The 57,671-nt window shown below is 62.3% G+C and carries 44 protein-coding genes (1 of these 44 running past the window's edge); 19 read left to right on the top strand and 25 right to left on the bottom strand.

The features are described from left to right. A protein-coding gene (locus AC09SL_RS12100; RefSeq protein WP_058546649.1) for a transporter substrate-binding domain-containing protein crosses the window boundary here: on the bottom strand, positions 1-334 show its 5' portion. 227 nt of this gene lie to the left of the window's left edge; 334 of the gene's 561 nt are visible here — the first part of the coding sequence; it begins with the start codon at positions 332-334; the stop codon falls past the left edge of the window. Positions 335-467: 133 nt separating this feature from the next. On the opposite strand from AC09SL_RS12100, the gene AC09SL_RS12095 reads away from it, so the two are divergent. Further along, positions 468-893 carry a DUF4399 domain-containing protein gene (locus AC09SL_RS12095; protein WP_058546665.1) on the top strand — a complete coding sequence of 142 codons (426 nt, stop codon included), beginning with the start codon at positions 468-470 and terminating at the stop codon, positions 891-893. A gap of 69 nt (positions 894-962) precedes the next feature. Here the strand turns inward: AC09SL_RS12095 and serA are convergent, their stop codons facing one another. Then, entirely contained in the window at positions 963-2,192 is a 1,230-nt protein-coding gene (gene serA, locus AC09SL_RS12090; protein ID WP_058546648.1) for a phosphoglycerate dehydrogenase, read from the bottom strand. 205 nt (positions 2,193-2,397) lie between these two features. On the opposite strand from serA, the gene AC09SL_RS12085 reads away from it, so the two are divergent. The 4 genes from AC09SL_RS12085 to AC09SL_RS12070 all read left to right on the top strand — a co-directional run bounded on the left by AC09SL_RS12085 (position 2,398) and on the right by AC09SL_RS12070 (position 6,682). Further along, positions 2,398-3,792, top strand: a complete 1,395-nt coding sequence (locus tag AC09SL_RS12085; protein WP_058546647.1) for an FAD-binding oxidoreductase — start codon at positions 2,398-2,400, stop codon at positions 3,790-3,792. A 42-nt stretch (positions 3,793-3,834) separates the two neighbouring features. Next, positions 3,835-4,500 (top strand): fumarylacetoacetate hydrolase family protein, encoded by a 666-nt coding sequence (locus AC09SL_RS12080; protein WP_058546646.1) that lies wholly within the window; start codon positions 3,835-3,837, stop codon positions 4,498-4,500. 213 nt (positions 4,501-4,713) lie between these two features. Next, a complete protein-coding gene (locus AC09SL_RS12075) occupies positions 4,714-5,646 on the top strand; it encodes an SdiA-regulated domain-containing protein (protein ID WP_058546645.1) in 933 nt (310 codons plus the stop codon). A gap of 121 nt (positions 5,647-5,767) precedes the next feature. Continuing rightward, on the top strand, positions 5,768-6,682 hold the full coding sequence (locus AC09SL_RS12070) for an SdiA-regulated domain-containing protein (protein ID WP_058546644.1): 915 nt from the start codon (positions 5,768-5,770) through the stop codon (positions 6,680-6,682). 79 nt (positions 6,683-6,761) lie between these two features. Here the strand turns inward: AC09SL_RS12070 and rpiA are convergent, their stop codons facing one another. After that, complete coding sequence (gene rpiA, locus AC09SL_RS12065) at positions 6,762-7,436, bottom strand: ribose-5-phosphate isomerase RpiA (RefSeq protein ID WP_014336005.1); 675 nt, start codon at positions 7,434-7,436, stop codon at positions 6,762-6,764. Positions 7,437-7,573: 137 nt separating this feature from the next. Here rpiA and ilvA point away from each other — a divergent pair, with 137 nt between their 5' ends. Continuing rightward, on the top strand, positions 7,574-9,088 hold the full coding sequence (ilvA, locus tag AC09SL_RS12060; protein WP_058546643.1) for a threonine ammonia-lyase, biosynthetic: 1,515 nt from the start codon (positions 7,574-7,576) through the stop codon (positions 9,086-9,088). 45 nt (positions 9,089-9,133) lie between these two features. Next, positions 9,134-9,559, top strand: a complete 426-nt coding sequence (locus AC09SL_RS12055; protein WP_058546642.1) for a DUF2269 family protein — start codon at positions 9,134-9,136, stop codon at positions 9,557-9,559. A gap of 147 nt (positions 9,560-9,706) precedes the next feature. On the opposite strand, the gene AC09SL_RS12050 is transcribed toward AC09SL_RS12055, so the two are convergent. After that, positions 9,707-10,363, bottom strand: coding sequence for a histidinol-phosphatase (locus AC09SL_RS12050; RefSeq protein ID WP_058546641.1), 657 nt, complete (start codon positions 10,361-10,363; stop codon positions 9,707-9,709). A gap of 143 nt (positions 10,364-10,506) precedes the next feature. Between AC09SL_RS12050 and AC09SL_RS12045 the strand changes: the two genes are divergently transcribed. Continuing rightward, positions 10,507-10,986: an RNA pyrophosphohydrolase gene (locus tag AC09SL_RS12045; RefSeq protein ID WP_003186867.1), complete on the top strand. Its 480-nt coding sequence runs from the start codon at positions 10,507-10,509 to the stop codon at positions 10,984-10,986. 22 nt (positions 10,987-11,008) lie between these two features. Beyond that, complete coding sequence (gene ptsP / locus AC09SL_RS12040) at positions 11,009-13,288, top strand: phosphoenolpyruvate--protein phosphotransferase (protein ID WP_058546640.1); 2,280 nt, start codon at positions 11,009-11,011, stop codon at positions 13,286-13,288. Between the two features lie 197 nt (positions 13,289-13,485). Here ptsP and AC09SL_RS12035 read toward each other — a convergent pair whose 3' ends face one another. Next, the gene (locus AC09SL_RS12035) at positions 13,486-14,232 is read right to left on the bottom strand and encodes an NRDE family protein (protein ID WP_058546639.1); all 747 of its coding nucleotides are present in this window, start codon (positions 14,230-14,232) and stop codon (positions 13,486-13,488) included. A 384-nt stretch (positions 14,233-14,616) separates the two neighbouring features. Here AC09SL_RS12035 and AC09SL_RS12030 point away from each other — a divergent pair, with 384 nt between their 5' ends. The 3 genes from AC09SL_RS12030 to AC09SL_RS12020 all read left to right on the top strand — a co-directional run bounded on the left by AC09SL_RS12030 (position 14,617) and on the right by AC09SL_RS12020 (position 17,298). Beyond that, positions 14,617-15,399 (top strand): sulfite exporter TauE/SafE family protein, encoded by a 783-nt coding sequence (locus AC09SL_RS12030; RefSeq protein WP_058546664.1) that lies wholly within the window; start codon positions 14,617-14,619, stop codon positions 15,397-15,399. A gap of 68 nt (positions 15,400-15,467) precedes the next feature. Continuing rightward, on the top strand, positions 15,468-16,277 hold the full coding sequence (lgt, locus tag AC09SL_RS12025) for a prolipoprotein diacylglyceryl transferase (RefSeq protein WP_058546638.1): 810 nt from the start codon (positions 15,468-15,470) through the stop codon (positions 16,275-16,277). A 49-nt stretch (positions 16,278-16,326) separates the two neighbouring features. Further along, on the top strand, positions 16,327-17,298 hold the full coding sequence (locus AC09SL_RS12020) for a thymidylate synthase (RefSeq protein WP_058546637.1): 972 nt from the start codon (positions 16,327-16,329) through the stop codon (positions 17,296-17,298). A 196-nt stretch (positions 17,299-17,494) separates the two neighbouring features. Here the strand turns inward: AC09SL_RS12020 and cadR are convergent, their stop codons facing one another. Next, positions 17,495-17,941, bottom strand: a complete 447-nt coding sequence (gene cadR, locus AC09SL_RS12015) for a Cd(II)/Pb(II)-responsive transcriptional regulator (protein WP_058546636.1) — start codon at positions 17,939-17,941, stop codon at positions 17,495-17,497. 86 nt (positions 17,942-18,027) lie between these two features. Here cadR and AC09SL_RS12010 point away from each other — a divergent pair, with 86 nt between their 5' ends. Then, positions 18,028-20,247: a heavy metal translocating P-type ATPase gene (locus tag AC09SL_RS12010; RefSeq protein ID WP_058546635.1), complete on the top strand. Its 2,220-nt coding sequence runs from the start codon at positions 18,028-18,030 to the stop codon at positions 20,245-20,247. A 154-nt stretch (positions 20,248-20,401) separates the two neighbouring features. Here the strand turns inward: AC09SL_RS12010 and AC09SL_RS12005 are convergent, their stop codons facing one another. From AC09SL_RS12005 to AC09SL_RS11995, 3 genes are read right to left on the bottom strand one after another with little or no spacing between them, the layout of a single operon-like run. After that, entirely contained in the window at positions 20,402-23,449 is a 3,048-nt protein-coding gene (locus AC09SL_RS12005) for an efflux RND transporter permease subunit (RefSeq protein WP_058546634.1), read from the bottom strand. Continuing rightward, a complete protein-coding gene (locus AC09SL_RS12000) occupies positions 23,446-24,510 on the bottom strand; it encodes an efflux RND transporter periplasmic adaptor subunit (RefSeq protein WP_058546633.1) in 1,065 nt (354 codons plus the stop codon). The genes AC09SL_RS12005 and AC09SL_RS12000 overlap by 4 nt, the downstream gene beginning before the upstream one ends. Beyond that, positions 24,507-25,610 (bottom strand): efflux RND transporter periplasmic adaptor subunit, encoded by a 1,104-nt coding sequence (locus AC09SL_RS11995; protein ID WP_058546632.1) that lies wholly within the window; start codon positions 25,608-25,610, stop codon positions 24,507-24,509. Before AC09SL_RS11995 ends, AC09SL_RS12000 begins: the two co-directional genes overlap by 4 nt. A gap of 234 nt (positions 25,611-25,844) precedes the next feature. On the opposite strand from AC09SL_RS11995, the gene AC09SL_RS11990 reads away from it, so the two are divergent. Continuing rightward, positions 25,845-27,005, top strand: coding sequence for an AAA family ATPase (locus AC09SL_RS11990; RefSeq protein WP_058546631.1), 1,161 nt, complete (start codon positions 25,845-25,847; stop codon positions 27,003-27,005). 119 nt (positions 27,006-27,124) lie between these two features. On the opposite strand, the gene AC09SL_RS11985 is transcribed toward AC09SL_RS11990, so the two are convergent. The 4 genes from AC09SL_RS11985 to AC09SL_RS11970 all read right to left on the bottom strand — a co-directional run bounded on the left by AC09SL_RS11985 (position 27,125) and on the right by AC09SL_RS11970 (position 30,274). Beyond that, on the bottom strand, positions 27,125-27,907 hold the full coding sequence (locus AC09SL_RS11985; protein WP_058546630.1) for a MetQ/NlpA family ABC transporter substrate-binding protein: 783 nt from the start codon (positions 27,905-27,907) through the stop codon (positions 27,125-27,127). Positions 27,908-28,253: 346 nt separating this feature from the next. Beyond that, positions 28,254-29,189 (bottom strand): sigma 54-interacting transcriptional regulator, encoded by a 936-nt coding sequence (locus AC09SL_RS11980; protein ID WP_058546629.1) that lies wholly within the window; start codon positions 29,187-29,189, stop codon positions 28,254-28,256. A 48-nt stretch (positions 29,190-29,237) separates the two neighbouring features. Then, positions 29,238-29,819: an alpha/beta hydrolase gene (locus tag AC09SL_RS11975; RefSeq protein ID WP_064106972.1), complete on the bottom strand. Its 582-nt coding sequence runs from the start codon at positions 29,817-29,819 to the stop codon at positions 29,238-29,240. Positions 29,820-30,028: 209 nt separating this feature from the next. After that, entirely contained in the window at positions 30,029-30,274 is a 246-nt protein-coding gene (locus AC09SL_RS11970; RefSeq protein ID WP_058543945.1) for a DUF2789 domain-containing protein, read from the bottom strand. Positions 30,275-30,419: 145 nt separating this feature from the next. Between AC09SL_RS11970 and AC09SL_RS11965 the strand changes: the two genes are divergently transcribed. Together AC09SL_RS11965 and AC09SL_RS11960 are read left to right on the top strand one after the other, a co-directional pair. After that, entirely contained in the window at positions 30,420-30,944 is a 525-nt protein-coding gene (locus AC09SL_RS11965) for an NfeD family protein (RefSeq protein ID WP_064106973.1), read from the top strand. Between the two features lies 1 nt (position 30,945). Then, complete coding sequence (locus tag AC09SL_RS11960; RefSeq protein WP_058546781.1) at positions 30,946-31,707, top strand: slipin family protein; 762 nt, start codon at positions 30,946-30,948, stop codon at positions 31,705-31,707. A 181-nt stretch (positions 31,708-31,888) separates the two neighbouring features. Here the strand turns inward: AC09SL_RS11960 and AC09SL_RS11955 are convergent, their stop codons facing one another. From AC09SL_RS11955 to AC09SL_RS11935, 5 genes are read right to left on the bottom strand one after another with little or no spacing between them, the layout of a single operon-like run. Further along, positions 31,889-32,830, bottom strand: coding sequence for a sulfotransferase family protein (locus AC09SL_RS11955; RefSeq protein WP_058546780.1), 942 nt, complete (start codon positions 32,828-32,830; stop codon positions 31,889-31,891). Further along, positions 32,818-33,603, bottom strand: a complete 786-nt coding sequence (locus AC09SL_RS11950; protein ID WP_058546779.1) for an aspartyl/asparaginyl beta-hydroxylase domain-containing protein — start codon at positions 33,601-33,603, stop codon at positions 32,818-32,820. The genes AC09SL_RS11955 and AC09SL_RS11950 overlap by 13 nt, the downstream gene beginning before the upstream one ends. Before the next feature lie 12 nt (positions 33,604-33,615). Beyond that, entirely contained in the window at positions 33,616-35,130 is a 1,515-nt protein-coding gene (locus AC09SL_RS11945) for a TolC family protein (protein WP_058546778.1), read from the bottom strand. A gap of 40 nt (positions 35,131-35,170) precedes the next feature. Beyond that, entirely contained in the window at positions 35,171-42,409 is a 7,239-nt protein-coding gene (locus tag AC09SL_RS11940; protein ID WP_064106974.1) for an Ig-like domain-containing protein, read from the bottom strand. A gap of 52 nt (positions 42,410-42,461) precedes the next feature. After that, positions 42,462-43,307 carry a sulfotransferase family protein gene (locus tag AC09SL_RS11935; protein ID WP_058544787.1) on the bottom strand — a complete coding sequence of 282 codons (846 nt, stop codon included), beginning with the start codon at positions 43,305-43,307 and terminating at the stop codon, positions 42,462-42,464. A 287-nt stretch (positions 43,308-43,594) separates the two neighbouring features. Here AC09SL_RS11935 and AC09SL_RS11930 point away from each other — a divergent pair, with 287 nt between their 5' ends. Together AC09SL_RS11930 and AC09SL_RS11925 are read left to right on the top strand one after the other, a co-directional pair. After that, positions 43,595-44,182, top strand: a complete 588-nt coding sequence (locus tag AC09SL_RS11930; RefSeq protein ID WP_058544786.1) for a phage tail protein — start codon at positions 43,595-43,597, stop codon at positions 44,180-44,182. Between the two features lie 46 nt (positions 44,183-44,228). Further along, on the top strand, positions 44,229-44,540 hold the full coding sequence (locus AC09SL_RS11925) for a DUF6916 family protein (RefSeq protein WP_058544785.1): 312 nt from the start codon (positions 44,229-44,231) through the stop codon (positions 44,538-44,540). Between the two features lie 81 nt (positions 44,541-44,621). Here the strand turns inward: AC09SL_RS11925 and AC09SL_RS11920 are convergent, their stop codons facing one another. The 7 genes from AC09SL_RS11920 to AC09SL_RS11890 all read right to left on the bottom strand — a co-directional run bounded on the left by AC09SL_RS11920 (position 44,622) and on the right by AC09SL_RS11890 (position 55,123). Further along, positions 44,622-45,113 (bottom strand): GNAT family N-acetyltransferase, encoded by a 492-nt coding sequence (locus AC09SL_RS11920; protein WP_058544784.1) that lies wholly within the window; start codon positions 45,111-45,113, stop codon positions 44,622-44,624. A gap of 15 nt (positions 45,114-45,128) precedes the next feature. Next, entirely contained in the window at positions 45,129-47,225 is a 2,097-nt protein-coding gene (locus tag AC09SL_RS11915; protein WP_058544783.1) for a site-2 protease family protein, read from the bottom strand. A gap of 1 nt (position 47,226) precedes the next feature. After that, the gene (locus tag AC09SL_RS11910; protein ID WP_058544782.1) at positions 47,227-48,546 is read right to left on the bottom strand and encodes an efflux RND transporter periplasmic adaptor subunit; all 1,320 of its coding nucleotides are present in this window, start codon (positions 48,544-48,546) and stop codon (positions 47,227-47,229) included. Further along, positions 48,543-49,319 (bottom strand): efflux RND transporter periplasmic adaptor subunit, encoded by a 777-nt coding sequence (locus AC09SL_RS11905; RefSeq protein WP_058544781.1) that lies wholly within the window; start codon positions 49,317-49,319, stop codon positions 48,543-48,545. Before AC09SL_RS11905 ends, AC09SL_RS11910 begins: the two co-directional genes overlap by 4 nt. A gap of 903 nt (positions 49,320-50,222) precedes the next feature. Continuing rightward, entirely contained in the window at positions 50,223-51,590 is a 1,368-nt protein-coding gene (locus AC09SL_RS11900) for an HlyD family type I secretion periplasmic adaptor subunit (RefSeq protein ID WP_058544780.1), read from the bottom strand. Beyond that, a complete protein-coding gene (locus AC09SL_RS11895) occupies positions 51,580-53,736 on the bottom strand; it encodes a type I secretion system permease/ATPase (protein ID WP_058544789.1) in 2,157 nt (718 codons plus the stop codon). The genes AC09SL_RS11900 and AC09SL_RS11895 overlap by 11 nt, the downstream gene beginning before the upstream one ends. A 37-nt stretch (positions 53,737-53,773) precedes the next feature. After that, positions 53,774-55,123 (bottom strand): TolC family outer membrane protein, encoded by a 1,350-nt coding sequence (locus tag AC09SL_RS11890; RefSeq protein WP_058544779.1) that lies wholly within the window; start codon positions 55,121-55,123, stop codon positions 53,774-53,776. A 358-nt stretch (positions 55,124-55,481) separates the two neighbouring features. Here AC09SL_RS11890 and AC09SL_RS11885 point away from each other — a divergent pair. Then, a partial coding sequence (locus AC09SL_RS11885; RefSeq protein ID WP_479571945.1) for a retention module-containing protein occupies positions 55,482-57,671 on the top strand: 2,190 nt, incomplete at its 3' end.

Genomic DNA, 57,671 nt, shown 5'->3' with positions numbered 1-57,671 from the left:
AAGCAGCACTGAGATCGAAACGTTCCGCCAGTTCCGGGGTCATTGCTATGTGGTTGATGGCGACGTCGTACTTGCCGCTCTCTACCCCGCTCAGCAGGTCCCCGGCATCGGTGACCACGAAGTCGGGGCGTACATCGAGCTCACTGGCAAGCATTTCGCCCAGTTCCACTTCGAAACCGGTGAGCTTGCCGTCTTCCTTGAAGTTGAAGGGCGCGGTGTTGGCCTCCAAGGCAATGCGCAGTTCGCCACGGTCATTGACGTCATCGATCAGTTCGGCATGAGCCAGGGGACTCAAAAGGGGTAGCAGGCAAATCAGGCCAGGCAGAAAGCGCATGGTCACTCCTAGGTATTTATACAAGCGACGCTCGTTTCAGGCTCGCTTTGCTATGGTTGTTGCAGGCTTCGACAACGATTGGTCATGAAGTTGTCATGGCCAGGCGGATTTCATGGAAAAACTGGAGAAAAAAATGAAAAGTTTTATGTCTCGTGCCGCGTTGACCGGCCTGTTACTGGGCGCTTCGATGCTGGCAACCGCCGCGACCCCGGCGCCCAAAGATGCAGAAGTGTTCATCGTTTCCCCGGCAGACGGCGCCACCGTCGCCCAGGAGTTCACGGTCAAGTTCGGCGTCAAGAATATCGCCCTGGCCCCGGCGGGCGATATGACCAAGAACACCGGCCATCACCATTTGCTGATCGATGTCGACAAACTGCCTGCCGCCGGCGCACCGATTCCAAACGACGCCAACCACATGCACTTCGGCAAGGCGCAAACCCAGGCCACCATCAAACTGGCCCCGGGCAAGCACACCTTGCAATTGATCCTGGGTGACAGCGGCCACATGCCGTTCGATCCGTCGATCGTGTCCGAGAAAATCAAAGTCAACGTGAAGTAACACGGTGTCAGGCAATAAAAAACGGGAGCCCTTTTGGGGCTCCCGTTTTTTATTGCAAGCCAGACCGGCTTAGAACAACACGCGGCAACGAATGGTGCCGTTGATGTGCTGCAGCTTTTCTTGCGCCAGGTCCGAGTATTCGGCGTCGACGTCGATCACGACGTAGCCGACTTTCTCGTTGGTCTGCAGGAACTGACCGGAAATGTTGATGCCGTTTTCGGCGAAGACCTTGTTGATCTCGCTCATCACACCCGGGATGTTTTCGTGGATGTGCAGCAAGCGGTGCTTGCCAGGGTGGGCCGGCAGGGCCACTTCCGGGAAGTTCACGGACGATACCGAAGTACCGTTGTCGCTGTACTTGACCAGTTTTTCCGCCACTTCCAGGCCGATGTTGGCCTGGGCTTCAGCGGTGGAGCCGCCGATGTGCGGAGTCAGGATCACGTTGTCCAGGCCACGCAGCGGGCTTTCGAAGATGTCGTCGTTGGAACGTGGCTCCACCGGGAACACGTCGATGGCGGCGCCGATCAGGTGCTTGTCCTTGATCGCGTCGGCCAGGGCGTCGAGCTCGACCACGGTGCCACGCGCGGCGTTGATCAGGATCCCGCCCTTCTTGATGGCACGGATTTCCTTCTCGCCGATCATCCACTGGGTGGCAGCGGTTTCCGGCACGTGCAGGGTCACGATGTCGGACATGCCCAGCAACTCATGCAGGTTGTTGACCTGGGTGGCGTTGCCCAGGGGCAGCTTGGTCACGGTGTCATAGAAGAACACCTGCATGCCAAGGCCTTCAGCCAGTACCGACAACTGGGTGCCGATCGAGCCGTAGCCAACGATACCCAGCTTCTTGCCACGGATTTCGAAGGAGTTGGCCGCACTCTTGATCCAGCCACCACGGTGGCAGGAAGCGTTCTTCTCAGGGATGCCGCGCAGCAGCAGGATCGCTTCGGCCAGCACCAGTTCGGCAACGGAACGGGTGTTGGAGTACGGCGCGTTGAACACCGCGATACCGCGCTCGCGCGCCGCGTTGAGGTCAACCTGGTTGGTGCCAATGCAGAAGCAGCCGACCGCCACCAGTTTCTTGGCGTGGTCGAAGATCTCTTCGGTCAGTTGGGTACGGGAGCGAATGCCGATGAAGTGAGCATCGGCGATCTTTTCCTTGAGCTGGTCTTGCGGCAGAGAACTGGTGATGTACTCGATGCTGGTGTAGCCCGCCGACTTGAGGACGTCGACAGCCGATTGGTGGACGCCTTCGAGAAGAAGGAACTTGATCTTGCTCTTATCGAGAGAAGTCTTGCTCATCTGCGTAAACCTGTGTCCCGGAGAAAAATGGCAGGGAATCGGACAGCGCATGCTGGCCCGACCGGCATGACAGCCGTCGCCGCAGAACAGCCGTTGGGCACTACGCTGCGGGGTCGGTATGCTAGCATATGCACCCCGCTAAACACTCATTCCTGCGACGTGAAGCGTTCTCAGGATGACCATGAATTGTTCGAGAGTTCTGTCGATGACCAATCCTGCCCTGATAGATGAGCTGAAGACCCTGGTTGAGCCTGGCAAGGTCCTGACCGATGCCGACTCCCTGAACGCTTACGGCAAGGATTGGACCAAGCACTTCGCCCCGGCGCCAAGCGCCATCGTCTTCCCCAAGACCACTGAGCAAGTCCAGGCCATCGTGCGCTGGGCCAACGCGCACAAAATCGCGCTGGTGCCATCGGGCGGGCGCACCGGGCTTTCCGCCGCAGCGGTCGCGGCCAACGGCGAAGTGGTCGTGTCGTTCGACTACATGAACCAGGTGCTCGACGTGAACCTCACCGACCGCACCGCCGTCTGCCAGCCGGGCGTGGTCACCGAACAGCTGCAGAACAAGGCCGAAGAACATGGCCTGTACTACCCGGTAGACTTCGCTTCGGCAGGCTCCAGCCAGATTGGTGGCAATATCGGCACCAATGCCGGCGGGATCAAGGTCATTCGCTACGGCATGACCCGCAACTGGGTGGCGGGCATGAAGGTCGTCACCGGCAAGGGCGATTTGCTGGAGCTGAACAAGGACCTGATCAAGAACGCCACCGGCTATGACTTGCGGCAGCTGTTCATCGGCGCCGAGGGCACCCTGGGCTTCGTGGTCGAGGCCACCATGCGCCTGGACCGTGCACCGAAAAACCTCACCGCCATGGTACTCGGCACGCCGGACTTCGATTCGATCATGCCGGTGCTGCACGCCTTCCAGGGCAAGCTCGACCTGACCGCCTTCGAATTTTTCTCCGACAAGGCCCTGGCCAAGGTCCTCGCTCGCGGCGACGTGCCGGCACCGTTCGAAACCGAGTGCCCGTTCTACGCCCTGCTGGAATTCGAAGCCACCACCGAAGAAGTCGCCAACCACGCCCTGGAAACCTTCGAGCATTGCGTGGAGCAAGGCTGGGTGCTGGACGGCGTGATGAGCCAGAGCGAAACCCAACTGCAAAACCTGTGGAAGCTGCGCGAATACATCTCCGAGACCATCTCCCACTGGACGCCGTACAAGAACGATATTTCGGTGACCGTCTCGAAAGTCCCGGCGTTTTTACAGGAAATCGACGCGATCGTCGGCGAACATTACCCGGACTTCGAAATCGTCTGGTTCGGCCACATCGGCGACGGCAACCTGCACCTGAACATCCTCAAGCCGGAAAACCTGAGCAAGGACGAGTTCTTCGCCAAGTGCGCGACCGTGAACAAATGGGTCTTTGAAACCGTCGAGAAGTACAACGGCTCGATTTCCGCCGAACACGGCGTGGGCATGACCAAGCGCGACTACCTGACCTATAGTCGTTCACCCGTGGAGATCGAATACATGAAAGCCGTGAAGGCGGTATTCGACCCGAACGGCATCATGAACCCGGGCAAGATTTTCGCGATTTGACGCCTAAAAACACCTGATGAATCCCAGAAGCAGGAGTCGGTAATGAGCTATCAGCACCAGTATGTCGACGGTACCCGTATTCATTTCCCGGTGGGGAAAGTGGTGTGCATTGGCCGTAACTACGCCGAACATGCAAAGGAACTGGATAACCCGGTGCCCACCGAACCCTTGCTGTTCATCAAGCCGGGCAGTTGCGTCGTGCCGCTGGAAGGCGGTTTCAGCATTCCTGCCGAGCGCGGCGCGGTGCACTACGAGGCGGAAATCGCGGTGCTGATCGGCAAGCCGCTATCGACCAAGCCCAGCGTTGAAGAAGTACTGGACGCGATCTCCGGCTTTGCACCGGCCCTGGACCTGACCTTGCGGGACAAACAGGCCGAGCTCAAGGCCAAGGGCCTGCCGTGGGAAGTGGCCAAGTCCTTCGACGGCGCGGCAGTGATCGCTCCATTTGTCTCGAAGGATACTTTTGCCGACCTGACCGACATCCCCGTGCGCCTGACCATCAACGGTGAAGTGCGCCAGGACGGCAACAGCAGCCTGATGCTCAACCCCATCGTGCCGATGATCCAGTACATGGCCGGCTGCTTCTCGCTGCAGGCCGGCGACGTGATCCTCACTGGCACCCCGGCGGGCGTCGGGCCGCTGAATGCAGGCGATGAACTGATCCTGGAACTGCCCGGGGCGAGCCGCTTCGAAAGCAGCGTTCGCTAAACGCTGAACCTGTGCGCCCTTGCTCGCGATGAGGCCATCACATCTGATGTTGGCTGACACACCGCTATCGCGAGCAAGCTCGCTCCCACAGCGTATACAGGGCGCATCTCCCACCATTTACCGTTTTTTTCACATGCCATCCGGATAATTCCGGGGAATGCGGCATCTGAGCCAGCCACTCCCCTAGCCGAATTTTCTGGAACGCATTCCCCGATGGCCAAAACCCAAGCACTGTCTGCCGCCAAACCTGCCCGCCGCTCCCGCTTTGCCCTGCCCTGGTACGCTTGGTCGCTGTTGGCGGTGGCCGCCGCCTATGGCTTGGCGTTCGCGATGCACTGGGACGACCGCGGCCTACTTTGGCTATCGGAACACTTCCAGAGCCCGGCCCAGCGCCAGGAGAGCGTCTGGCTGCCGGACTACCGCGCCGTGATCGACGCCAAGCCGCTACTGGGCATGGAGAAGGACGAAGCGTCCGATGTGACCTACAACCCGCAGACCAAGACCCTGTTCGCCGTCATGGGCAAACACCCATTCCTGGTGGAACTGACCCTGCAAGGCGACGTGCTGCGCAAGATGCCCTTGGTGGGCTGGAGCAACCCCGAGGGCGTGGCCTATATGGAAAACGGCCTGCTGGCCATCACTGACGAACGAAGTCACACGCTGACCATCGTTCACATTGATGCCGATACCCGCGAACTGAACAATGCCGACTTCCCCCACCATGATCTCGGTCCATCCAAGAACCAGAACAAAGGGTTCGAAGCGATCGTCTGGGACCCGCGCAACCAGCAACTGGTGCTCGGAGAGGAACGCCCGCCGGCGCTGTTCACCTGGAAAAGCGATGGCAGCCAGTCGCTCAAGGGCGACAAGCAGATCCATGTCAGCAATGAACTGGACCTGCGCAACCTCTCGGCACTGGCGGTCGATCCGCGCACAGGTCACATGCTGGTGCTTTCGGCCGACTCCCATCTGCTGCTGGAACTGGACGAAAAAGGCGAGCAGGTCAGCTTCATGACCTTGCTGGGCGGCTTCAACGGCTTGAAGGACACAATCCCTCGCGCCGAAGGCGTCACCGTCGATGAAGCCGGCAACCTGTACATGGTCAGCGAGCCGAATCTGTTCTATCGTTTCGAAAAACAGCGCTGACAGCACTAACTCTGTAGGATAAATCTTCCTTCGTTGTAGGGTGTGGCACACAGCCATTAAGCTTCAGTTCAGGCAGTCGTGATATTTCCACGGTCCTGTTCTTATCCGAGCCCACCCCAACATGCGTCGACTCGCCCATCCCAAGCCGGTGATCCTGATTCTCCTGACGCTGGCGCTGACTCTCCTGATCGCCGCCGGTCAGCACCTGCGCCTGTTCGAACGCGCCTGGTTCAACCTCAACACCCTCTGGAAAACCACCAGCGAGCAGGCCATTGCCCTGGACCAATACCGGGTCACGGTTGAGGCGCAGGTGATCGAAGGCCTGGACGATGACGTTTCAGCGCTGACGTTCGATCCGATCCGCAAGAGCCTGTTCACCGTCACCAATCAAAATGCCGAGCTGGTCGAGTTGTCGCTGGACGGCAAGATTTTGCGGCGCATCACCCTGATCGGCTTTGGCGATCCGGAGGCGGTGGAATTCATCAGCGAAGACATCTACGTCATCACCGACGAGCGCCAGCAGCGCCTGATCAAGATTCACCTGGACGACGACACCCAATTCCTCGACGCCGCCGAAGCCGAACAGATGACCCTGGGCGTGCACATGAGCGGCAACAAGGGGTTCGAAGGGCTGGCCTACGACTCAGTGGGCAAACGCCTGTTCGTGGCGAAGGAACGCGACCCGATGCTGATTTATGAAGTGCATGGGTTTCCCCACCACAATCCAGAAAAGTCCTACGCAGTCCATGTGATCAACAACCCCAAGCGCGATGCCGGGTTGTTCGTGCGCGACCTCTCAAGCCTGCAATACGACGAACGCAGCGGCCATTTGCTGGCGCTGTCCGAGGAGTCGCGGTTAATTATCGAATTGGATATCAACGGCCGGCCGTTGAGCACGCTGTCGTTGAGCAAGGGCCGCCAGGGCCTGCAAAAAACCGTGCCCCAGGCCGAAGGCCTGGCCATGGATGACGATGGCAACCTGTATCTGGTGAGCGAGCCGAATCTGTTCTACGTGTTCAAGAAGCCGCAGCCTTGATCCACTTACCCTGAACTACAAACCCTTGTGGGAGCGAGCAAGCTCGCTCCCACAAGGGTTACTCACTCAAAAGAGCAGGTTATTCCGCCCGCAGGGTCTTCACCCCTTCAGGGGTCCCCAGCAACAGCACATCCGCAGGACGTGCCGCGAACAAACCGTTGGTGACCACGCCCACGATGGCGTTGATCTGGCTTTCCAGTTCCACCGGGTTGGTGATCTGCAGGTTGTGCACGTCCAGGATGATGTTGCCGTTGTCGGTCAGCACGCCTTCGCGATACACCGGATCGCCGCCCAGCTTCACCAGTTGGCGGGCCACATGGCTGCGGGCCATGGGAATGACTTCCACCGGCAAGGGGAACGCGCCAAGCACAGGCACCAGCTTGCTGGCGTCGGCGATGCAGATGAAGGTCTTGGCCACGGCCGCGACGATCTTCTCGCGAGTCAGGGCCGCGCCGCCGCCCTTGATCAGGTTCAGGTGCGCGTCGCTTTCGTCGGCACCGTCGATGTAGAACTCCAGGTCGCTCACGGTGTTGAGCTCGTACACCGGGATCCCGTGGCCCTTGAGGCGCGCGGCGGTTGCTTCGGAGCTGGCCACCGCGCCGTCGAACGCGCCCTTGTGTTGCGCCAGCGCGTCGATGAAGCAATTGGCCGTAGAGCCGGTGCCAACCCCGACGACGCTCTTGTCATCCAGCTTCGGGAGGATGAGGTCGACGGCGGCCTGGGCCACGGCCTGTTTGAGTTGATCCTGGGTCATGCGAGCTCCGAAAGCGGGCAGGAAGTAAAGAGGGGCGTGAGTATAACCCAACAAAACCTTGGGATTCGTGTGGTCGCCCAGCTAAAAGCCGGGTTAGACTCCTTGGCCCTGCCCAACCCGCTCAGTGATGCTTTCCGATGCTTGAACAGTACGTCAAAAAGATCCTCACCTCGCGCGTTTACGACGTTGCCGTAGAAACCCCGCTGCAGGCCGCTCGCCAGCTCTCCGAGCGGCTGGGCAACAGCATCCTGCTCAAGCGCGAAGACTTGCAGCCGGTGTTCTCGTTCAAGATTCGCGGGGCCTACAACAAGCTGACCCAGCTCAGCGACGAAGAGCGCGCACGCGGCGTGGTCACGGCGTCGGCGGGCAACCATGCCCAGGGCCTGGCCCTGGCGGCCAAGGTGCTGGGCGTCAAGGCCACCATCGTGATGCCCAAGACCACCCCGGAAATCAAGGTCGAAGGCGTGCGCTCACGGGGCGGCAAAGTGGTGCTGCACGGTGATTCGTTCCCCGAAGCCCTGGCCTATTCGCTGAAACTGGTCGACGAAAAAGGCTACGTCTACATCCACCCGTATGACGATCCCCACACCATTGCCGGGCAGGGCACGGTGGCGATGGAAATCCTGCGCCAACACCCGGGGCGCCTGGATGCGATCTTCGTCCCGGTGGGCGGTGGCGGGCTGATTGCCGGAATCGCGGCCTACGTGAAATACCTGCGCCCGGACATCAAGGTCATCGGCGTCGAGCCGGACGACTCCAATTGCCTGCAAGCGGCCATGGCTGCTGGCGAGCGCGTGGTCCTGCCGACCGTGGGACTGTTCGCCGACGGCGTCGCCGTGGCGCAGATCGGCCAGCACACCTTCGATATCTGCAAACACTACGTGGACGAAGTGATCACCGTCAGCACCGACGAGATCTGCGCTGCGATCAAGGATATCTACGACGATACCCGCTCGATCACCGAACCTGCCGGCGCCTTGGGCGTGGCCGGGATCAAGAAATACGTCGAATCACGAGGCATCAGCGGCCAGACCCTGGTGGCCATCGATTCCGGTGCCAACGTCAACTTCGACCGCTTGCGCCACGTTGCCGAACGCGCCGAACTGGGCGAGGGCCGCGAAGCGATCATCGCCGTGACCATTCCCGAGAAACCGGGCAGCTTCAAGGCGTTCTGCGAAGCCGTCGGCAAGCGCCAGATCACCGAATTCAACTATCGCTACAACACCGGCAGCGAAGCGCACATCTTCGTTGGTGTGCAGACCCACCCGGAAAACGACCCGCGCAGCGCGCTGATCGCCAGCCTGACCGATCAAGGGTTCCCGGTGCTGGACCTGACCGACAACGAACTGGCCAAGTTGCACATTCGCCACATGGTCGGCGGGCATGCCGCCCATGTCATCGATGAAGTGGTGCTGCGCTTCGAATTCCCGGAACGCCCGGGGGCGCTGTTCAACTTCCTCAACAAGCTGGGCGGGCGCTGGAACATCTCGATGTTCCACTACCGCAACCATGGCGCGGCGGATGGCCGTGTGGTCGCCGGGCTACAGGTGCCTCACGATGAGCGCCACCTGGTGCCGGCCGCCCTCGAAGAAATCGGCTACCCGTACTGGGATGAAAGCGATAACCCGGCCTATCAACTGTTCCTGGGTTGATAAAGCCGGGCTAGGCTGTGAGCAAGACTTAAGGAAAATCCAACAATGGAAACATTGACCGCGCTGAAGATCGCTCACGCCATCGCCACCGTAGTGCTGCTGGCGGGCGCCCTGGGGCTGGCCGCCTGGGTCTGGCGTACGCGCCGCAACGGCGATGCCACGGCGGCTGCGCGCACGTTGCAACGTCCGCGCCTGTTCATCTGGCTGGTGATGATCCTGGCACTGGCGAGCCTGCCCTTCACAGGCTGGTGGATGGTGCATCAGGTTGGCTGGCCGCTGGGGCAGACCTGGCTGCTGGCCTCCAGCGTGCTCTACACCCTGGCGGCGCTGGCGGGGTTCTGGCTAATGGTGCGACTGAACAAATTGCGCAAGGCGCCGGGAAGTAGCGGGAAGTTTACCTTTGCCTTGGCACTGTTCAGTGTTGCCTGCTTTATCGCCATTGCGGGGTTGATGGGGGCCAAGCCGGTTTAAAACACAGTCTGTGGAAGCAAGGCTTGCCCGCGATTCTGTGGGAGCAAGGCTTGCCCGCGACTCTGTGGGAGCAAGGCTTGCCCGCGATTGGCTTTACGCGGATGCAAAGGTACAAATGCCAATCGCGGGCAAGCCTTGCTCCCACAGTCAATTGCGCAACGAAATCACCGGCCAACCCCGCTTCTGGGCCTCGGCCCGAAGATTCGGATCCGGATCCACCGCCACCGGGTGCGTCACCACCTCCAGCAGCGCCAGGTCATTCATCGAGTCGCTGTAAAAATAGCTGCCGTCGAGCGAATGTCCGGTCTCCTCCAGCCAACGGTTAAGCCGGGTCACCTTGCCCTCGCGAAAGCATGGGACATCCGTGCTGCGCCCGCTGTAGCGCCCGTCGATCATCTCGCACTCGGTGGCGATCAGGGTCTCGACGCCCAGGCGCTCGGCAATCGGCCCGGTGACAAAGCGGTTGGTGGCGGTGATGATCACCAGCTTGTCGCCGGCGTCACGGTGCTTTCCAAGCAACTCGATGGCCTGGGGCAACACGATCGGCTCGATGCAGTCGCGCATGTAGTCCAGGTGCCATTGGGCCAGCACGTGCATTTCGGTACGGCCGAGGATTTCCAGGCAAAAATTCAGGTACTCGGCATTGTCGAGCTTGCCGGCCAGGTAATCCTGGTAGAACTCGTCGTTGCGCGCCTTGTACGCGACAGCGTCGAGAAAACCACGCTCGCATAGGTAATCGCCCCACGCGTGATCACTGTCGCCGCCCAGCAATGTATTGTCCAAGTCGAATAAAGCCAGCCGCATTGCAGTTACTCGCTGAAAAATCTGAAGAAAGGCGTCCAGAATACGGACTTTTCACAAGAGTGCACATAAGCTAGGGACGCTCGTTGCTGCTTTCACAACCTTTGTGGAACAATGCGGCGACATGCGTTTGCGAGGTTGTTGCCGTGATCGACCCCGATGGTTTCCGTCCCAATGTGGGGATCATTCTTACGAATGATGCAGGGCAGGTGCTATGGGCTCGCCGTATCAATCAAGACGCCTGGCAGTTTCCCCAGGGCGGGATCAACCCCCAGGAGACGCCGGAAGAGGCCTTGTACCGCGAGTTGAACGAAGAAGTGGGGCTTGAGCGAGAAGATGTCGAAATACTCGCCTGCACCCGAGGCTGGTTGCGCTATCGTTTGCCGCAACGCCTGGTTCGCACGCACAGCCAACCGCTGTGCATCGGCCAGAAGCAGAAATGGTTTCTCCTGCGCCTGATCTCCAACGAGCAGCGGGTGCGGATGGATTTGACCGGTAAACCGGAGTTCGATGGCTGGCGCTGGGTCAGCTATTGGTATCCGTTGGGCCAGGTGGTGACATTCAAGCGCGAAGTGTACCGACGCGCTCTCAAAGAGCTTGCCCCGCGCCTGCTGACGCGCGACTGACGACGGAGTTCGACCCCGAGCCATGCTCAATACGCTGCGCAAGATCGTCCAGGAAGTTAACTCCGCCAAGGATCTCAAGGCGGCGTTGGGGATTATTGTATTGCGTGTCAAAGAGGCCATGGGCAGCCAGGTCTGCTCGGTCTACCTGCTGGACCCCGAGACCAACCGTTTCGTGCTGATGGCCACCGAGGGCTTGAACAAGCGCTCGATCGGCAAGGTCAGCATGGCCCCCAATGAAGGCCTGGTCGGCCTGGTCGGCACGCGCGAAGAACCCCTGAACCTCGAAAACGCCGCGGATCACCCGCGCTACCGCTACTTCGCCGAAACCGGCGAAGAACGCTACGCCTCGTTCCTCGGAGCACCGATCATCCACCACCGCCGCGTGGTCGGCGTGTTGGTCATCCAGCAAAAAGAACGTCGCCAGTTCGATGAGGGTGAAGAAGCCTTCCTCGTGACCATGAGCGCGCAACTGGCCGGGGTTATCGCCCACGCCGAGGCCACTGGCTCGATCAGCGGCCTGGGTCGCCAGGGCAAGGGCATCCAGGAAGCCAAGTTCGTCGGCGTACCGGGTTCACCGGGCGCGGCGGTGGGCACGGCGGTGGTCATGCTGCCGCCCGCCGACCTGGACGTGGTGCCAGACAAGACCATCACCGATATCGACGCCGAACTGGGGCTGTTCAAGACCGCCATTGAGGGCGTGCGCGCCGACATGCGTGCCCTGTCGGCCAAGCTGGCGACACAGCTGCGCCCTGAAGAGCGCGCGCTGTTCGACGTTTACCTGATGATGCTCGACGATGCCTCGCTGGGCAGCGAAGTGACCACCGTCATCAAGACCGGCCAGTGGGCCCAGGGCGCACTGCGCCAGGTGGTGACCGATCACGTCAACCGTTTCGAACTGATGGACGACGCCTACCTGCGCGAGCGGGCCTCGGACGTCAAGGACCTTGGCCGCCGGCTGCTGGCCTACTTGCAGCAAGAGCGCCAGCAGACCCTGGTCTACCCCGACAACACCATCCTGGTCAGCGAAGAACTGACTCCGGCCATGCTCGGCGAAGTGCCCGAAGGCAAGCTGGCGGGGCTGGTCTCGGTATTGGGTTCGGGCAACTCCCACGTGGCGATCCTGGCCCGGGCCATGGGCATCCCGACGGTGATGGGCCTGGTGGACCTGCCGTACTCCAAGGTCGACGGCATCCAGATGATCGTCGATGGCTACCACGGCGAGGTCTATACCAACCCCAGCGAAGTGCTGCGCAAGCAGTTTGCCGATGTGGTCGAGGAAGAAAAGCAACTGTCCCTGGGACTGGACGCGCTGCGGGACCTGCCGTGCGTGACGCTCGACGGCCACCGCATGCCGCTGTGGGTCAACACCGGCCTGCTGGCCGACGTGGCCCGGGCGCAGAAGCGTGGCGCCGAAGGTGTGGGCCTGTACCGCACCGAAGTGCCGTTCATGATCAACCAGCGCTTCCCCAGCGAAAAGGAACAACTGGCGATCTACCGCGAACAACTGGCCGCCTTCCACCCGCAACCGGTGACCATGCGCAGCCTGGACATCGGCGGCGACAAGTCCCTGTCCTACTTCCCGATCAAGGAAGACAACCCGTTCCTCGGCTGGCGCGGCATTCGCGTGACGCTCGACCACCCGGAAATCTTCCTGGTCCAGGCCCGCGCCATGCTCAAGGCCAGCGAAGGCCTGAACAACCTGCGCATCCTGTTGCCGATGATCTCCGGCACCCATGAACTGGAAGAGGCCCTGCACCTGATCCACCGGGCCTGGGGCGAAGTACGCGACGAAGGCACCGATGTGCCGATGCCGCCGGTCGGCGTGATGATCGAGATTCCGGCAGCGGTGTACCAGACCAAGGAACTGGCGCGGCAGGTGGACTTCCTGTCGGTGGGTTCCAACGACCTGACCCAGTACCTGCTGGCCGTGGACCGTAACAACCCACGGGTCGCGGACCTGTACGACTACCTGCACCCAGCCGTGCTGCAAGCCTTGCAGAACGTGGTGCGTGACGCCCATGCCGAAGGCAAGCCGGTGAGCATCTGCGGCGAAATGGCCGGCGACCCGGCCGCTGCTGTGCTGCTGATGGCGATGGGGTTCGACAGTTTGTCGATGAACGCCACCAACCTGCCGAAAGTGAAGTGGATGCTGCGCCAGATCAACCTCAGCAAGGCCCAGGAATTGCTCGCGGAAGTAATGACCATCGACAACCCGCAAGTGATCCACAGCTCCTTGCAACTGGCGCTGAAGAACCTGGGGTTGGCGCGGATGATCAATCCGGCTTCGAACAAGACCCTCTAGACCGTTCAACGAGCATTTGTGGCGAGGGAGCTTGCTCCCGCTGAGCTCTGTAGGAGCTGGCGAAGCCTGCGATCTTTTGATCTTTTGATCTTTTGATCTTTCGCTTGAGATTCAAGTGTCTGGGGAAAGATCGCAGCCTCGTTGCACTCGACAGCTCCTACGCTCCTACGCTCCTACACAGCTTCTACAGGGCTGGATCAAATGTGCAGCGCCACCTCCCCCAAATGCCCCCCATGTGGCCCGAAACTGCGCTCGACCATCTGCCGCGTCCCATCGGCATGGACAATCAACGCTGTACTGGCCCGCGTCCCGTAGGCCGGGCTGGTAATGAACACACTCGACAGCAGCATCTCAGTCGCCACGCCCACCCCCGTATCAGGCAGCTCAGCCACCGGAGCAGGTTGCGGGTCGTTCAGCAGCGTAAGCAGTGCCTCGGGCTGCGGATCGTCCAACACCTCGCCCAGCGCCGCGCGGGCCTTGAGCAACTTGGGCCAGGGCGTGTTCAGCCCAGCGTTCGACAAGCCATAGACCCCCTCGCCCAACCGCTGCGGCTGGGCATCGCGGGCGTTGTGGTGCCACAGCTCGACGCCATCGCCGAGCAGCAGGTTGAACCCGCCATACTCGCTGGCGCGGGGCACGACTTCACTCAGGTAGTCGGCAATCGACAGATTCCCAGCCAGGAACCGCGCCACCAGTTCGCCGCGCGACTTGAATGCTGGCAACTGGCCCGGGTCCCGGATGTTGGTCAGCGCCGCAAAGCGTCCCTCGGCGCCAATCCCGAGCCAGGTGCCGCCGGCCTCCAGATCGCGACCGGCATGCACATGGGGCGCATCAGGCCACTGGGCCAGGGGCAAGGTCGGCCGGGCGTAGAACTCGTCGCGGTTGGCCGCCACGATCAGCGGCCGGGCATGGCCGGGTCGCCAGGCAAATACGATCAGACACATCAGGTCGTCCTGTTAAAAATGCCAATCACCAAATAAGGCTCGCGCTGGGCTCTGTAGGAGCTGGCGAAGCCTGCGATCTTTTGATCTTTTGATCTTTTGATCTTTTGATCTTTTGATCTTTTGATCTTTTGATCTTTTGATCTTTCGCTTGAGATTCAGGTGTCTGGGGAAAGATCGCAGCCTCGTTGCACTCGACAGCTCCTACACAGCTCCTACACAGCTCCTTGGGCGCAGTCGAGCGAGCGCGAGCTTGCTCTCTCGCCACAACATCTGTTCGCCACTCTACCCACACATCGCCCTCGCATCCATCGTCTTCAGTGGAGCCAGGGGCCATGGATCCGTTACCATGCCGCTCTTATTTCGGGGATGGGCGGGGAGAGGCTGGTGGAATTTGTGCTCTATCTGCTGCTCGGTGCCTGCGCCGGCGTGCTGGCCGGGTTGTTCGGCGTGGGCGGCGGGATCATCATCGTCCCGGTGCTGGTGTTCAGTTTCACCCTGCAGGGCTTCGACCCGCAGGTGTTGACGCACTTGGCTGTCGGCACCTCGCTGGCATCGATCATCTTCACCTCGGTCAATGCCGTACGCGAGCATCAGCGCAAAGGCGCGGTGCGCTGGCCGGTGTTCGCCTGGATGACCGTCGGCATCCTGATCGGTGCCGGATTCGGCGCGATCACCGCCGAAGCGATTTCCGGCCCGCACTTGCAGAAGATCATTGGCGTGTTCGCCTTGATCGTTGCCATGCAACTGGCCGTGGACTTCAAGCCCAACGCCAGTCGCAGCGTACCGGGCAAGGCCGGACTGACCCTGGCCGGCACGGTGATCGGCTGGGCCTCGGCGATTTTCGGCATCGGTGGCGGTTCGCTGACCGTGCCGTTCCTGACCTGGCGCAGCGTACCGATGCAGCAAGCGGTCGCGACCTCATCGGCCTGCGGACTGCCCATCGCCTTGGTCAGTGCATTAAGTTTCATGATTCTGGGCTGGCACGATCCGCTGCTGCCGGCTCATAGTCTCGGTTTTGTGTATTTGCCGGCGCTGCTGGGCATCGCCCTGACCAGCATGGTCTTCGCCCGCTTCGGTGCGCGGCTGGCCCATCGCCTGTCACCGCGCTTGCTCAAGCGGTTGTTCGCCGCCCTGCTATTGTGCGTCGGCTTGAGTTTCCTGTTCTGACGCAATCCTGGCTTAATCCCGAGGTGGCAGCGTCGCCCGGGTATTTTTGACGTTTACGAGGAATATCAATGCTGCCTTACCCGCAGATCGATCCGGTGGCCCTGGCCATCGGCCCGCTGAAAATCCACTGGTACGGCCTGATGTACCTGGTCGGTATCGGCGGCGCCTGGTTGCTGGCGTCGCGTCGGCTCAACCGTTTCGACCCGACCTGGAACAAGGAAAAGCTCTCCGACCTGATATTCTGGCTGTCCATGGGCGTGATCGTCGGTGGGCGCCTGGGTTATGTATTGTTCTACGACCTGAGCGCGTACCTGGCCAACCCGACGCTGATCTTCGAAGTCTGGAAGGGCGGCATGTCGTTCCACGGCGGGTTCATCGGCGTGATGCTGGCAGCGCTGTGGTTCGGCAAGCGCAACAACAAGTCGTTTTTCCAACTGATGGACTTCGTCGCGCCGATGGTGCCGATCGGCCTGGGCGCCGGGCGCATCGGCAACTTCATCAATGCCGAATTGTGGGGCAAGCCGACCGACGTGCCATGGGCGATGATCTTCCCGCCGTTCAGCGACCCGGCGCAGTTGCCGCGCCACCCGTCGCAGTTGTACCAGTTCGCCCTCGAGGGCGTGGCACTGTTCCTGATCCTCTGGGTGTTCTCGCGCAAGCCGCGGCCAACCATGGCGGTGTCGGGCATGTTTGCGCTGTTCTACGGGATCTTCCGTTTCATCGTTGAATTCGTCCGCGTACCGGACGCCCAGCTCGGCTATCTGGCATGGAACTGGCTGACCATGGGCCAACTGCTGTGCCTGCCAATGATCGTCGGCGGCCTGGCGCTGATCTGGCTGGCTTATCATCGCGCGCCGGCTGCGGCGGCCAAGATTTAAAATTCGAACCCCGGGGCGCTGGCCCCGGGTTCAAGGACACAGGTAATCCATGAAGCAATATCTCGATCTGGTGGCCCACGTCATCAAGAACGGCACCAAGCAAGCCAACCGCACCGGTGTGAACACCATCAGCTTCCCCGGCGCCATGCTGCGCTATGACTTGAAAGACGGTTTCCCGGCCATCACCACCCGCAAAATGGCCTTCAAATCGGCCATCGGCGAGATGTGCGGTTTTCTCCGTGGTGTGAACAACGCCGCCGAATTCCGCGCCCTGGGCTGCAAGGTCTGGGACCAGAACGCCAACGAAAACGCCCAATGGTTGGCCAACCCGTTCCGCCAGGGCGAAGACGACCTGGGCGAGATCTACGGCGTGCAATGGCGCAAGTGGCCGGCCTACAAACAGATTCCCCTGAGCAACCCGGCGGCCATCGAGCAGACGCTGGCCCAGGGTTACCGGCAGATCGCCAAGGGCGAAGAAAACGGCCAGGCCTACGTGGTGCTGTACAAGGCCATCGACCAGGTTCGCCAGTGCGTCGACACCATCATCAAGGACCCGGGCAGCCGGCGCATCCTGTTCCACGGCTGGAACTGCGCCCAGCTCGATGAAATGGCCCTGCCGCCGTGCCACCTGCTCTACCAGTTCCACCCGAATGTCGAGACCAAGGAAATCTCCCTGACCCTCTATATCCGCTCCAACGACCTGGGTCTGGGCACGCCATTCAACCTCACCGAAGGCGCCGCGCTGCTGAGCCTGATCGGTCGCCTGACCGGCTACACGCCGCGCTGGTTCACCTATTTCATCGGTGATGCCCACGTCTACGAAAACCACTTGGACATGCTCAACGAACAGCTCACCCGCGAGCCGTTCCCGATGCCCAAGCTGGAGATTTCCGAGCGTGTGCCGGAGTTCGCCAAGACCGGTGTGTACCAGCCTGAATGGCTGGAGTTGGTGGAGCCGGGCGACTTCTCCCTCGAAGGCTACCAGCACCACGCGCCGATGACCGCGCCGATGGCGGTCTAAAAGAATCCCACCATCACCCCTGTGTGCGGGCCTGTGGGAGCAAAGCTTGCTCGCGATGGAAACGCCTCGATCCGTCAGAAGATCGCGTTATCGTTCGTCGCGAGCAAGCTTTGCTCCCACAGGCAGGTTCTCACAAGCTTTGCTCCCATAGGCTCGCCCATAGGCGGCTCTGTGTATTCGGATTGGCGGCAAGGGTTCAATGCCCATGACTGCGCCCCACATGCGAATGCTCCACCTCCGGCGCCACCGCCCCACTCACCTCCAACCGCTGCAAGATCCCGCATTGATCCGGGTCCGGCCCTTCGCCGCAGCGATGGCGCAGGTCGATCAGTTGCGTCTGCAAGGCCAGCAGGCCGTCGATGCGGGCCTTGACGTGTTGGATGTGTTCGTCGATCAGCGCGTTGACGCTTTCACACTGGTCCTGGGGGCTGTCGCGCAGGGCCAGGAGGCTGCGGATTTCTTCCAGGGTCATGTCCAGGATGCGGCAGTTGCGAATGAACGTCAGCCGCTCGGCATGGGCCTGGGTGTAGACGCGGTAATTGCCGTCGCTGCGGGCCGGTTCCGGCAGCAGGCCTTCGCGTTCGTAATAGCGGATGGTTTCGACCTGGCAGTCGGTGATTTTCGCCAGTTCTCCGATTTTCATGAGGCGGCCTCCCAAATAGGTGCTTGACCCTATAGTGGCTACAGGGTCTTTACTGCGCAACAGGCACTTTTCACGGACGTCACCCGATGAGCGATTCCCTTCACATCCACAAACCCGACCACGGCCATGACCACGGGCATTCCTGCTGCGCCTCGAAAGCAGCCCCGGCAGTGGTCAACCTTGGCAAAACGCCGACGGACGGTGCGCGACTGAGCAGTTTCCGTATCGAAGCCATGGACTGCCCCACCGAACAGACGCTGATCCAGAACAAGCTCGGCAAGCTCGAAGGCGTGCAGCAACTGGAGTTCAACCTGATCAACCGCGTGCTGGGCGTAACCCACGATTTGCCTAGCGACGCACCGATCATCAAGGCCATCGAATCACTGGGGATGCAGGCCGAGCCAATGACCCCGGGCCAAGAGAAGGCTGCCCCTCACTCGCCCGCCCCGGCCAAGCCCTGGTGGCCATTGGCACTGTCCGGCGTGACGGCCCTGGGCGCCGAGGTGATCCATTTCACCAACGCCGCGCCCAACTGGGTGGTTGCGCTGGTAGCGTTGGTGTCGATCCTCAGCGGTGGCCTGGGTACCTACAAGAAGGGCTGGATCGCCCTGAAGAACCGCAACCTGAACATCAACGCGTTGATGAGCATCGCCGTGACCGGCGCCGTGCTGATCGGCCAATGGCCGGAAGCGGCGATGGTGATGTTCCTGTTCACCGTGGCCGAGCTGATCGAAGCCAAATCCCTGGACCGAGCGCGCAACGCCATCAGCGGCCTGATGCAGATGGCCCCACAACAGGCCACCGTGCAACAGGCCGATGGCAGCTGGCAGGTGCAAGATGTAAAAGTCATCGCCCTCGGTGCGCGGGTACGGGTTCGCCCGGGCGAAAGGGTTGGCCTGGACGGCGACGTGGTCGCCGGTCGTTCGACCATTGACCAGGCACCGATCACGGGCGAGAGCCTGCCGGTGGAAAAAACCATCGGCGACAAGGTGTTTGCCGGCACCATCAACCAGGCCGGCGAATTGGAATACACCGTGACCGCGGCGGCCGATCACTCCACCCTGGCGCGGATCATCCATGCCGTGGAACAGGCCCAGGGCTCCCGCGCGCCGACCCAGCGCTTCGTCGACCAGTTCTCTAGAATCTACACCCCGGCGGTGTTTGTCCTGGCCCTGGCTGTAGCCATCATCCCACCGCTGTTCATGGGTGCGACGTGGTTCGACTGGATCTACCGGGCGCTGGTGCTGCTGGTGGTCGCTTGCCCGTGTGCGCTGGTGATTTCCACCCCCGTGACCATCGTCAGCGGCCTCGCTGCTGCTGCGCGCAAAGGCATCCTGGTCAAGGGCGGCGTGTACCTGGAGGGTGGCTACAAGCTCGACTACCTGGCTCTGGACAAGACCGGCACGATTACCCACGGCAAGCCGGTGCAAACCGACTATGTGGCGCTGGACCCGAGCCTGGAAACCACCGCTCCGGCACTGGCCGCCAGCCTCGCCGCCCGCTCCGACCACCCGGTTTCCCGGGCGATTGCCAACGCGGCTGTGGATAAGCAACTGACACAGCAGGTTGTGGATAACTTCGAGGCGCTCGCCGGGCGCGGCGTGCGCGGCGACATCGGCGGACAGACTTACCACCTGGGCAACCACCGCCTCGTGGAAGACCTCGGCCTGTGCTCCCCCGAACTGGAAGAGAAACTCTTCGCCCTGGAAAAACAAGGCAAGTCCGTGGTGCTGCTGCTCGGCGCTACAGGCCCCTTGGCGCTGTTTGCCGTGGCCGACACCGTGAAAGACTCCAGCCGTGAAGCCATCCGCCAACTGCATGACCTGGGCATCAAGACCTTGATGCTCACCGGCGACAACGCCCACACCGCCGATGCGATTGCCGCGCAGGTGGGCATGGACCAGGCTCGGGGCGACCTGTTGCCCGAAGACAAGCTGCAAGCCATCGAAGCGTTGTACGCCCAGGGTCACCGCGTCGGCATGGTCGGCGACGGCATCAACGACGCCCCGGCCCTGGCCCGTTCGGAAATCGGTTTCGCCATGGCCGCGGCCGGCACCGACACGGCCATCGAGACCGCCGATGTCGCCTTGATGGACGACGACCTGCGCAAGATCCCGGCCTTCATTCGCCTGTCGCGGCAGACTTCCAGCATCCTGAAACAGAACATTGCCTTGGCGTTGGTGATCAAGGCGATCTTTCTCGGGTTCACCTTCGCCGGGTTCGCCACCATGTGGATGGCGGTGTTTGCCGACATGGGGGTGAGTTTGCTGGTGGTGTTCAATGGGTTGCGGTTGTTGCGCAAGTAAAGTTTGCGGTGACCGGGAGGGCCTCATCGCGAGCAAGCTTTGCTCCCACAGCAGATCTGCAGTGAGTTCAAACTCTGTACTCGCAACGATCCACTGTGGGAGCAAAGCTTGCTCGCGATGGGCTGCACCGCAGCCCCAATGATTCAACGCCTATTCAGTCGCGCTGGGGCTCGCGAATCTTGTACCAGGCCACATACAGCGCCGGCAGGAACAGCAGCGTCAGCAGGGTGGCGACGATGATCCCGCCGATCATCGCGTAGGCCATCGGCCCCCAGAACACTTCCCGGGCAATCGGGATCATCCCCAGGCTCGCCGCGGCCGCGGTGAGCAGGATCGGTCGGCGCCGGTGCTCGGTGGCTTCCACCACCGCGTCCCAGGGCTCGTAGCCGTCACGTTCGTATTCATCGATCTGGGTCACCAGGATCACCGAGTTACGGATGATGATGCCAATCAACGCGAGGATCCCCAGGATCGCCACGAAGCCCATGGGCGTGCCCGTCGGCACCAGCGCCAGCACCACGCCGATCAACCCCAGGGGCGCGACGCTCGCCACCAGGAACAGTTTCTGCACGCTGTGCAGCTGGATCATCAGGAAGGTCGCCATCAAGAACAGCATCAACGGCACGACACTGGCGATCGGCCCTTGGGCCTTGCTGCTCTCCTCCACGGTACCGCCCGTAGCGACCTTGTAGCCCACTGGCAGGCCGGCGGCGAACTTGTCGATCTCCGGTTGCAGTTGCTTGACCAGGTCGGTGGGCTGGATCTCGTCGCGCACGGCAGCCTTGATGGTGATGGTCGGCTTACGGTCACGACGCCACACCAAGGGCTGCTCCAGTTCATAACGCACCGTGGCAAACGCCAGCAACGGAATCGAAGTGCCGCCCGGCGTGACGATCTGCAAGTTCTGCAGGGTTTCCGGCGAACCACGCTCGGCATCCTCGGCACGGCCGACCACGTCGATCAGGTAAATATCGTCGTTGACCTGGGTCACGGGCGTGCCGCTGACAATGCTGTTCATCAACCTGGCCACATCCTCGGAAGACAAGCCCAACTGTCGCGCCTTGTCCTGCGCGATGTCGATGCGCAGCACCTTGCCCGGTTCGTTCCAGTCGTAAATGATTTCGCCAATGTGCGAGTTCTTGTCCAGTTCGGTGGCCAGTTCGATCGCATGCTTGCGCACCTGGTCGATGTCTTTGCCGCTGACCCGGTACTGGATCGGCCTTCCCACCGGCGGACCCATTTCCAGGGCCTGCACGTAACTGCCAATCCCGACGAAATCCTCACGCAGACGCTTTTGCAGGCGCTCGGTGAGGGCCGTGCGCGACTCCAGGCCCTTGCTGACGATCACCAGTTGCGCGTAGTACGGATTCTGCAGTTGCTGGTCCAGCGGCAGGTAAAAGCGAATTGCGCCTTCGCCAATGTAGGTGCTCCAGCGCTCGATGTCCGGGTCGCCCTTGAGGGTCGCTTCCAGGCGATCGACAACCTTGCGGGTCTCGTCCATCGAGGCGTTTTGCGGCAGGTTGAGGTCCACCAGGATTTCCGGCCGGTCCGAAGACGGAAAGAACTGGTTCTGCACGAAGCGCATGCAAAACACCGACAGCACGAACAACAGCAAGGTGATGCCGATGGCCCACCAGCGATTGCGCATCGCCCACAGCAGGCCACCGTTGAATGCCCGGCCGATCCGCCCCGGCTCGGCGCTGTGGGGTTTGACGTTGGTGCTGAGGATGTGCACGCCGATCACCGGGGCAAACAACACCGCGACGATCCACGACACCAGCATCGCCACGGCGATGACCGCGAACAGGGTGAAGGTGTACTCACCGGCGGAACTGGCGTTCAGGCCGATGGGCACGAAACCGGCCACGGTCACCAGGGTCCCGGTCAGCATCGGGAACGCCGTCGAGGTGTAGGCGAAGGTCGCGGCCTGCTCCTTGCTGTCGCCTTTTTCCAGGCGCGTGACCATCATTTCCACGGTAATCATCGCGTCGTCCACCAGCAGGCCGAGGGCGATGATCAACGCGCCGAGGGAAATCCGCTGCATGGTGATGCCGCTGTATTCCATGAACAGGAAGACCATCGCCAGCACCAACGGAATCGAACAGGCCACCACCAGACCGGCCCTGACGCCGAGGCTGATGAAGCTGACGACCAGGACGATGATCACCGCCTCGAACAGGGCACTGGTGAAGCCGCCGACCGCCTCCTCCACTACTTCGGCCTGGTCCGACACCGTATGCACGCCAACGCCCACCGGCAGGTCGGCGGTCAGCTCGCTCATGCGCGCATGCAACGCCTTGCCGAAGTCCTGGATGTTGCCGCCCTTCTTCATGGCGATGGCAAGGCCGATGGCCGGTGTGCCGTTGAAACGGAACATCGGCGTGGCGGGGTCAACGTAACCGCGGCTGATATCGGCGATGTCGGCCAGTCGATAGAAGCGGTCATTGAGCCGCAGGTTGACGTTGGCCAGGTCTTTTTCCGACTGGAACTGCCCGGACGTGCGCACGGAAATCCGCTCTGGCCCGGCGTCGATGACCCCGGCCGGGGTCACGGCGTTCTGGGATTGCAGGCTTTGCACGACCTCGCGCTGGTCGATCCCCAGGGCGGCGAGTTTACGCGTGGAGAAGTTCAGGTACAGCACTTCGTCCTGCTCGCCCACCATCTCGACCTTGCCCAGGCCCGGTACGTCACGGATCTCGGCGCGCACCTGTTCCACGTAGTCGCGCAACTGGCGCATCGACAGGCCGTCGCCAGTGAAGGCGTACACCGAACCGTAGACATCGCCGAACTCGTCGTTGAACCCGGGCCCTTGCAGGCCGTCAGGAAAATCGCCGCGAATGTCGTTGATCTTCTTGCGCACCTGGTACCAGATCTCGGGGATTTCCTTGGCCCCGGTGGTGTCGAGCAAGTACACGAACACCGTCGATTCCCCCGGTCGGGTGTAGCTTTTGACGTAGTCGAGGGAATCGAGCTCTTCGAGTTTTTTCTCGATGCGGTCGGTGACCTGCTTGAGGGTTTCTTCCTGGGTCGCGCCGGGCCAGCGGGTCTGGATGACCATGGTCTTGATGGTGAACGACGGGTCTTCTTCGCGCCCCAGGTTCATGTAAGAAAACACGCCCATCAACAATGCAACGAACATCAGGTACCAGACGAACGATTGATGCCGCAGGGCCCACTCGGACAGGTTGAAGGGCCCTTTCATCGTGCTTCCTCGTCGAGTTTCACTTTCTGCCCCGGCTGGAGACTGTTCACCCCAGCGCTGACCACGCGGTCGCCGGCCTTGATGCCGTTGGCCACCAGCACCGAGTTGTCCGAACGTTCGAGAATCCGTACGTCACGGGGTGAAACGGTCTGGCTTTGTGGATCGACCAGCCAGATCCGCGCCTTGCCGTCGACCTCCTGCAATGCGCTGAGTGGCAGCTCGATGCGCGGTTCGATGCTCGAACTCAGGGTCACGCTGACAGCCGTGCCCAGGCGAAAACCTGGCGGTGTATCGGCCAATGTCAGGCGCGCGCGGCGGGTGCGGGTGGCGCTCTGGGCCTGGGGTTCGATCTCGCGCACGGTGGCGGTGGTGTGGATGCTCGGGTCCAATTGCGCGGCGACCTCGAACACTACGTCCGGGGGCAGGCGCTCGGCCAGCCCGGCCGGCAGGTCGATCACCGCCTCCTTGATGTCCGGGCGGGCCAGGGTCACCACTTGCTGGCCAGCGGTGACCACCTGCCCGGCTTCGGCATTCCAGGCCGTGACGATGGCATCGTGGTCGGTGTGCAGCTCGCTGTAGTTGAGCTGATCGCGGGCCTGCTCCACCGAGGCCCGGGCCTGTTCGAGAGAAGCGCCGGTGGTTTTCAGGTCGGTCTGGGCGAGGTCCAGTTGCGCCTGGGCACCGACGCCACGGTCGAACAATTGCTGCTGGCGACGGGCATTGGCCTGGGCATTGATGTACTGCGCCTCGATCCGCGCCAGATCGCCCTGGGCGGCGCGCAACTGGTTCTGCTGGTCGGTGGGATCGAGCGTGGCAAGCAGGTCGCCCTTCTTCACCTGCGCGCCGACGTCGACATTGCGGCTGGCGATCCGTCCTGGCACGCGGAAACCCAGGTTGCTCTCGTAACGGGCCTGGATATTCCCGGCGAACCGCCCAAGCGCCTGCTGGTCGAGGGCCCTGACCTCAACGGACAACACCGGGCGCACCGGTTCGGGCGGCGCTTCTTCCTTGGAGCAGGCGGCCAGCAACAGGCCGGCCGAGACCATCCACAGGCGCTTCATGGCTGGGCTCCCGGCGTGGTTTTTCCAGCGGTGTTTTCAGCGATCTCGACGCGTACGCCGGGGTGCAGCAATTGCCCGCCCGCGGTGATGATTTTCTCACCGCCCTTGAGGCCATCGCTGATGATGACCTTGCCGGTCAGGTAGCGGCCGACGGTCACCGTTTGCAACTGCGCCTTGCCCTCGCCGTCCACCAGCCACACGGCCGGGTCACTGAGGTTCTTGGTCAATGCCGACCAAGGCAGCTCGAAGGCGGTCTTGCCGGCAGACTTGGCCGTGGCGCTGACCACCGAGCCCAGGTGCATGCCTTCGGGTAAGTCATCGAGGGTGACCTTGACCTGCACGGTGCCGGTCTGGGCAGACACCACCGGGGTGATTTCACGCACCGTGCCGGTGGTCTTGATGGCGGGGTTATCCAACAAACTGATGGTGATTGCAGGGTCCGACGGCGGTTCGCGCAACAGCGATTCGTAGATGTTGAACACTGCGTCGCGTTCGCCATCCCGGGCCAGGCTGAAGATCGGCTCAGTGGCCTGCACCACCTGGCCGACTTCCGCCTGGCGCGCCGTGATGATGCCCGGTGCCTCGGCAACCAGTGCGGTGTAGCTCAGTTGTTCGCGAGCGTTGGCCAGTTGGGCCTGGGCGGCGGTCAACGCGCTTTGGCTGCTGCGCAGTTGGGCCTGGGCCGCGTCGTATTCGCTCTGGCTGGTGTAGCCCTTGGGCAAGAGTTTCTGCTGGCGCACGAACGCCGCCGCACTCTGCTTGACCCGCGCCTGCTCGGCGGCCACCTGGGCCTCGGCGGAGTCGACGTTGGTCTGCAGGTCCCGAGGATCGAGCCGGGCCAGCACTTGCCGGGCCGAGACGCGGTCGCCGACATCGACCTTGCGCTCGATGATCTTGCCACCCACGCGAAACGACAAGTCAGCCTGCACCCGCGCCTGGATATCGCCGGTCAGGGTCACCGAGGCGGCGTATTCGCTGGGCACGGCTTGTTGCACGAAAACCCGTGGCAGGGCTTTTTCTTCGATTTTTTTATCACCGCATCCCGTCAACAACGCATACACGCCCAAGACAACAATCAATTTGATTCCAGGACCAGACATGCGGACTCCTTTGCGCTGTACGGACGTACCAGTGACGATACGACTGTGAGCTTAGAACAGGGTTCAACGAATGCGTAGCAGTCAGGCAGACTGGTCTCTTTCCCGTAGGAGCTGTCGAGCGAAGCGAGGCTGCGATCTTCTGATCTTTTACTTGAGACCCAACGGGGGTTTGGAAAGATCGCAGCCTCGCTTCGCTCGACGGCGCCTACAACCCCGTGCAGAAGGAGTTTGCTGATGCTCAAGACATTGGCGGTGGCCAACTATCGATCGATCAATAAATTGGTCATTCCTCTGGGCCGGTTGAACCTGATCACCGGTCCCAACGGCAGTGGCAAATCCAATCTGTACCGCGCCCTGCGCCTGTTGGCAGAGACGGCCCAGGGCGGGGTGGTCAACGCCCTGGCCCGTGAAGGCGGACTGGACTCGACCTTCTGGGCCGGGCCGGAAGAAATCAGCCGACGCATGCGCAACGGCGAGGTGCCGGTCCAGGCGACGGCGTGGCAGCGTATCAAGCGCTTGCGCCTGGGTTTCGCCGGCGAGGACTTCAGCTACTCGATCTCCCTGGGCCTGCCGGAACCCAGCCTTTCAGCGTTTTCCCTGGACCCTGAAATCAAGCGCGAATGCATCTGGGCCGGCCCGGTGTTTCGGCCGGCCAGCCTGCTCGTGGACCGCAATGGGCCGATGATCCGTGCCCGCGAAGGCCGTTCCTGGGATGTGCTGGCCCAGCACACGCCGACCTTCGACAGCCTGTTCGACCAGGTCGGCAGCCTGCGCACTTCGCCGGAGGTCTTGCAGATGCGCGAGTTCATTCGTCGCTGGCGTTTCTATGACCATTTTCGCAGCGACGCCGACGCCCCGGTGCGCCAGCCGCAACTGGGCACCCGCACGCCGGTGTTGCACCACGACGGACGCGACCTGGCCGCCGCGCTGCAGACCATCCTTGAAATCGGCGACGTAGAGGCTTTGCATGCCGCCATCGGTGACGCGTTCCCCGGCGCCCACCTGCACATCGAGAAACTGCAAGGCGGTCGTTTCTCCATCGCGTTTCAGCAGCATGGCCTGCTGCGCCCACTGTCCGCCGCCGAACTGTCGGACGGGACCCTGCGCTATCTGTTGCTGGTGGCCGCCCTGCTCACCCCCAGGCCGCCCTCGCTGATGGTGCTCAACGAACCGGAAACAAGCCTGCACCCCGATCTGTTGCCGGCCTTGGCGCGGCTGATCATCCGCGCTTCAGTCAATTGCCAGGTCTGGGTGGTGTCCCACGCCACGCGCCTGATCGCCGCCCTGGAGCAGGATGAACATTGCAATTGCATCGTGCTGGAAAAAGAGCTGGGGCAGACCGGGATTGTCGGGCAGCGAGTGTTGGATGAGCCGGCGTGGCATTGGCCGGATTGAGTGGCGCCTGATAAACCGAATCGCGAGCAAGCTCCCACAACTTAAATCGCGCGCACAAAAAACGCCGACGCTGTATCAGCCGTCGGCGCTTGAAACCGTGAAAAGATTTAGCCCGCGAATCAGAACGCCGGCAGTACCGCGCCGCTGTATTTCTTCTCGATGAACGCCTTCACTTCAGGGCTGGTCAGGGCCTTGGCCAGTTTCTGGATGGCCGGGCTGTCCTTGTTGTCTGGACGGGCCACCAGGAAGTTGACGTAAGGCGAATCCGAACCTTCGATCACCAGTGCATCCTTGGCCGGGTTAAGGCCCGCTTCCAGGGCATAGTTGGTGTTGATCAGGTCCAGGTCGACCTGGTCCAGCACGCGCGGCAGCATGGCCGATTCCAGTTCCTTGAACTTGAAATTGTGCGGGTTCTTGGCGATATCTTTCGGGGTCGCCAATGCGTTTTTCGGGTCTTTCAACTCGATCAGGCCAGCCTTCTGCAGCAGGATCAGCGCACGACCGCTGTTGCTGCCTTCGTTAGGCAACGCGATGGTCGCGCCGTCTGGCAGATCAGCCAGCTTTTTGTACTTTTTCGAGTAGCCGCCGAACGGTTCGACGTGAACGCCGATCACGGTCACCAGATGGGTGCCTTTGCCTTCGTTGAAGTTCGTCAGGTACGGCAGGGTCTGGAAGTAGTTGGCGTCCAGGCGCTTCTGATCGACCTGTACGTTGGGTTGGACGTAGTCGGTGAAGACCTTGATTTCCAGGTCCACGCCTTCTTTGGCCAGGGCCGGCTTGATCAGCTCGAGGATTTCAGCGTGGGGCACCGGCGTGGCAGCCACCACCAGTTTCTCCGCGGCCTGGGCCAGGCCCGAGGCCAGGGCTGCCGCCAATGCGGTGAACAACAGAACCTTTTTCATGCAGTGTCCTTATCGAAAATCACTGTCGTCATGGACGACGGCCAACTATGAGAGTGCCAGTGAAGTGCTATCGCTGGCGTGATGTGGACGATACCGATATTTTTTATTCCTTAACAATATCTTTTATTCAAGTTCATATTCATTTTACTCATATAGAAAACACTATTTTTGTGGCGGGGGAGCTTGCTCCCGCTTTGTGTAGGAGCTGGCGAAGCCCGCGATCTTTTGATTTTGATTTTTGATCTTTCGCTTGAGATTCAAAAGATCGCAGCCTCGTTGCACTCGACAGCTCCTACACAGCTCCTACACAGCTCCTACACAGCGCCTGTGGGAGTAAGGTTTCGGTCTAGGGTGTTGGGTTCAGTCGATTGAGCAGCGCCTTGAGGGCTTGGCGCTCAGCTTGCGAGCCTTGGGCAATGACCTGCGCCACCTGCTGATCAATCAGCTCCAGGGCTGAAGGCTGGGACGGCAGATTCAAGTGCTCCGGCAAAATCTCATCCCCCGTGCTCACCAGCAATGCGAAGTGAATGACGTTTTCCAGCTCGCGGGTGTTGCCCGGCCAACCGTGCCGCTCAAGGGCTTGCTGCGCCGCTTCACTGATCAGCGGCACGGTGAGGCCGAGGCGCTGGCTGTAGATGCCCAGGAAGTATTCGGCCAGGGACTGGATATCGCCTACCCGTTCGCGCAGGGCCGGCAGTTCCAGCTGGCCTTCGCCGAGGTAATGGTAGAGCCGTTCGTGGAATTTCCCGGCGGCCACTGCTTGCGCCAGGTCGATGCTGGTGGCCGCCACCAGGCGGACATCCACTGGGCTGGGCTGATGCGCGCCCACACGAGTGACTTCGTGGTTCTCCAGCGCCGCCAGCAATTTGATCTGGATCGGCAGCGGCAAATCACCGATTTCATCCAGGTAAAGGGTGCCGCCATTGGCCGAACCGAACCAACCGGCCCGGCTGCTGGCCGAGCCGCTGTAGCTGCCAGCGGCATAGCCGAACAGTTCGGCGTCGGCGTAGGTCGGGCTGATGGCGCCGCAGTTGACCGACACGAACAATCCACCGCGATCGCTTTCACGGTGGATATGCCGGGCCAGCAGTTCCTTGCCGCTACCGGTTTCGCCGCGTATCAGCACCGAGATCGCACGCGGCGCCAGTTGCTCCAATGCCTGGCGCAACTGCCGGGAACGGGGGTCGACGAACACCAGCGCCTTGGCGCGAATGCTCAGGGGGCTTTTTTCCGCATCGGGAAAGGTCAGCAATGGCTGACCGAAGGTTTCATGCAAACTCATGGCAGGCTCCCGCCCCAGGCCGTCGGGAGACGGGGGGGCGCTAAACGATCAGGCGCGGCGCAGGGCGTGATGCTCCATGCGGTTTTGCAGACGATAGAGGTAAGCGAAACCCTGCTCCCAGCGCTGGTGGCCGGACGTCACGTTGATATGCCCCGCCCCCGCCAGGATCCCGGCCTCGGCCCCCCAGTTGCGCGCCAGTTCCAGAGCGCGCGGGGCGCTCACGGCGGCGTCGTTGTCGGAACTGACCACTTGGCTTGGGAACGGCAACAGATCAGTGGGAATCGGCGCGAAATTGCGCAGCGCCGGGGCGCAGGCTGGCCGCTCGACATCCGCTGGCGCCACCAGCAACGCCCCACGCACCTGTCGCAGAAACTGCACCGGGGCGGTGGCGGCCCAATGGGCCACCGCGATGCAACCCAGGCTATGGGCAATCAGGATCACCGGCGTGCTGTCGGCGGCCACGGCCTCGGCCAACGCCGCGACCCAGTCTTCACGCCGAGGCGTCACCCAATCGGCCTGCTCGACCCGGGCGCTGTTGGGCAGGCTGTTCTGCCAGTGGGTTTGCCAATGATTTTCCGGCGATCCTTGCCAGCCCGGCACAATCAGGTAGCGAATCGATTCGTTGCGCATGGGTGCTCTCCTGCGTGTCTGTTCCCGGACGAGTATAGGGAGGAGAGCCATATTATTTAAGGAATAAGAAGATATTTGTTAATAACCATAAAGAATATCACTGTTGTGGGAGCGGACTTGCTCGCGAAAGCGGGGGGTCAGTTGACGCTGATGCTGCCTGACACGACGCATTCGCGAGCAAGCCCGCTCCCACAGGTTGCGTATGTACCTCACTCGCTGCGTCCCCTCCTCAGCAACACATTCAATTGGTCCACTACCTCCGCCCAGTCCGCATCCTCGAGGATTTCTTCGCGCAGCAGTTGCTGCTGGCTTTCGCTCCAGAAAAACGCATCGGCCAAGTGAAGGTCGGGTTTGAGGGGTGAATGGGTGGAGATGAATTTGTCGATATCAACGGCCTTGTCAGATAGGCCCAATTGTTTGAACAGCGCGGGCAGGCTGTGGATCGGCGATTCCATGCGGGACTCCTGAGCATAAGACGGATGGCTGGTTCTTTACTCAGTCTAGTCCCTTGACGACCGTCAGACTGATCAAAATTCAATCAACCCTCGACTCGACTAGACTTTAAGTAACATCCCGACGACTACGGTGGTGGAGGGTCCTGTGAACATTCACTGGTTGACGGTTGCGCTGCTGGCGATCAGCGGGCCTGCGTTCGGCGCCGATGGCCTCGTGTTGCCGGGCACCGATCCCCTCGGCTTCTGGCTGGTCGCGGCGGGGGTGGCCTTGCTGGTCTTCGAGGCGTCCCTGCCCAATTATGGCGTCGCGGGGCTGGGCGGCATTGTCTTGTGCGTGATTGGTGCGGTCATCCTGACCAACACCGATGTCCCGGTTCCGCTGATGCTCGGCCTGGGCCTGGTCAGTGCTTTGCTGCTGATCGTCCTGCTGGTCCGTGCTTTGAAAACACGACCGCGCCAGCCTGTCAGCGGCGATGCCGCGCTGTTGGGCAGCGTCACGGCGGTGACCGCGTTGCAGGCCGGCAATAATCATCATGGCTGGGTCCAATTGGAAGGCGAACGCTGGCAGGTGGCAAGCGCAACGCCGCTGCGGCCTGGGCAAGCGGTGCGAGTCATCGCACGCAAGGGTTTGCTGCTGGAAGTGGCCGCCGCTGACTCAGGAGGGGTATGAGATGGGCATGCAAATCGGTTTTACGCTGCTGTTGTTGCTGTTGATCGCACTGGCGGCTTCGACATTCCGGATCCTGCGTGAATACGAACGCGCCGTGGTGTTCCAGCTCGGTCGGTTCTGGCAGGTCAAGGGGCCGGGGTTGATCCTGCTGATTCCGGTGGTGCAGCAGATGATCCGCGTCGACCTGCGTACCATTGTCCTCGACGTGCCGCCTCAGGATGTGATCACCCGGGACAACGTCTCGGTGAAGGTCAACGCGGTGCTGTATTTCCGCGTGCTCGACCCGCAGAAGGCCATCATCCAGGTCGAAAACTTCCTCATGGCCACCAGCCAACTGGCCCAGACCACCTTGCGTGCGGTCCTCGGCAAGCATGAGCTGGACCAATTGCTGGCCGAGCGCGAGCAATTGAACAGCGACATTCAACAGGTGCTCGACGCCCAGACCGACATCTGGGGCATCAAAGTCGCGAACGTCGAGATCAAGCACGTGGACCTCAACGAATCAATGATCCGCGCCATCGCTCGACAAGCCGAAGCCGAACGGGAACGCCGGGCCAAAGTGATCCATGCCGAAGGCGAACTGCAAGCCTCGGAAAAACTCATGCAGGCCGCCGAAATGCTCGGCCGCCAGCCTGGCGCCATGCAGTTGCGCTACATGCAGACACTGAGCTCGATTGCCGGAGACAAAAGCTCCACGATCGTCTTTCCCTTGCCGATTGAATTGCTCAAGGGGATGGCGGAGTTGTCGCCCAACAAGGCTTGATGCATTGATGATGGACTGAAGGCTGGCCTTTGTGGCGAGGGGATTTATCCCCGCTGGGTTGCGCAGCAGCCCTAAAGCAGTGAACTCAATCTTCCTGGCACACCGAGTTGGCTGGTTTGGGGGCCGCTTCGCAACCCAGCGGGGATAAATCCCCTCGCCACAAAAAGCGTGTTTGACCCCGCTACAGGGGCAGTGCCTTCAACGCCTCGTAAGGCCCCTGCGCCCAGCGCATGACCCGCTCACGCAACAACGCCGAAGCCTCCCGGCGCTTGTCCTCGCTATCGCCAACAAACGCCTGCGCCGGCTGCTTGGCATGCTGCCCCACTGCGGCGAACACTTGCCTGCATTGCTCATCATCGAGCCCAAAAAACGCCGCGAGCCGGCCCGTCATCGCCTCGGGCAGTTCGGTGTAGTTGACCGCCATTGCGGCATAGGCCTGGCAGTGTTCCAAGCCTGTCGCCAACAACCGCCCCACCCGGCGCGAGATGAAATCTTCCCGGCTGCTGAACGGCAGTCCATCATCCAGGACACTCGTCCCGATCATGCCCGGCACCATGTGCATGCCAGGACGGCGCAGATGGGAGACGGCGATTTCCAAGGGGTCGCGGTACAGGAACAGCCACGGCGTGTCGGGAAAACACTCACTCAACAGCGCCAGCTCACCAATGTTCCAGGCATCGAGCTTGACCACCAGGCGCTGCTCCACACCTCGGCGGCGCTGCCCATAGGCCGACATCAAGCCCTTGAGCGCCACGCACCGCTCGGCCGGCGGCACATCACTGCGCAGCAGCGTATCCAGGGGCGGCGGTTCCGAGATGACGATGTGGTCGTCCAGGTGGGCGAGCATCTGGCTGATCAATGTCGAGCCGCAACGGGAGGCATGGAAAATGAACGCACCGGGCGCCAGGCCCGGGCTCTGTCGTTGCCACTGACCGAGAACGTCCAAGGGTGTCTGGCGACGGAACGCCTGGTTGAAGGGCAAGCGCAGGGCGTCTTCCACGGCATCGCTGAAGAACGGTTGCGACAGTCGCGCGTCGCCAAACCAACACCAATCAACCCGCCACTGCCCGGCCTCCTGCCATACGCGGATCGGCAGCCAACCCTGCAGGTTCAGGTCTTCCACTGGTTGCTCCACTGCTGGCGACCGTTGCGCATCGCAGTGCGTAACTCTTCCCGGGTGAAATGAAGCCCTTGCTCGGCCCCCAGGGCCCGCGCGGACTCAATGAAAGTGTCGAGGTCATGCAGGCTCTGCAAGGTTCGGGCGAGATGAGGATCCGTTTCCACGCGCTGCTGAAAACGGCCAAAGTCGCTTTGCCCGACGCCCGCGGGAGGCGTGGTGGGCAGCCCATCGGCAATCTGCTGGGCCAGCCACGGCCCGGGGCGACAATCGAGCACCAGGTGAACCCGTGGATGAGCACTTCGATTGACCACCCGATGAGGTCGCGCCAGGTCGAGGAACCAGCACTCGCCCGTCGTCATCGCAATGATTTGCCCATCCAGGAAAAAGTCCACGCCAGGCGAGCTGAGCAGCGGCATGTGCAGGCGCAGGTCGGCGTCCGGCCCGCCCAGGTCATAATCGCGATGTTCGTGGATGCACCCGCCGGGCCCGAGCCGCAGCAGCCGGGCCGAGACGATCTCCAGGGGCCAGTCGCGCAACGCCTCATGCCAGCGGCCATCCGTTGACCAAGGCGCGCGGTGCAGGGGCTGACCGCGCCCGGGCGACAGCTCGGTGAGGGCATCGGCCGCCGAAATCAGCGCCACCCCGCTCCAGTCGCCGCTGTAATAGGCACGGTTGAAATGCCCCTGCCAGCGTTCGTCTTCAATGGCGGCCAGTGCCTGCAACAGCAACGGCAGGTTCACCGCCACCGGCAGCCGGGAAAACGCCGGGCGTGTCATGCCAGCGCCCGGTTATTGAGTCACCGCGGCCGTCGTCGGCTCCGTGATGTCGCCCTGGGCCCAGGCCGCTTCACGGTTAGCCAGCGCTGTAGCAATCGACTGGACTTGGGTCGATTGCACTTCGTTTGGCAGCGGGTCGAGGCCGGCGCTGGCGAAGATCTGCCCGTAGGCGTTGCGCAGGTCGGCGTAGGCCAGGTCCCGGCGTAGATCGGCCTGCAGGGTGTTCAGTTCACCCTGGATCAGATCCAGCTCACCGATGCCTGCTGCCTGATAACGGTTACGCAGTTGACCGACAATCTGCCCATCGATGTCCGCCAGTTGTTGGCTGGTCTTGAACTGGCGTAGCGCTTCGCGATAGTTGGCATTGGCCACGTACAACTGCGCCAACACAGCAATCGACATCGCCTGGCGCCGCGCCGCCGCCACTTCTTCACCGGCCTTGGCCACGTCGATGGCCGCCGGGGCGGAAATCACGTTGAACAGGTTCCAGGTGACTTTCACGCCATAGTCGGCCCAGCCCTGCTCCACCAGGAACGAGTTGCTGTCGTAATGCCCGCCAGCGGAAAACTCCAGCCCCGGCAGCAGGCGCAGCATCGCCTTGCGGGTTTCGGCGGCGGTGATGCGGGTCTGGTAATCCTGCTCGCGCAGTTCCGGACGGCTGGCCAGGGCTTCCTGTTCGAGACGGGCCAGGTCGACCTTGAGTTCCGGGATGTTGTATTCATCCTGGGTCGCCAGGGTCAGCTCGGTGCCCAAGGGCAAGTTGATCAGGGTCGCCAGTTCGGTCTTGGCCAGGGACAGCGCCCGACGCTGCTCTTCCAGTTGACGGGTAGCCTGGATCAGCGAGCGCTGGTAGCCCAGAGCCTGCACCGGGTCACCGATGCGCTGTTCGCTCATGCTCTGGCTGTTGTCACGCGCCGCCTCGACCCGGGCCATCAGACTGTCGATCTGTTTGAGCAGGCGCTCGGCAGCCATGGCGCGCCAGTAGGCCGAGCGCACGTCCTGGACGATGGTGTTGATCACCTTGCGCCGGCGCTCCTGCACGATCAGCCGCTGGTCCCCGGCCTGCTTGGCGCTGATGTAGCTGACGCCAAAATCGAGCACGTTCCAGACCATGGTCAGGTCCGCCACCTCGCGGTCGCGGTCCTGGGAGGTCGACGGTTCCAGGGACTGGGTACCGGTTTCCACGCTCTGGCTACTGGAGGCGTTGACGTTGTTGCGGCCCACATAACCGGCGTCCAAGGCCATGCGCGGCAGCATGTCGAAACTGGCCAGGTCCAACTGACGCTTGGCCAGGGCTTCCTCCATGATCTTCAAGCGGCCTTCGAGGTTGTACTTCACAGCCCGGGCCATGGCCTGGTGCAGGGTCAGCGGGCCACTGAGCGGCTCCTGATCCTTGTACATATTCTGCAAGTCGGTTCGAGCGCGCTGTTCGCTGACGCTACGCTCGATCGGATCGCTAGTGACCGCACAACCACTCACCACCAACGCCAGCAAACTCATACCGAATAACTTCTGACTTCTATTCATTCCCTGGATTGCCCCTGGCTGCCCCAATATTTTTTAGAATTCAGGCCAGCGCTTGGCTGATGCCGACCTGTCGTAACGCGATTGCCAGGCTGTCGACCTGACGTTGTTCAGTGTCCTTGAGCTGTTGCAACTGCTGACCCAGGGTTGGCGCCCCGAACATCCCGCGCAGCCCTTGGGACACATCGCCGCCCTGCATCGACTGGCTGTCGAAGGCGTCCATCGACTCGCCCTCGGAAGCGGAGTCCTGGTTGAACAGGGTCGACAGCGTGCTGCTGCCAAACACTCCGCCATCGCCACCCCCAAAGCCCAGGAACCCCTGGCCGCTACCGTCGCCGGCGGTGTCAGTGCTGAAGACCTGGGCGATATAGCTCGGCGCCAGCGCACCATGGTTGATGAAAATATCCCCAATCGGCCGCAGGCCCCCGCCCACGTCCCGTTGCTCGAACAGCGGTGGGAAGCCCAGCGGCGAACCCAGGTTGCCGGTCGGCGGGGTAAAGATAATCGGCTGCAACGGCACCTCGGACGGCGGGATAACCGTGACCGGGTCGGAAGTCAGGAACTCCGGCGGCGGCTTCACATCGTTGGGCACCACGGTGTCGATCGCATAGTTGTTGGACACCGCCACGCTGGCCCCGGCGTTGCTCGACAGGTCGCTGACGTTGCTGGTGTCCAAGGCAATGAAGTTGCTCGGGTCGGTAAGGTTTACCGTCGGTGTGAACGTCGCGGTCCAGGTCTTGCCACCATCGCTGGTGGTCAGGTTGGTCAGTTCACCGTTGGTGACGCTCAGGTCCGACAGGTCAAAATCCGTCACCGCTTCGCTGAAGGTGAAGGTCACCTGGGTCGTCTCGCCCACCGTCAGGTTCGGGTCGGCGACCACGATGGTTGCCGTCGGCCGGGTGGCGTCGAGTGCGTAGTTGGCGGAAATCGCGATGCCCACGCCGGCGTTGCCGGCCAGGTCCTGCACATTGCTGGCGTCGAGCAGGATCAGGTTGGTGGCATCGTTCACGCCCGCCGTCGGCGTCAGGGTCGCTGTCCAGGTCAGGCCACCGTCGCTGCTGGCAAGGTTGGACAACACGCCATTGGCGACACTCAGATCCGATAAGTCGAAGCCGGACACCGCCTCAGTGAAGCTGATGGTCACGGTGGTGCTCTGGCCGATGCCCAGGGTGTTGTCGCCCACGGTGATGGTGGCGCCAGGGCGAACCGTGTCGATCGCGTAGTTGTTGGAGTCCACCACGCCGACACCGCTGTTGCCCGAAACGTTGACCACACCGCTAGTGTCCAGGCTGATCAGGTTGCTGGTATCGGTGATGCTGGCGCTCGGCGTGAATGTGGCCGTCCAGGTGACGCCGCCGTCGGTGGACGACACATTGCTCAACGTGCCGTTGCTCACACTCAAGTCGGCATTGTCGAACCCGCTGACCGCTTCCGAGAAGGTGATGGTCACCTGCGAGGTTTCCCCCACCTTGAGTGCGTTATCGGCCACCACGATGGTAGCGGTCGGCACTTGCGTCTCGACCGCGTAGTTAGCCGAATCGGTAGTGCCTGTCCCGGTATTGCCGGCCGCGTCGATCACGCCGGTATTGTCCAGGGTGATCAGGTTGCTGGTGTCGGTCACACCCAGGCTCGGCGTGAAGGTCGCGGTCCAGGTCAAGCCGCCGTCGCTGCTGCTGACAGCGCTGAGGGTGCCGTTGGCAACGCTCAGGTCCGCGTTGGTGAAACCGGTCACGGCCTCGGAGAAGGTGATGGTCACCTGCGCGGTTTCACCCGGTTTCAACACCGAATCGCTCAGCACGATCGTTGCGGTCGGACGTTCTGTGTCCAGCGCGTAGTTGTTGGAGTCGGTGCCACCGACATTGAGGTTGCCCGCCAGGTCAACGATGCCGCCACTGTTGAGCGAGATGACGTTGCTGGTGTCCGTGACGCCACTGGTTGGCGTGAAGGTCGCGGTCCAGGTGATGCCGCCATCGCTGCTGCTCAGCCCGGAGATCACGCCGTTGGCGACCGTCAGGTCAGCACTGGTGAAGGCTGTCACGGCCTCGTTGAAGGTGATGGTCACCAGCGAGGTCTCGCCGGCGGCAATGGCAGTGTCGGCCACGACGATGGTCGCCGTTGGGCGCACGGTGTCGACGGCGTAGTTGTTCGAATCAGTGGTGCCGATGCCAGCGTTGCCTGAGATGTTGACGACACCGGTATTGTCCAGGGTGATGAGGTTGCTGGTATCGGAAATGCTCGCGCTCGGCGTGAACGTAGCCGTCCAGGTGACGCCGCCGTCGGTGGACGACACGTTGCTTAGCGTGCCGTTGCTGATGGTCAGGTCGCTGTTGTCGAAACCGCTCACCGCTTCGTTGAAGGTGATGGTCACCTGGCTGGTTTCACCGATGCTCAGGGTCGTATCGGCCACCACGATGGTCGCCGTTGGCACCTGCGTGTCAACCGCGTAGTTGGCCGAGTTGGTCGTGCCGGTTCCGGTATTGCCCGCCGCGTCACTCACGCCGGTATTGTTCAGGACGATCAGGTTGGATGTATCCCGCACACCGAGGGTCGGCGTGAAGGTCGCAGTCCAGGTCAGGCCGCCATCGCTGCTGCTGACGGCGCTGAGGGTGCCATTGGCAACACTCAGGTCAGCGTTGGTGAAACCGGTCACCGCCTCGCTGAAGGTGATGGTCACCAACGAGGTTTCGCCGACACTGAGGTTCGAATCGGCCAGCACGATCGTTGCGGTCGGACGTTCTGTGTCCAGCGCGTAGTTGTTGGAGTCGGTGCCACCGACATTGAGGTTGCCCGCCAGGTCAACGATGCCGCCACTATTGAGCGAGATGACGTTGCTGGTGTCCGTGACGCCACTGGTTGGCGTGAAGGTCGCGGTCCAGGTGATGCCGCCATCGCTGCTGCTCAGCCCGGAGATCACGCCGTTGGCGACCGTCAGGTCAGCACTGGTGAAGGCTGTCACGGCCTCGTTGAAGGTGATGGTCACCAGCGAGGTCTCGCCGGCGGCAATGGCAGTGTCGGCCACGACGATGGTCGCCGTTGGGCGCACGGTGTCGACGGCATAGTTGTTGGAGTCGGTGGTGCCCACGCCCGCGTTGCCCGCACCGTTGATCAAGCCGGTATTGTCCAGGGTGATCACGTTGCTGGTATCGGAAATGCTCGCGCTCGGCGTGAACGTGCCCGTCCAGGTGACGCCGCCATCGGTGCTGCTCATGGAACTGAGCGTGCCGTTGCTGACAGTCAGGTCTGCGTTGTCGAACCCGCTGACCGCCGAATTGAATGTCACGGTGACCAACGACGTCTCGCCGATGCTCAATGTGGTATCGGCAATCACGATGGTCGCCGTCGGCACGTTGGTGTCGACCTGGTAGTTGTTGGAGTTGGTGGTGCCGGTACCGGTGTTGCCCGCCGCATCGCTGACGCCGGTGTTGTTCAGGGTGATGACGTTGGACGTGTCGCTGACGCCAAGGGCCGGGGTGAAGGTGGCCGTCCAGGTGATGCCGCCATCACTGCTGCTGACCGCACTCAGCGTACCGTTAGCCACGCTCAGGTCCGAATTGTCGAAACCCGTCACTGCTTCGGAGAAGGTGATGGTGACCAGCGACGTTTCGCCGACACTCAGCGCCGTATCGGCGACCACGATGGTGGCGGTCGGACGCAGTGTGTCGACCACGTAATTGTTGGAATCGGTGGTACCGCTGCCGACGTTGCCCGCACCATCCACCACGCCCGTGTTATTGAGCGTGATCAGGTTGCTGGTATCGCTGATGCCGGCGCTCGGCGTGAAGGTCGCGGTGTAGGTGATGTTGTCGCTGGTGCTCAGGCCGCTCAGGCTGCCGTTGGCGACGGTCAGGTCCGCCAGGGTGAAACCTGTCACGGGCTCGCTGAAGGTGATCGTCACCACCGAGGTTTCGCCAACGGCGATGGCCGTGTCGGCGACCACGATGGTGGCGGTCGGGCGCGCGGTGTCGATGGCGTAGTTGTTGGAGTCGGTGGTGCCGCTGCCAGCGTTGCCCGCCGCGTCAGCCACGCCCGTGTTATCCAGGGTGACCAGGTTGCTGGTATCGCTGATGCTGGCGCTTGGCGTGAGCGTGCCGGTCCAGGTGATGCCGCCGTCGCCGCTGCTCAGGCCGGTGATCGTGCCGTTGGCGACGGTCAGGTCGGCAGTGGTAAAGCCTGTCACCGCTTCGTTGAAGGTGATGGTCACCAGCGAGGTTTCGCCAACGCTCAGGGAGGTGTCGGCGACAACGATGCTAGCGGTTGGCCGCTGCGTGTCGACCGCATAGTTGTTGGAGCTGGTGGTACCGCTGCCGGTATTGCCCGCCGCGTCCGCCACACCGGTATTGGCCAGGATGATCAGGTTGGTGGCATCGCTGACGCTGGCGCTTGGGGTGAGCGTCGCGGTCCAGGTGATGCCGCCGTCGCTGCTGCTCAGCCCGCTCAGGCTGCCATTGGCCACCGTCAGGTCGGCCAGGGTGAAACCAGTCACGGCCTCGCTGAAGGTAATCGTCACCAGCGAGGTTTCGCCGATGTTCAGCGCGGTATCGGCCACCACGATGGTGGCGGTCGGGCGCTGGGTGTCGATCGCGTAGTTGTTGGAGTCGGTGGTACCGCTGCCGGCGTTCCCGGACAGGTCGGCAATGCCGGTGTTATCCAGGGTGATCAAGTTGGTGGTGTCGTTGACGCTGGCACTGGGTGTGAGCGTCCCGGTCCAGGTGATACCACCGTCGCTGCTGCTCAGGCCGGTGACCGTGCCATTGGCGACCGTCAGGTCGGCGGTGGTGAAACCACTCACTGCCTCGTTGAAGGTGATGGTCACCACGGAGGTTTCACCAACGCGCAGCGCAGTATCGGACACCACGATGGTGGCGGTCGGGCGCTGCGTGTCGATGGCGTAGTTGTTGGAGTTGGTAGTCCCCACGCCAGCATTGCCATTGAGGTCCGCCACGCCGGTGTTATTCAGGACAATGAGATTGGAGGTATCGGTGATCGCCGCATCCGGTGTCAGCGTGGCCGTCCAGGTGATGCCGCCGTCGCTACTGCTCAGGCCGCTGAGGGTACCGTTGGCGACGGTCAGGTCGGCGACGGTGAAACCGCTCACTGCTTCGCTGAAGGTGATGGTGACCGTCGAGGTCTCGCCAATCCTGAGGGCGGTGTCGCTCACCACGATGGACGCCGTGGGCGCCACGGTGTCGTTGACGATGTAGTTGTTCGAGTCGGTGGTGCCCACCCCGGCATTGCCGGCCAGGTCGGCCACGCCGGTGTTGTTCAGGGTGATGATGTTGGTGGTGTCGGCGATATCACTGGCCGCAGTCAACGTACCGGTCCAGGTGATGCCGCCGTCGCCGCTGGTCAAGGTGCCGACGCTGCCGTTCTGCACCGTCAGGTCCGCCGCGGTAAGGCCGGTCACGGCCTCGGAAAAGGTGATGGTCACCGTCGACGTGCCACCGGAGTTCAGGTTGGTGTTGGCCACCACGACGGTCGCGGTGGGCGGCGTTTCGTCCGGCACATAGTTGGTGTTGATGGTGCCGCCATCGCCGTAGACGTTGGCCACCGACGCCGGCGAAACACCCGCGCTGCCAGCGCTTGTCCCACCCACGCCGCTGCCGCCGACGTTACCGGCCAAGGCGGCGAAGTTGGCAGCGGTGATCAGGATCGAGCCTTTGTTCCAGATGGCGCCGACACCGACACCGCCCGCACCGCCCGCGTGGTAATAGCTACCACCGGCACCGCCACCGCCGCCGCCACCGCCAGCACCGACGTTGTTGGAGATGACCGAGTTGCCGATGATCCGCAGGGTCGCGCCGGTATCGTTGTAGATACCACCGACCGCACCGCCGCCGGCGCCACCGATGTCGTTATAGCCGTCGCCACCGCCACCACCGCCGATGGACAATCCGCCACTGACCGCCGTGCCGCCGGCCGAGCCGGTGCTGTAGCCCGGATAAGCCGCACCGCCCGCGCCACCGGTGGTGGAACCGCCACGCCCGCCAATGTTGAAGAAGCCGCCGCCCGCGCCGCCCTGTCCGGCCGTGCCGTTGGAGCCCGTGGAGTTGAGTGTGTCGCCGCCCTTGCCACCGGTACCGCCGGTGATTGCGCCACCGCCACCACCGGCGCCACCGGCGTACTGCGGCGTCACACCGCCGCCACCACCACCGCCCGAAGCGGCGTTCGCGGTGACCGTAACGTTGCGCAGGGTCAAGGTGCCGGCGTTGTAGATGCCACCGCCCTTGGACACCAATGCATCGTCGCCGCCGTTACCACCGTTGCCTGCCACCATGCCCCGGGTAATCACCAGGCCATCGAGGGTGGCGGTGGTACCCGCCGTCACGTTGATGATCTGGGTGCGGTATTGCCCATCCAGGGTCACATCGGCCACGTTGTCGTTGTCGAGGTCGCCATCGATGGTGACGTTCTTGTCGACCACCAGCACCTGGGTCAGCGCGACGGTCATGCCTGCATTGAAAGTGACGATGTCGCCGTTCTGCGCCGAGCTCAGGGCAGCGCGCAAAGAACCGATACCCGAATTGAGGTTGTTGGTGGCGGTCCAGGTGGCCAAGCCCCATTGGTACTCGCTCATGGCAGTGCTCGACAGCACGTTGGCGCTTTCGATGTTGCCGGTGGCGATTTCCAGGTCCCAGTCGCCGCCCAGGCCGGTGCGGTCGTTGGACGCCGCCACGTCGCGGCCGGTCAACTGCGCCAGTGAATCGACCAGGCTCAGGCCACGTTCGCCTTCGGCGGTGTAGCAGCCATAGATCAAGATGTCGCCGCCAGCGTTCATGTCCTGGCCGATCTGCGCCAGCACCTCGCTGCGGGCCTGGACGTTGTCCGCCGACAGGTAGCTGTTGCCCAGCCACAAATCACCGGCGTTACCGTGGGCGATGATCTGCACCGAACTGATGCCCTGGTGGGTGTCCAGGTAATCGGCAATCTGTTGCAAGCCGTCCTTGGTGGCATCCAGTTGCACAACCTGGGTACCGGGCGCCACGCCTTCGAGCAGGCTGGCGGAATCCTTGACCCGGGAATCGACGAACACCACGGCCTTGCCAGGAACGGCCGCCTCGGTGGCATCGGCCTGGCCCTGGGGCGCATGGGTGTCGGCCGGCTGGTCCGCCGTGGGCGTCTTCGCCGCCTCGGCCGTCGGATGCGCGTCCGGTTGCGCGGCATCGGCCACGGTTGCAGCCACCGCGCCGTCGAACAGCATTCGCGGCTCCAGGGACATGATCATTGGCGATGCCAGGGCTTGCGTGCCCTCGGTTACCCGCGATTTGCCTTTGCTCCACCACATGACGATCACCTGGACTCGAACTTCTTGAACACGCAAATGAGAAAAGCCGCCATCAGCTGAGGGCGGCGTCGGTTTTCATACGAATGACATTGGCGGCGCTTGCGGACCCATCGCGCCAGAACGACAACTCGGCATACTTTTCAAACAGATCCGGCGGCAACAAGGTCCGTCGGGTTTGCGGCGCGACCTTGGGCTTGACCTTGTGCAGGCCGGCAACGCCCAGGGCCTGGTCGAAGGCCGGTGCGTCGTAGGTCAAGTGATTGAAATCGTGCTCGAACCAGGGTTCGCCGATGAACTCGTACACCAGGCGCATCACCCGCTCGGGGGCCTGGCTCAACAAGTCGTAGTCAACGATCAACAGCGACTCGGCGTTTTCACCGTAATAAGCCTCTTTGAGCGCCGTCCAGGCGAACCCCACCAGGCGGTTGCGCTGGGCCAGGGTTTCGCAGCGGCTGTAGACGGTGTTGCGCTCGTCATCGTCGTTGAACAGCTTGGTGTTTTCGAACGGATTGGCGCGGTAGAGCCGCTCCAGGCTGTCGAGCACCCAGGCGACGTTGCGCACACAGGCGATGGTCTTGGCTTGGGGAAACAGATCCTGCAGGGCGGGCAAGCGGGCACACCACTGGCGGTTTGTATCGAAGATGACAGGCTTGTCGGCTTTGTCGGCGTAGTAGGAATCGAAGAGTCCGCGCAGCAGGCGGCGGCGCAGGTCGGTGTCGATCACCGAACCGAACTCACTGCCGGCACTGCATTGCTGCAGGACGCTGCTGAACAGCGTACCGACGGGGCTGGTCATGCCGGCATGAAAGCGCGGGTTCTGCAGCAAAATAGCAGAAAGCAGGGTCGAGCCAGAACGCGGTAAACCGGAGATAAAGTGAAACTGCGACAATCCCTTCACCTTGTTTGTAGTCCTTTTGTATCGCGAAGCGTAGCCGAGGAAACAATCTTCGCCTAGTAGTACTTTGACATCAGATACACCCAGACCTGAAAAAAAGATGGACGGTACAGACGCAGGGGGACGTGAATCGATTAAGCAGACCCGCCAAATTTTTCCGCCCGTTTCGCTCGGCAGAATCAAATATCCCGGTCTACGCTCAGCCGTGCGTGACCGGGCCAGGGAGTGAAACCTCTCTCCCAGAATCCTGCCGGCATCGCCAGACCAATAACCTGAGGGATGAGGAATCTATGGAAGTATTCATCGGCACTATCCAATCATTCGCTTTTAACTTTGCACCCAGGGATTGGGCTCTATGCAACGGGCAAACGCTTGCCCTTTCCCAGTACCAGACCCTGTTCGCCCTGATCGGCGTGACGTACGGAGGCAATGGCCAGACCACCTTCGTGCTCCCCAACCTGCAAGGCCGGATGCCGGTGGGCATGGGCAACGGCCTGGGCCTGACCCCACGGACCATCGGCGAAATCTCCGGCACCGAAAACGTCAGCGCGACGATCAACAACCTGCCCAACCATACCCACACGCTCACGGGCATCACCGCCTCGACCACCCTGCAGTTGGCCAACCCAGCCAGCAACCCGGTGAACACCCCTACGGCCACCAACTCGTTTATCGGCACTTCGGGCACCGGGCCGGGCGCGGCGGCAATCTATTCCGACCAGATAGGCGCTTCCCCAGTGCCGCTGCAAGGCGTGACCACCACCGTCAGCGGCTCGGTCTCCGCCACGGGCAACAGCATGCCCATGGCGATCATGAACCCGTTTTTGGCGATCAACTTCAGCATCGCCCTGAACGGCCTCTTCCCGTCCCGCAACTGATGAACCGCCGGAGGGCTGCGGTCCTCCGGCCTTTTGGAGTGTCGACATGCTGCAACAGGTTCATAGCCGCCATTTCCAACCGCTGCTGGGCCAGACCGCCAGCCTGACCTTGCCCGACGGCAGTTGCCTGCCCGTGCGCTTCGAAACCCTCGAAGAAACACCTCGGGCAAAGATGCCGCACAGCGAACGCATGCCGTTCAGCGTGGAACTCAACAGCCTGGAAAGTACCGCGTTCGTGGACGGCCTCTGCGCTCTGGAGGTGCCGGAACTGGGCAAGATCGAGGGGGTGTTCGTGTCGCGGATACCGCCCATGGGCCGGGATCCGGCGCTGGGGTATTTCTATATCGCGTTTAACTAATACGACAGGGGAACACATACAAAATCTGTGCTTGCATCAGAGCCCGCTCCCACAGGGATTTATGGTGTCTGCAAGATTGGGTCAGTCGCCTTTCGGATACCAGACCAACCGCTCCGCCGCCGGGTTGCGCTCTTGCACTTCGAAGCCCAAGGCCAGGTAGTGCCGGCGGGCGTGGGGGTTGCTGGCCCAGACCACGGTCGCCACCGGGCATCGGATCTGTTGCGCGGCTTTCTGCACCCCTTGCAACACCGTTCGGCCATATCCCTGCCCACGGGCCTGGGGGATGAAGGCCAGGTAAAGCACGCGGATTTCATTGGGGCCAAAATCCGTGCTCAAGGCGCCGATGGCGGTGCCAAGTTTTTCCACGACGTAATGCATGGCGTTGGGAAAATTCTCGCCCAACCCTTGCTCCTGCACCTGGAATTGCTGGGCAATTACCTGCTGCACCTGTTCAGGGTCGCCGTCGATCCATTGCAGGTCCGGTCGCGCCGCCTGGTACAGGCCCTGCAAGAACGGGCCATCGCTGACCCGCGATGGACGCACCACCAATCCTTCTGCCGCCACTGAATCCATGCTCGCTTCCTAAGACTAGAATCCGCTTTCCCTGACACCCAACGCCGCCAATCGACGCCAGGCCGCTCCCAACACCGACTCGCCCTTGCCCTGCAGCACCGCCACGCCACGCAGCGGTTGCACCGGGGCGTACGTGTCGTCCACCGCACTCAGGCGCACGCCGTATTGCGCCTGCACCGGCTCGGCCCGCTGCTGCGAGTCGCGGCGCACCGCAATCGGCCCGTGATGGTCGGACGTCAACGCTTGCTGCTCGACCCAGGCGACGCCGTTGGTGTCGATTTCATCCAACTGTACGGCGATCGAGGTGTGCATCGGATCGTCAGCAATGAACCGTCCCGTGGCACCCGGCTCGACCCGCCAAAGCTCGGCTTCGGTGAGGTACCCGCGCAACCGCGAATCGGTCTGCACCACCCGCGCCAGCGCCTGCGTGGGCGACAACCAGCGCCCGACCGACAGTTGCGGCAACAAATCGCGCACTTGGCCGGCATGGGGCGCACGCAGCAACAGGCGTTCACGCTGAGCGGCCAGGCCCCGGTATTCGGCCACCGCTTCGGCCAGTTGCTGTTCGATGATGCCGGCATCGGCAGCGGTTTCACTGCGCCCGGCCTGACGACGCATCTGCAACTGCTGGATCTCGATCTCCCGGCGCACGATGGCCAGGCGCGACGCCATGTCCGGCGACTCCAATTCAATCAATACATCGCCCTGGGCCACGGTCTGGCCGTCGCGCACATTCACCTGCTTGACCCGTGCCGCCACCGGCGCATGCAAGGCGCTGGCACGCCCGGCCTCAAGCATGGCCGGCACTTCCACCGCGCTGCGCCAGGGCAGCAACAGCACCAGCAGCAACGCCAGCACGACCAGGCCGCTCAGGAGCACGCGCGCACCATGGGCTTGCTCACGGCGACTCCACCATTGCCGCCATTCATTCACGATGGGCATAAAAATGAACCACACCAATTCCACCATCATCAGAAAAATGCCCAGCACCTTGAAGAACAGGTGATAGACCGCCAGGGCAATCCCGAAAAACAGCAACGCCCGCCACAGCCAGGAGCCATAACCCCACACCAGCAAACGACGACGCATCTTCGGCGACCAGGGCTCCGGCGCCGCCGCGCCATAACCGAACAAGGCTTCGCGCAGTCGCCAACGGCACAGGGCGAACGCTCGCCCCTGAAGGTTATCCACCGCCCAGAAATCACTGAGCAGGAAATACCCGTCAAAACGCATGAACGGGTTGAGGTTGATGACCAGCGTGGTGATCCAGGTGGCGCTGGCCAACATGAACGCTGCGGTGCGCGCCGGCCCGTCAGGCAGCAGTGACCAGGCCAGCAACGCGACGCACGCCAACAGCAGCTCGGCCAGGACCCCGCCAGCACCAATCAGCAACCGCGCGCGGCGATCATTGATCCGCCAGGCATCGCTGACGTCGGTGTAGAACATCGGCAGCAGCACCATGAACGCCACGCCCATGCTTTGCACACGGCAGCCAGCGCGCTTGGCCATGAAGGCATGGCCGAATTCGTGACATAGCTTGGCAAAGAGCAACGCCGTCCCGAAGGCCAGCGCACCGCCCAGGCTGAACAGGTGCGGAAACGTCGCGATGAATCGCTGCCAGTCTCGCGACACCAGGAAGACGCCGAGGCCCAGGGTCAGCGGCAGGCCATAGCGCAGGATCCCGGGACCGAACCGCGCCAACCAGGGCCAGGCACGGTTGAGAAAGGCATCCGGACGCCACAGCGGAATGCGAAAAAACAGGTATTGATGCAGCAGGATCTGCCACAGGCTCTGGCGCTGCGCCGCGGTCTTGAAGAGATAGCTGTCGCGCTGTTGCGGGTCCATCGCGCTGATCAGATCATGGCCGCGCAAGAAGCCCAGCAGTTGCTCCAGCGATTCACCATTGAGCGGCAGGCCCGGCTCGCGGTTTGCAGCTTGCAGCACCTGCTGCGGATCACCCAGTGACCAGTGCCGCAACATGCGCATCGCCGCCGCGCCCAGCTTGAAATAGCGCCCGCGCACCGGGTCGGCCAAGGTCCACTGCGGCGAACCATCCGGGTCCGGGGCCGCCGGGGACAGTTGCAGGTCTGGCCGCAGGCTCGGCAGGTCCACGCTACAGCCCTACGCTCTGGCGCAGCCCGGCCAGTGGCCGACGTAACAGGTACAACGCCAGCGGCGCGCGGTCGCCAAAGACCTTCGCCGTACCCCGCAGGCCGATGCGCGGCGCCTGAGCATCGAAACGCGCATCCAACCGATATGCCAGTTGCCCGGCAGCGGTCGGCTGCGCCTCATAGGCCGAGCGCTCGAGCCAGGCCAGGTGCCGCTGCAACGGGTCGCTATCGAGAAACAACGCCACTCGCGCACCGGGCTCCAAGGCAATCGCGTCGCCCACCGCCAATTCAATACGCAATTCGGCCTGGTTCGGGTCGGCGATTTCCATCAATCGCTCGCCGGTCTGCACGGGCTTGCCGAGCCAGCGCTCGGCGTCGGCAAACACGGCAATGCCGTCCCGCTCGGCGCGTACTTCGCTGCGCTTGAGCAGTTCAAGCGCATAGTCGCGCTCGGCGCGTTTCTGTTCGACGCGGGCGGCCAGCAAGTCAACCTTCGAGCTGGATTCAGCGTCGGCAAACGAGCGCTGGGAATTGGCCTTGAGTTCCGCCTCGGCCACGCCCAACGAACGCTCGGCCACATCAGCCTGAGCCTTGAGGCTGGTGCTTTCGAAACGCAGCAGCAGGTCGCCGTTCTTGACGGTCTGGTTGGGCTTGACCAGGAACTCGGCGATCACCCCATCCAACGGCGCCGCCACCACCTGCCCGCCCAGGGGCACCACTTCGGCCGGGGCCAACACGGACTGGCGCACAGGAATCAGCAACCCCAGCAGCAGCACCGCCACGAGGGCGACCTGGCGCTTGCGCGTCCAGCGCAGGCGCCACGGCTTGCGCGGTTGCAGCGCCAGCCACGCATGGCTGTAGGTGTCGCCCAGTTGCGACAACAGCACCTGTTCGGGTGGGCTCCAGGGCAGGTCACGGGCCAGCCACAAACCGCCGAACACCTGGCCCTGATGATCGATCAACGGCAGCCAGAATACGTGTGTGGCCGACATGCTTCGCCAGTCTGCCCGGATGGATTCGCTCACCCCCTCGGCGGCAATCACTCGGGCCTGCTTCAGTACCCCCTGCTTGAACATCTGCGCCACAGCCTGCTCGACAAACGCCACGAACGGGGCATTGGGCTCCACGGTACTGACGCCGGTCACGGCCTGGACCTTGCCGGCGATCAATAACGCGGCGTGGCGAAACCCGAACAGGGCCTGGCCGTCGTTGACCAGGCTGTAGCTCAATTGCGCCGGCGTTCGTGCGGCCCGTGTCTGGCGTTCAAGGTCGAGAAAGCGGGCAAAGACCTGCTCGGCGCTGCCCGCTATCGGCGCGTTCACTTGGGCTCCGCGAAACGTGCCGTGCCGCTCATGCCCGACAGCAGGCCGCTGGCATCCGGCACGCTCGCCACCAGCAGCAGGGTCTGGCTGCCCTCGTCGATGCGCGCGCCCAGGCGCTTGACCGTCGCTTGCAACGGCTTGCCGGTTTCATCGGGGACAAAGGTGAAGGGCTGACCGGGCTTGAGCCTGTCCATCCAGCGCGAAGGCACCAGCAGGTGAATCTCCAGGGTGCGGTTGTCGACCACGTCCAGCAACGGCGCACCGGCCGCGACGCTTTCATAACGCTGGACCTTGCGCGCCACCACTTGCCCGTCGAACGGGGCGATCACGCTGCAGCGCTTGACCTGGACCTGATACACCTGGGACTGCGCCTGGGCCTCGCTGAGCCGGGCCTCGGCCCGCGACACCTCGAAACGTCCGACGGACTTCAATGCGGCCAACTGCCGGTTATGCGCCAGCTCCTCACTGGCGCCACGGCTGGCCGCCTGGGCTGCATTGAGCTGGGCCTGATAGGCCGAGCAATCGAAACGCGCCAGGGTGTCGCCCTTCTTGAATGACTCGCCCTCACTGAACGGCAACTCGACAATACGCCCGGCCAACTCACTGGCCAGCACCGCCTGATCCCGCGCCCGAAGGACGCCCCGCGCCTCATTGCCCGACGCACTGGCCGAGACGTTGCTCTCAAACAATGGATCGTCGGAAACCGGCGTTTGCGCCTGGGCCCCGCACGTTACAAAGGCCAATCCCACAAACCAACTACTCAAACGCCGCATGACCGTTACTCCCTGACGGATGGGCGGAGTCTACGACAGCAGCAGGTAGCGTCAAGGGGATCGCGGTTAATCGAGGGAATCTCTGTGGCAACAGCAGCGTTGGCCTCACGAGTTCTTCAACTTAGGGTTCGCTCACTGCTCAACCCCGTACGCAGAGATTAAGCTCTCTGGCCGTTGGGGTGAAGACACCGGCTTCGGCCGGTTTTTTCGTTACTGGGGATTGAGAACAGCTCCTGAGTTGAACGCCCTCCCCGTGGCGAGGGTACTTCCTCCCGCTGGACTGCGTGCAGGCGCTGTGTAGGCGCTGTGTAGGAGCTGACGAGTGCAACGAGGCTGCGATCTTTTGATCTTTCGCTTGGGACTCAAGTGGCTGGGGAAAGATCGCAGCCTCGTTGCACTCGACAGCTCCTACAAGGTGCAGTCCAGTGGATCGGTGTACCGCTTACTTACAGCAGGGTCCTAGGAGATTTCCTTCGAGTTGTGGCGATGTTGGTGAACTGGTCCGGCTTGGGGCTCACCGCTAGTCTGGGTTTGTCACTGAAAAAACGGTTCGGCTTGAGGTTCAAGCGGCGGGCTGACAGGCCTGTGGTGAACTGAAAACCGCCTTCGCGAGCAGGCTCCCCACACTGGATCTGTGTCGAACCAAAATATCGAGATCAACACCAATCAACTGTGTGCGAGCCTGCTCGCGAAGGCGTCGCCCAGACAACCCAAAACCCTGTGGCGAGGGAGCTTGCTCCCGCTGGGGCGCGCAGCGGCCCCAAAAAAAGCGATGAGCGCTGCGCACTCAAGCGGGAGCAAGCTCCCTCGCCACAAAAGCTTCCCAGCCCCAAGCCCTCAAGCCCTCAAGCCCTCAAGCCCTCAAGCCATAGATTGGCAGTTTGAGGAGTCAGCTCTGAGGTGCTACCGCTCGTGCAACGCCTCGGACCGGGCCTTGATGATCGGCTTGAGCAGGTAGCTGAGCACGGTTTTCTTGCCCGTGATGATGTCCACCGACGCCACCATGCCCGGAATAATCAGCAGCGGCTTGTCATCGGTGCCCAGGTGGCTGCGTTCGGTACGCAGCTTGATGACGTAGTAAGTGGTCTTCTTGTCTTCATCGGTGATGGTGTCAGCGCCGATCTGTTCCAGCTTGGCTTTCATACCGCCATAGATGGTGTAGTCGTACGCGGTGAATTTCACCGTGGCGTCCTGGCCGGGGTGCAGGAAGGCGATGTCCTGGGGGCGGATTTTCGCTTCCACCAGAATGGTGTCGTCCAACGGCACGACTTCCGCCAGGTCGCTGCCAGGCTGGATCACGCCGCCGATGGTGTTCACCAGCAACTTGTTGACGATGCCGCGCACGGGCGACGTTACCAGGGTGCGGCTCACCCGATCTTCCAGGGCTTTGCCGGTGGCCTGGGCCTTGTTCAGGTCGGTGCGAGCTTCGTTGAGCTGGGTCAGGGCTTCGCTGCGGAACTTGCCGCGGGTCTCGTCGATCTTGCGCTGCACTTCCTTGATCGCCGATTCGGCACGAGGGATCGCCAGCGTCGTGGCGTCCAGCTGCCCACGGGTCTCGACTTCGGCGCGCTTGAGCCGCAGCACTTCCACCGGCGATACCGCGCCCTGGGCCACCAGCGGCTCGGACATGTTGATTTCCTGGCGTTGTAGCGCCAGGCCGGAGCGGTACTGCGCCTGCTTGGAGATGAATTCGCGCAGCTCCTGCTGGCGCTGGATCAACTGCTCCTGCAAGCCGCCGATTTCATCATGCAACTGCTGGCGGCGGCTGATGTACAGCGACTCCTCGCTGGCGGCCTGGCGGGGCACTGCCTTGAGCACATCGGCCGGGAAATTCAGCGGCCGGTCATCGACCTCGGCACTCAGGCGCTCGACCCGCAACAACATGGACAGGCGATCCGCCTCGGTTTCACCGACGTTGGAGACAAACCGGGTGTCGTCCAGGCGAATCAACGGGGCGCCGGCGTCGACGATCTGCCCTTCCTTGACGAACAGCTCTGCGACGATGCCGCCTTCCAGGTTCTGGATTTTCTGGATCTTGGACGAGGGAATCGCCTTGCCGTCGCCCTTGGTCACTTCGTCGATCACGGCGAAGTTGGCCCACAATAACAGGAACACGAAGAAGCCGATGATGCTCCAGATCGTCAAGCGCACCACCCGGGGAGCGTCTTCGATCAGCGCCTTGTTGACTTCGGGCAGCGGCTGGCCGTGCAGTGAGTCGGAGCCTTTGAAATAACGGCCCACAGCGCCCCTGAAACCTGACTTAAGCAACACTGATCTGCCCCTTCTTCAACGCTTCCATGACGGCCGCTTTCGGGCCATCGGCGAGGATCTGTCCACGGTCGATCACCAGCAGGCGATCCACCAGCGAGAGCAAGGATGCCCGGTGCGTCACCAGCAACACGGTCTTGTTTTCCACCACCGCGGCCAAGCGCTGTTTCAAGCGCTCCTCGCCGGTGTTGTCCATGGCGCTGGTGGGTTCGTCCAGCAACAGGATGGGCGGGTTGAGCAGCAATGCGCGGGCCAGGGCGACGTTCTGGCGTTGACCACCGGACAGGTTTTGCCCGCGCTCACCGACTTGCAGTTCATAGCCTTGCGGATGCAGGCGGGCAAATTCATGCACCCCCGCCAGCTCGGCGGCCTGGAGCACCAGCTCATCTTCGACGTACCGGGCGCCTGAGGTCAGGTTGTCCCGCAGGGTACCGGCCAGCAGCTGGATGTCCTGGGGCACGTAGCCAATGTTGTAGCGCAGCTCGCTGACGTCGATCTGGCGGATGTCCACGCCGTCCACCAGCAAGGCGCCGTCGTCGGGTTGGTAAAGCCCCACCAGCAACTTGGCCAGGGAGCTCTTGCCCGAACCGCTGCGGCCGATGATGCCGATTTTCTCGCCCGGCTTGATCACCAGGTTGATGTTCTTCAGCGCGGCGTTCTGCTGGTTCGGGTAGGTGAAATTCAACTGGCGGCACTCAATGGCACCCTGCAGAACCCTGCGGCTCAGCGGGCGCTCGTCGAAATTGCGCTCCTGGGGCAGCTCCATCATCTGGTCGACCGAGGTCATGGTCACCCGCGCCTGCTGGTAGCGAGTCAGCAGCCCCGACAGCGAAGCCAATGGGCTGAGGGCGCGACCGCTGAGCATATAGCAGGCGATCAGCCCGCCCATGCTCAAGTTGCCAGCGATGATCTGGTACACGCCGAAGACGATCATGATCACCCCGGCCAATTGCTGGATCAGCAACGTGATGTTCATCGCCAGGCCGGACAGCATCTTCACCCGCAGTTCGAGACGGCTGAGGGTGCCGATGGTCTGTTCCCACTGGTACTGGCGCTCGCTCTCGGCGTTGTTGACCTTCACGGCGTCCAGGCCGGCCAGGGTTTCGATCAGGCTGGACTGACGCTCGGCGCCCAGGGCCATGGTTCGCTCCATGGTCGCCACCAAGGGCTTTTGCAAGGCGTAGCCGATCAGCAGGGCAATCGGGAAAGCCAGCACCGGAATCCACACCAGGTGCCCGCCGAGAATCGCAATGACCGCGAAGATCAGCAGGGTAAACGGCAGGTCGATCAGGCTGGTGAGGGTCAGCGAGGCGAGGAAGTCCCGCAGGCTCTGGAACTCATGGATGTTCTGGGCAAAGCTGCCGACCCGCGCCGGGCGGTACTTCATGGACATGCCGACGATGCGCTCGAACAGCGTCGCCGAAATGATCAGGTCGGTTTTCTTGCCGGCCAGGTCCAGGCACAAGCTGCGCAACATCTTGAGGATCAGGTCGAAAATGTAGGCACCCGTAATGCCGACGGCCAATACCCACAGGGTCGCTTCGGCCTGGTTCGGCACCACGCGGTCGTAGACGTTCATCACGAACAGCGGCGCGGCCATGGCGATGATGTTGATCAACAGGCTCGCCGCGATAGCGTCGGCATACAGCCAGCGGGACCGCTTGAGGGTGTCGCGAAACCACGAACGCGCGCGAGGGATCAGCGTGCCCTGGTTCACGTCAAATTTATGCTGCGGTTGGGCAAAGAACACCTTGCCGCTGTAGTCATCGGCCAGCAGCTCTCGGCTGACCGTGACCTCACCACCGTCGCTTTCGCTGAGCAGCAGTCGCGCCTGGTCGTCGCCGACCCAGCCCAGCAGCACGGCACTGCGACCTTCCTTGAGCAGCAACAGCGCCGGCATGGCGATGGTCGGGATTTGCTCGAGCTTGCGTTGCAGCACCCGACCTTGCAGACCGGCACGGGCCGCCGCGCGCGACAATAATTCGACGCTCAGCCGTTGCTTGGGCAGCGGCAGGCCGGTGGTGAGCATTGCCGCGCTGGCCGGCTTCTGATGCAGCATGCAGAGTGCCAGCAGACCGTCCAGCAGCGGGTCATCGTGCAGCGTGCGCGGGTCATGAACTAGTTCGACTGGACTGACTTCTGATTCCACGCTCGGCACTCTGACTGATTAAAACGGGTGGTAGGACTCAATTCATCCCAGGCAACTGAACCCTGGGTTTCACGTCGTTCTGCACAACCGATGCCAACGGCGCGACCACACCCTGGCTTTTCAACAGCTGGCCCATGGTTGCCTTGATACGGTACTGGGTGAACAACTGCACGTTCTTGATTTCCGCCAGGCGGCGGGATGCGCTGAACAGCTCGTTTTCGCTGTCGAGCAAGTCGAGCAGGGTCCGCTCGCCGAGGCTGAACTGCTTCTGGTAGGCGGTGCGCACGTTGGCGCTGCGATCCACGTATTGTTGGGCGATCGGCACCTGGGCGTTGGCGTTGTTCAAGGCGTTCCAGGCCAGGCCCAGCTCTTCATTGAGCTGGCGCAGCGCGTTGTTGCGGATGTCCAGGGCCTGGTTGGACAGGTACGACTTGGATTCCAGGTCCGCCTTGTTGCTGCCGCCGGCATACAGGTTGAAACGCATGCGCAGCATCGCTTGCCATTCATTGTTGTGGCCGTTCTCGCCGTCCAGGTCGTTGTCGGCGGTACGGCCCAACTCGGCGTCGAAGCGCGGGTAAAAGCTCGACTTGGCGGCTTCGTACTGCTTCTCGGCGGCGGCAATGTCAGCCTCGGCCGAGCGCAATACCGGGCTGTTTTCCAGCATCTGGGCGCGGGCTTCGGTCAGGTTGGCCGGCAGCAATGCCAGGAAGTCGGCGGGACGTTCCAATTGGTCAGGCAATTGACCCACGGCGCTGAGGTAGTTGGTCTCGGCGTCGGCCAGGTTGGTCTGCTCGGTGATCAGGTTGTTGCGGGCCTGGGCCATCCGGGCTTCGGCCTGGTCCAGGTCGGCACCGCTGCCCACACCACGGGAAGTGCGCAGCTTGATCTGGTCGAAGATGCGCTCGTGGCTCTTGAGGTTTTCCTCGGCCAGGCGCACGAACTCGCGACGGGTCAACACGTCCAGGTAGACCTGGGCCACCGTCAACCCGGTGCGCTCGGACGCGTCCAGCAACGAGTAGGCACGGGCATTGACGGTGGCTTGTTGACGCCCCACTTCGCTGGATGTCGCAAAACCGTCAAAAACCATTTGCGTCAGACGCAGGCTCGACTCGCCGCGGTTCAGGGTTTCCCAATGATTGGTCCCCCCTGATCGGGTGGTGACACTGTCGGTGCCTTCACGACCATATCCGGCAGCCAGGTCCACCCTGGGCAGATAACCGCCCTTGGCCGCCTTGAGCTGGTAATCCGCCGCGAGGCGACTGTTTACGCCGGCCTGGATTTCAGGATGGACATCCAGCGCCTGTTGCATGGCCTGCGGCAAGGTTTGTGCTTGTACGAAACTGGCGGCGAGGGCGAAGGGTAAAGCCATGAACAGGGGCGAACGCATGGTGGATTTCTTCCTGAAACACTTGTCTTGGATCACAGCGAAACGTGGCGCTGCATCGGATGATGGCAACCGGAATGACCGTATGTCGGAAAGTTCAAAGCAGGAGCTGGAACACGCACCGAGAGAACAGGTCGCCGCTTAAATATCAATGTGACATTGCGGCAGCGATTGTTTAGGATGGCCAGCAGAAGGTCAATAGTTTGGCACAAACAAAATAATTGATTAAACACAGCCAAAATATTGACATGTAAAAGCGTCAAATAACCTTACTTTGTGAACATGAACGTCCAGACCGCTGCCGCCTACAAGCTGCCGGGTCCATGGAAGTCTACTGAGCGTGGCACCCGGAGAGTCTTCAATGAGCAGTGTTATTGCCGTTGTCAAAAGCATTGTTGGTCAGGTTTTCGTCGTATCCCCCGAGGGCATCCGGCGCGTACTCATTGAAGGGGATCGCCTGTACACCGGCGATCAGCTGGACACAGGCCCTTCTGGCGCCGTCACATTGGACCTGGCCGATGGCCGTACCCTGGACCTGGGTCGCGACACCCAGTGGAGCGCCAATGCCCCAGACTCGTCCACCGATCTTGAACAGGCCACAGCCCAGGCCGCGCCGTCGGTAGAAGAGCTGCAACAAGCCATCGCCGCAGGCGTCGACCCGACGACCGCCCTGGAAGCCACCGCCGCCGGTGCGACTGCCGCAGGTACGGGTGGTGCCGCCGGTGGCGGGCACAGCTTTGTGGTGCTGGATGCCACCGCTGGCAGCGTCGACCCTACCATCGGCTTCCCGACTGAAGGCCTCGCTTCGGCTGCCGCCACCGATAACAACACCCTGGGTGGCGATACCACGGATACGACCGCCAACGCCGTGCTCAATGCGACGATGACCCTGAGCGCCACGCCCACCCTGACCGAAGCCGGCGGCGTGCTGGTCTACACCGCGACCGTGACCCAGGCCCCGCAAACCGCCTTGACTGTGACCTTGTCCAACGGCGCGGTCATCGTGATACCGGCGGGTCAGTTGACCGGTAGCGTCAACGTTCCACTCGCGCCGAATGACACGGTCTACAACGACCCAAGCCAGATCAGCGTGACCGTCACTGGCACCACCGGTGGCACTGGCATTGCCGTGACCGTGCCCACCACGCCGGCCGTGACTCAGATCACCGACACCATCGACACCACCACCGTCACCCTGACGGCGGGCAACACCGTCACCGAAGGCGGCCAGATCACTTACACCGCCACCCTGACCAACCCGGCTCAAACTCCGGTGACCGTGACCTTGAGCAATGGCTCGGTCATCACCATCGCCGCCGGCCAGACCACTGGCACCGTTAACGTCGAGACGCCGGCCAACGACGTCTACAACAACGGCAGCACCGTCAGCACCACCATTACCGACGCGACGGGTGGCAACTTTGAAAACCTGGTGCCAAGCACCACGCCTGCGGTCACCACGATTACCGATTCGGTGGACACCACCGGCCTGACCCTGACTGCCAGCAACACCATCACCGAAGGCGGTTCGATTGTTTACACCGCCACCCTGACCAACCCGGCCCAGACCCCGGTAACCGTGACCTTGAGCAATGGCTCGGTCATCACCATCGCCGCCGGCCAGACCACCGGCACCGTTAACGTCGAGACCCCGGCCAACGACGTCTACAACAATGGCAGCACCGTCAGCACCACCATTACCGGTGCGACGGGTGGCAACTTTGAAAACCTGGTGCCAAGCACCACGCCTGCGGTCACCACGATCACCGATTCGGTGGACGCCACTGGCCTGACCCTGACTGCCAGCAATACCATCACCGAAGGCGGTTCGATTGTTTACACCGCAACATTGACCAACCCGGCCCAGACCCCGGTGACCGTGACCTTGAGCAATGGCTCGGTCATCACCATCGCCGCCGGCCAAACCACTGGCACCGTTAACGTCGAGACGCCGGCCAATGACGTCTACAACAACGGCAGCACCGTCAGCACCACCATTACCGGTGCGACGGGTGGCAACTTTGAAAACCTGGTGCCAAGCACCACGCCTGCGGTCACCACGATCGCCGATTCGGTGGACACCACTGGCCTGACCCTGACTGCCAGCGACACCATCACCGAAGGCGGTTCGATTGTTTACACCGCAACATTGACCAACCCGGCCCAGACCCCGGTGACCGTGACCTTGAGCAATGGCTCGGTCATCACCATCGCCGCCGGCCAGACCACTGGCACCGTTAACGTCGAGACGCCGGCCAATGACGTCTACAACAACGGCAGCACCGTCAGCACCACCATTACCGGTGCGACGGGTGGCAACTTTGAAAACCTGGTGCCAAGCACCACACCTGCGGTCACCACGATTACCGATTCGGTGGACACCACTGGCCTGAGCCTGTCCGCGTCTACCGAAGTGGCCGAAGGCGGTTCGATTGTTTACACCGCTACCCTGACCAACGCCGCTGGCTCGCCTGTCACCGTCACCCTGAGCAACGGCGCAGTGATCAACATCGCTGCCGGCGCCACCACTGGCACCGTGACCGTCGATGCG

Source organism: Pseudomonas sp. PF05, from assembly GCF_056521845.1.
This window is presented reverse-complemented; position numbering and strand designations above follow the sequence as displayed.

What these genes read in the sequence shown, in the direction of transcription:
- AC09SL_RS11930 (WP_058544786.1), top strand. Translation starts at nt 43,595, where the DNA reads ATGGAAGTATTCATCGGCACTATCCAATCATTCGCTTTTAACTTTGCA.
- AC09SL_RS12050 (WP_058546641.1), bottom strand. Translation starts at nt 10,363, where the DNA reads ATGCGGCTGGCTTTATTCGACTTGGACAATACATTGCTGGGCGGCGAC.
- AC09SL_RS11995 (WP_058546632.1), bottom strand. Translation starts at nt 25,610, where the DNA reads ATGTCTGGTCCTGGAATCAAATTGATTGTTGTCTTGGGCGTGTATGCG.
- AC09SL_RS11980 (WP_058546629.1), bottom strand. Translation starts at nt 29,189, where the DNA reads ATGAGTTTGCATGAAACCTTCGGTCAGCCATTGCTGACCTTTCCCGAT.
- cadR (WP_058546636.1), bottom strand. Translation starts at nt 17,941, where the DNA reads ATGAAAATCGGAGAACTGGCGAAAATCACCGACTGCCAGGTCGAAACC.
- AC09SL_RS12005 (WP_058546634.1), bottom strand. Translation starts at nt 23,449, where the DNA reads ATGAAAGGGCCCTTCAACCTGTCCGAGTGGGCCCTGCGGCATCAATCG.
- ptsP (WP_058546640.1), top strand. Translation starts at nt 11,009, where the DNA reads ATGCTCAATACGCTGCGCAAGATCGTCCAGGAAGTTAACTCCGCCAAG.
- AC09SL_RS12095 (WP_058546665.1), top strand. Translation starts at nt 468, where the DNA reads ATGAAAAGTTTTATGTCTCGTGCCGCGTTGACCGGCCTGTTACTGGGC.
- AC09SL_RS12070 (WP_058546644.1), top strand. Translation starts at nt 5,768, where the DNA reads ATGCGTCGACTCGCCCATCCCAAGCCGGTGATCCTGATTCTCCTGACG.
- AC09SL_RS11975 (WP_064106972.1), bottom strand. Translation starts at nt 29,819, where the DNA reads ATGCGCAACGAATCGATTCGCTACCTGATTGTGCCGGGCTGGCAAGGA.
- rpiA (WP_014336005.1), bottom strand. Translation starts at nt 7,436, where the DNA reads ATGACCCAGGATCAACTCAAACAGGCCGTGGCCCAGGCCGCCGTCGAC.
- AC09SL_RS11990 (WP_058546631.1), top strand. Translation starts at nt 25,845, where the DNA reads ATGCTCAAGACATTGGCGGTGGCCAACTATCGATCGATCAATAAATTG.
- serA (WP_058546648.1), bottom strand. Translation starts at nt 2,192, where the DNA reads ATGAGCAAGACTTCTCTCGATAAGAGCAAGATCAAGTTCCTTCTTCTC.
- AC09SL_RS11890 (WP_058544779.1), bottom strand. Translation starts at nt 55,123, where the DNA reads ATGCGTTCGCCCCTGTTCATGGCTTTACCCTTCGCCCTCGCCGCCAGT.
- AC09SL_RS11940 (WP_064106974.1), bottom strand. Translation starts at nt 42,409, where the DNA reads ATGTGGTGGAGCAAAGGCAAATCGCGGGTAACCGAGGGCACGCAAGCC.
- AC09SL_RS11945 (WP_058546778.1), bottom strand. Translation starts at nt 35,130, where the DNA reads ATGAATAGAAGTCAGAAGTTATTCGGTATGAGTTTGCTGGCGTTGGTG.
- AC09SL_RS12075 (WP_058546645.1), top strand. Translation starts at nt 4,714, where the DNA reads ATGGCCAAAACCCAAGCACTGTCTGCCGCCAAACCTGCCCGCCGCTCC.
- AC09SL_RS11960 (WP_058546781.1), top strand. Translation starts at nt 30,946, where the DNA reads ATGGGCATGCAAATCGGTTTTACGCTGCTGTTGTTGCTGTTGATCGCA.
- lgt (WP_058546638.1), top strand. Translation starts at nt 15,468, where the DNA reads ATGCTGCCTTACCCGCAGATCGATCCGGTGGCCCTGGCCATCGGCCCG.
- AC09SL_RS12080 (WP_058546646.1), top strand. Translation starts at nt 3,835, where the DNA reads ATGAGCTATCAGCACCAGTATGTCGACGGTACCCGTATTCATTTCCCG.
- AC09SL_RS11905 (WP_058544781.1), bottom strand. Translation starts at nt 49,319, where the DNA reads ATGCGGCGTTTGAGTAGTTGGTTTGTGGGATTGGCCTTTGTAACGTGC.
- AC09SL_RS12010 (WP_058546635.1), top strand. Translation starts at nt 18,028, where the DNA reads ATGAGCGATTCCCTTCACATCCACAAACCCGACCACGGCCATGACCAC.
- AC09SL_RS12085 (WP_058546647.1), top strand. Translation starts at nt 2,398, where the DNA reads ATGACCAATCCTGCCCTGATAGATGAGCTGAAGACCCTGGTTGAGCCT.
- AC09SL_RS11920 (WP_058544784.1), bottom strand. Translation starts at nt 45,113, where the DNA reads ATGGATTCAGTGGCGGCAGAAGGATTGGTGGTGCGTCCATCGCGGGTC.
- AC09SL_RS12020 (WP_058546637.1), top strand. Translation starts at nt 16,327, where the DNA reads ATGAAGCAATATCTCGATCTGGTGGCCCACGTCATCAAGAACGGCACC.
- AC09SL_RS11970 (WP_058543945.1), bottom strand. Translation starts at nt 30,274, where the DNA reads ATGGAATCGCCGATCCACAGCCTGCCCGCGCTGTTCAAACAATTGGGC.
- AC09SL_RS12000 (WP_058546633.1), bottom strand. Translation starts at nt 24,510, where the DNA reads ATGAAGCGCCTGTGGATGGTCTCGGCCGGCCTGTTGCTGGCCGCCTGC.
- AC09SL_RS11950 (WP_058546779.1), bottom strand. Translation starts at nt 33,603, where the DNA reads ATGACACGCCCGGCGTTTTCCCGGCTGCCGGTGGCGGTGAACCTGCCG.
- AC09SL_RS11985 (WP_058546630.1), bottom strand. Translation starts at nt 27,907, where the DNA reads ATGAAAAAGGTTCTGTTGTTCACCGCATTGGCGGCAGCCCTGGCCTCG.
- ilvA (WP_058546643.1), top strand. Translation starts at nt 7,574, where the DNA reads ATGCTTGAACAGTACGTCAAAAAGATCCTCACCTCGCGCGTTTACGAC.
- AC09SL_RS12055 (WP_058546642.1), top strand. Translation starts at nt 9,134, where the DNA reads ATGGAAACATTGACCGCGCTGAAGATCGCTCACGCCATCGCCACCGTA.
- AC09SL_RS11925 (WP_058544785.1), top strand. Translation starts at nt 44,229, where the DNA reads ATGCTGCAACAGGTTCATAGCCGCCATTTCCAACCGCTGCTGGGCCAG.
- AC09SL_RS12035 (WP_058546639.1), bottom strand. Translation starts at nt 14,232, where the DNA reads ATGTGTCTGATCGTATTTGCCTGGCGACCCGGCCATGCCCGGCCGCTG.